42 protein-coding genes and 2 riboswitches (1 of these 44 running past the window's edge) are annotated in these 57,671 nt (G+C 42.2%); of the genes, 35 read left to right on the top strand and 7 right to left on the bottom strand.

Annotated features, from left to right (window positions below; genetic code table 11):
• Positions 1-139: 139 nt before the first annotated feature.
• From murQ to KFT32_RS04990, 4 genes are all read left to right on the top strand, one after another.
• The gene (gene murQ, locus KFT32_RS04975; protein WP_211746040.1) at positions 140-1,033 is read left to right on the top strand and encodes an N-acetylmuramic acid 6-phosphate etherase; all 894 of its coding nucleotides are present in this window, start codon (positions 140-142) and stop codon (positions 1,031-1,033) included.
• A 43-nt stretch (positions 1,034-1,076) separates the two neighbouring features.
• Positions 1,077-2,522, top strand: a complete 1,446-nt coding sequence (locus KFT32_RS04980; protein ID WP_211746041.1) for a PTS transporter subunit EIIC — start codon at positions 1,077-1,079, stop codon at positions 2,520-2,522.
• Positions 2,523-2,620: 98 nt separating this feature from the next.
• Positions 2,621-3,484 carry a MurR/RpiR family transcriptional regulator gene (locus KFT32_RS04985; RefSeq protein WP_211746042.1) on the top strand — a complete coding sequence of 288 codons (864 nt, stop codon included), beginning with the start codon at positions 2,621-2,623 and terminating at the stop codon, positions 3,482-3,484.
• Between the two features lie 63 nt (positions 3,485-3,547).
• A complete protein-coding gene (locus KFT32_RS04990) occupies positions 3,548-4,159 on the top strand; it encodes a restriction endonuclease (RefSeq protein ID WP_481856301.1) in 612 nt (203 codons plus the stop codon).
• A gap of 89 nt (positions 4,160-4,248) precedes the next feature.
• On the opposite strand, the gene KFT32_RS04995 is transcribed toward KFT32_RS04990, so the two are convergent.
• Both KFT32_RS04995 and KFT32_RS05000 read right to left on the bottom strand, forming a co-directional pair.
• A complete protein-coding gene (locus KFT32_RS04995; protein ID WP_211746043.1) occupies positions 4,249-6,084 on the bottom strand; it encodes a cache domain-containing sensor histidine kinase in 1,836 nt (611 codons plus the stop codon).
• Positions 6,085-6,089: 5 nt separating this feature from the next.
• Entirely contained in the window at positions 6,090-7,721 is a 1,632-nt protein-coding gene (locus tag KFT32_RS05000; RefSeq protein WP_211746044.1) for a response regulator transcription factor, read from the bottom strand.
• A 241-nt stretch (positions 7,722-7,962) separates the two neighbouring features.
• On the opposite strand from KFT32_RS05000, the gene KFT32_RS05005 reads away from it, so the two are divergent.
• The 16 genes from KFT32_RS05005 to KFT32_RS05080 all read left to right on the top strand — a co-directional run bounded on the left by KFT32_RS05005 (position 7,963) and on the right by KFT32_RS05080 (position 30,424).
• Positions 7,963-9,357, top strand: coding sequence for an ABC transporter substrate-binding protein (locus KFT32_RS05005; RefSeq protein WP_211746045.1), 1,395 nt, complete (start codon positions 7,963-7,965; stop codon positions 9,355-9,357).
• Positions 9,358-9,435: 78 nt separating this feature from the next.
• Positions 9,436-10,335, top strand: a complete 900-nt coding sequence (locus KFT32_RS05010) for a carbohydrate ABC transporter permease (protein ID WP_481856302.1) — start codon at positions 9,436-9,438, stop codon at positions 10,333-10,335.
• Between the two features lie 12 nt (positions 10,336-10,347).
• The gene (locus tag KFT32_RS05015) at positions 10,348-11,238 is read left to right on the top strand and encodes a carbohydrate ABC transporter permease (RefSeq protein ID WP_249435680.1); all 891 of its coding nucleotides are present in this window, start codon (positions 10,348-10,350) and stop codon (positions 11,236-11,238) included.
• A gap of 267 nt (positions 11,239-11,505) precedes the next feature.
• Positions 11,506-13,704 carry a LamG-like jellyroll fold domain-containing protein gene (locus tag KFT32_RS05020; protein ID WP_211746046.1) on the top strand — a complete coding sequence of 733 codons (2,199 nt, stop codon included), beginning with the start codon at positions 11,506-11,508 and terminating at the stop codon, positions 13,702-13,704.
• Between the two features lie 69 nt (positions 13,705-13,773).
• Positions 13,774-14,712 (top strand): dihydrodipicolinate synthase family protein, encoded by a 939-nt coding sequence (locus tag KFT32_RS05025; RefSeq protein WP_211746047.1) that lies wholly within the window; start codon positions 13,774-13,776, stop codon positions 14,710-14,712.
• Between the two features lie 12 nt (positions 14,713-14,724).
• Positions 14,725-16,134, top strand: coding sequence for an ABC transporter substrate-binding protein (locus KFT32_RS05030; protein ID WP_211746048.1), 1,410 nt, complete (start codon positions 14,725-14,727; stop codon positions 16,132-16,134).
• A gap of 88 nt (positions 16,135-16,222) precedes the next feature.
• Positions 16,223-17,095, top strand: a complete 873-nt coding sequence (locus KFT32_RS05035; protein WP_211746049.1) for a carbohydrate ABC transporter permease — start codon at positions 16,223-16,225, stop codon at positions 17,093-17,095.
• Between the two features lie 10 nt (positions 17,096-17,105).
• Entirely contained in the window at positions 17,106-17,948 is an 843-nt protein-coding gene (locus KFT32_RS05040) for a carbohydrate ABC transporter permease (protein WP_211746271.1), read from the top strand.
• Between the two features lie 53 nt (positions 17,949-18,001).
• On the top strand, positions 18,002-18,724 hold the full coding sequence (locus tag KFT32_RS05045; protein ID WP_211746050.1) for an N-acetylmannosamine-6-phosphate 2-epimerase: 723 nt from the start codon (positions 18,002-18,004) through the stop codon (positions 18,722-18,724).
• Positions 18,724-19,608: an ROK family protein gene (locus KFT32_RS05050; RefSeq protein ID WP_211746051.1), complete on the top strand. Its 885-nt coding sequence runs from the start codon at positions 18,724-18,726 to the stop codon at positions 19,606-19,608. Before KFT32_RS05045 ends, KFT32_RS05050 begins: the two co-directional genes overlap by 1 nt.
• Before the next feature lie 182 nt (positions 19,609-19,790).
• Positions 19,791-21,629 carry a fibronectin type III domain-containing protein gene (locus KFT32_RS05055; RefSeq protein ID WP_211746052.1) on the top strand — a complete coding sequence of 613 codons (1,839 nt, stop codon included), beginning with the start codon at positions 19,791-19,793 and terminating at the stop codon, positions 21,627-21,629.
• Positions 21,630-21,843: 214 nt separating this feature from the next.
• A riboswitch (cobalamin riboswitch) is annotated at positions 21,844-22,043 on the top strand.
• A gap of 170 nt (positions 22,044-22,213) precedes the next feature.
• Positions 22,214-26,098, top strand: a complete 3,885-nt coding sequence (locus KFT32_RS05060) for a DUF4430 domain-containing protein (protein ID WP_211746053.1) — start codon at positions 22,214-22,216, stop codon at positions 26,096-26,098.
• A 79-nt stretch (positions 26,099-26,177) separates the two neighbouring features.
• Positions 26,178-27,185: a DUF4430 domain-containing protein gene (locus tag KFT32_RS27140; RefSeq protein WP_349304859.1), complete on the top strand. Its 1,008-nt coding sequence runs from the start codon at positions 26,178-26,180 to the stop codon at positions 27,183-27,185.
• Entirely contained in the window at positions 27,157-28,089 is a 933-nt protein-coding gene (locus KFT32_RS05070; RefSeq protein WP_211746054.1) for an energy-coupling factor transporter transmembrane component T, read from the top strand. Before KFT32_RS27140 ends, KFT32_RS05070 begins: the two co-directional genes overlap by 29 nt.
• Complete coding sequence (locus tag KFT32_RS05075) at positions 28,062-29,753, top strand: ABC transporter ATP-binding protein (protein WP_211746055.1); 1,692 nt, start codon at positions 28,062-28,064, stop codon at positions 29,751-29,753. The genes KFT32_RS05070 and KFT32_RS05075 overlap by 28 nt, the downstream gene beginning before the upstream one ends.
• Complete coding sequence (locus KFT32_RS05080) at positions 29,750-30,424, top strand: ECF transporter S component (protein ID WP_481856303.1); 675 nt, start codon at positions 29,750-29,752, stop codon at positions 30,422-30,424. The genes KFT32_RS05075 and KFT32_RS05080 overlap by 4 nt, the downstream gene beginning before the upstream one ends.
• Before the next feature lie 635 nt (positions 30,425-31,059).
• Here the strand turns inward: KFT32_RS05080 and KFT32_RS05085 are convergent.
• The 4 genes from KFT32_RS05085 to KFT32_RS05100 form a co-directional block, all read right to left on the bottom strand.
• Positions 31,060-33,549, bottom strand: coding sequence for a glycoside hydrolase family 38 N-terminal domain-containing protein (locus tag KFT32_RS05085; protein WP_211746056.1), 2,490 nt, complete (start codon positions 33,547-33,549; stop codon positions 31,060-31,062).
• Positions 33,550-33,564: 15 nt separating this feature from the next.
• The gene (locus KFT32_RS05090; protein WP_211746057.1) at positions 33,565-34,578 is read right to left on the bottom strand and encodes an ROK family protein; all 1,014 of its coding nucleotides are present in this window, start codon (positions 34,576-34,578) and stop codon (positions 33,565-33,567) included.
• Entirely contained in the window at positions 34,565-36,454 is a 1,890-nt protein-coding gene (locus tag KFT32_RS05095; protein WP_211746058.1) for a class I mannose-6-phosphate isomerase, read from the bottom strand. The genes KFT32_RS05090 and KFT32_RS05095 overlap by 14 nt, the downstream gene beginning before the upstream one ends.
• A gap of 121 nt (positions 36,455-36,575) precedes the next feature.
• On the bottom strand, positions 36,576-37,514 hold the full coding sequence (locus tag KFT32_RS05100) for an AraC family transcriptional regulator (RefSeq protein WP_211746059.1): 939 nt from the start codon (positions 37,512-37,514) through the stop codon (positions 36,576-36,578).
• Between the two features lie 172 nt (positions 37,515-37,686).
• On the opposite strand from KFT32_RS05100, the gene KFT32_RS05105 reads away from it, so the two are divergent.
• The 11 genes from KFT32_RS05105 to KFT32_RS05155 all read left to right on the top strand — a co-directional run bounded on the left by KFT32_RS05105 (position 37,687) and on the right by KFT32_RS05155 (position 52,018).
• Positions 37,687-39,777: a DUF5054 domain-containing protein gene (locus KFT32_RS05105; RefSeq protein WP_211746060.1), complete on the top strand. Its 2,091-nt coding sequence runs from the start codon at positions 37,687-37,689 to the stop codon at positions 39,775-39,777.
• Between the two features lie 236 nt (positions 39,778-40,013).
• The gene (locus KFT32_RS05110) at positions 40,014-41,768 is read left to right on the top strand and encodes an ABC transporter ATP-binding protein (RefSeq protein ID WP_349304860.1); all 1,755 of its coding nucleotides are present in this window, start codon (positions 40,014-40,016) and stop codon (positions 41,766-41,768) included.
• Positions 41,765-43,555, top strand: a complete 1,791-nt coding sequence (locus tag KFT32_RS05115) for an ABC transporter ATP-binding protein (RefSeq protein ID WP_211746062.1) — start codon at positions 41,765-41,767, stop codon at positions 43,553-43,555. Before KFT32_RS05110 ends, KFT32_RS05115 begins: the two co-directional genes overlap by 4 nt.
• Before the next feature lie 159 nt (positions 43,556-43,714).
• Positions 43,715-44,692, top strand: coding sequence for a phosphotransferase family protein (locus KFT32_RS05120; protein ID WP_211746063.1), 978 nt, complete (start codon positions 43,715-43,717; stop codon positions 44,690-44,692).
• A 309-nt stretch (positions 44,693-45,001) separates the two neighbouring features.
• Positions 45,002-45,601 carry a hypothetical protein gene (locus KFT32_RS05125; RefSeq protein ID WP_211746064.1) on the top strand — a complete coding sequence of 200 codons (600 nt, stop codon included), beginning with the start codon at positions 45,002-45,004 and terminating at the stop codon, positions 45,599-45,601.
• Positions 45,602-45,639: 38 nt separating this feature from the next.
• Entirely contained in the window at positions 45,640-46,176 is a 537-nt protein-coding gene (locus tag KFT32_RS05130; RefSeq protein ID WP_211746065.1) for a hypothetical protein, read from the top strand.
• Between the two features lie 85 nt (positions 46,177-46,261).
• Complete coding sequence (locus tag KFT32_RS05135) at positions 46,262-46,789, top strand: ferritin family protein (protein WP_211746066.1); 528 nt, start codon at positions 46,262-46,264, stop codon at positions 46,787-46,789.
• Between the two features lie 139 nt (positions 46,790-46,928).
• Positions 46,929-47,552, top strand: a complete 624-nt coding sequence (locus tag KFT32_RS05140; protein WP_211746067.1) for a TetR/AcrR family transcriptional regulator — start codon at positions 46,929-46,931, stop codon at positions 47,550-47,552.
• A gap of 36 nt (positions 47,553-47,588) precedes the next feature.
• Entirely contained in the window at positions 47,589-48,878 is a 1,290-nt protein-coding gene (locus KFT32_RS05145; RefSeq protein WP_249435681.1) for an MFS transporter, read from the top strand.
• A 36-nt stretch (positions 48,879-48,914) separates the two neighbouring features.
• Entirely contained in the window at positions 48,915-51,257 is a 2,343-nt protein-coding gene (locus KFT32_RS05150) for an ABC transporter permease (protein ID WP_249435682.1), read from the top strand.
• Between the two features lie 11 nt (positions 51,258-51,268).
• Positions 51,269-52,018, top strand: a complete 750-nt coding sequence (locus KFT32_RS05155; RefSeq protein ID WP_211746068.1) for an ABC transporter ATP-binding protein — start codon at positions 51,269-51,271, stop codon at positions 52,016-52,018.
• Between the two features lie 97 nt (positions 52,019-52,115).
• On the opposite strand, the gene KFT32_RS05160 is transcribed toward KFT32_RS05155, so the two are convergent.
• Positions 52,116-52,559 carry a hypothetical protein gene (locus tag KFT32_RS05160; RefSeq protein WP_211746069.1) on the bottom strand — a complete coding sequence of 148 codons (444 nt, stop codon included), beginning with the start codon at positions 52,557-52,559 and terminating at the stop codon, positions 52,116-52,118.
• A gap of 490 nt (positions 52,560-53,049) precedes the next feature.
• A riboswitch (cyclic di-AMP (ydaO/yuaA leader) is annotated at positions 53,050-53,230 on the top strand.
• Between the two features lie 126 nt (positions 53,231-53,356).
• Between KFT32_RS05160 and KFT32_RS05165 the strand changes: the two genes are divergently transcribed.
• From KFT32_RS05165 to kdpB, 4 genes are all read left to right on the top strand, one after another.
• Entirely contained in the window at positions 53,357-53,752 is a 396-nt protein-coding gene (locus KFT32_RS05165; protein ID WP_211746070.1) for a hypothetical protein, read from the top strand.
• 126 nt (positions 53,753-53,878) lie between these two features.
• Complete coding sequence (locus KFT32_RS27650; protein WP_211746276.1) at positions 53,879-53,959, top strand: potassium-transporting ATPase subunit F; 81 nt, start codon at positions 53,879-53,881, stop codon at positions 53,957-53,959.
• Positions 53,960-54,021: 62 nt separating this feature from the next.
• Positions 54,022-55,692, top strand: a complete 1,671-nt coding sequence (kdpA, locus tag KFT32_RS05175) for a potassium-transporting ATPase subunit KdpA (protein WP_211746071.1) — start codon at positions 54,022-54,024, stop codon at positions 55,690-55,692.
• Positions 55,693-55,758: 66 nt separating this feature from the next.
• Positions 55,759-57,671, top strand: the 5' portion of a protein-coding gene (gene kdpB, locus KFT32_RS05180; protein ID WP_211746072.1) for a potassium-transporting ATPase subunit KdpB. 115 nt of this gene lie beyond the right edge of the window; 1,913 of the gene's 2,028 nt are visible here — the first part of the coding sequence; the start codon lies at positions 55,759-55,761; the stop codon falls past the right edge of the window.

The raw sequence follows: 57,671 nt of genomic DNA on the forward strand, positions 1-57,671 counted from the left end.
TCATCATCTTGTCGTACATACTGAAATTAAATTTCTTAATTAAAATAAAATATTGAAATAAAATTACAATTGGATTACAATACGTTTGTAAGCGTTTGAAAGAGAAACTTATACCCCGCAATAAAGGAGAGAAAACCGAATGGATAATCTAAAAAACCTAACGACTGAGGTTAGAAATAAGAGAACAATGAACTTGGACGAAATGGATGTTAACGACTTTTTAACAGTAATGAATGACGAAGATGCCAAAGTAGCAGGCGTGGTTCGTGAACAAATTCCGCAAATTACGAAAGCGGTTCATATGATTATTGATTCCTTCAAAAAAGGTGGACGTTTAATTTATACAGGCGCAGGAACCAGCGGCAGAATTGGTCTCTTGGATGCAGTGGAATGTCCACCAACCTTTGGTGTTCGTCAAGATGAAGTAATCGGACTGATCGCTGGCGGCGAACGTGCTTTTATTAAAGCAGTTGAAGGCGCAGAAGATGACAGCAATCTGGGTAAGCAAGATTTGATCGATATAAGACTGACATCTAATGACGTCGTTGTTGGTATTGCAGCAAGTGGAAGAACACCTTATGTGATTGGCGGACTTGAATATGCAAATGAGATAGGAGCTAGTACTGTTGCCATTAGCTGCAATAAAAATTCGCAAGTGGGTAAGGTGGCGAAGATTGCAATTGAAGTGGAAAACGGACCTGAAGTTTTAACAGGTTCAACGAGATTAAAGTCGGGAACATCCCAAAAACTGATCTGCAATATGTTATCCACTGCTTCTATGGTTGGAATCGGGAAAGTATACGGTAATTTAATGGTTGATCTTCAGCTAACGAATGAAAAATTAGTGGATCGTGCGAAACGCATTATTACAGAAGCAACGGGCTGTGACTATTTGACAGCTGAAGCTTATCTGGAAAAGGCGAATAATAAAACAAAAGTAGCCATTGTCATGATTTTGACGGATATGTCTTATGAAGAAGCAGTGAATAGCTTGGAACAAGCAAATGGTTTTGTAAGAACGGCAATTAAATAACCAGTTATATTAATTTCAATTCCACGTAAGGAAGGGAAAAGTTATGGACAAACATAAAGTAATGGCAGAGAAAATCTTAACTGCCCTTGGTGGTTCTTCAAATATCGGGAACTTTACGAATTGCATGACACGGTTACGGGTTAATGTAGTGAATCCAGATCTCATTAACGAAGCTGAACTGAAATCAATTGATGGCGTTCTGGGCGCAGTGAATGACGAAACGTATCAAGTCATCCTTGGTCCGGGCGTTGTTAATAAAGTAGCAGATCAATTTGGTACTGTCCTTGAAGAGAAAAAAAGTACGGGTGCTTCTGAAGCTAATCAGAACGTAAATGAAACACCTGGACAAGATATAAAAAAAGAATTAAAAAAGAAAAATAACACACCTTTTAAAAATTTTCTTCGCAAAATCGGGAACATTTTTATCCCGCTGATTCCAGCTTTGGTCGGTGCAGGTTTAATCAATGGTATTGCAGGTTTAATGTCCAATTTCATTACCGCAGGAAATGATGCAGCCTGGTTGTTATCTTTACAGCCGATCGTAAGCGTTATCGGTTCTGCATTCTTTGGTTTCCTTACGATATTCGCGGGAATTAACGCGGCCAAAGAATTCGGGGGTACACCTGCTTTAGGTGGCGCCGTTTCTGCTATTATCATTGCTCCGGCAATTGCCAATATTTCTTATACGGTTCCGTTCTTTGGTGAGATTCAGTTGAATCCGGGACAAGGCGGCATTATAGGTGCGATCTTAGCCGCTTTGCTTATTTCATATCTAGAAAAAGCTTTGCGGAAAAGAGTGGCTCCATCCATTGATATCATTGTTACACCAACCCTTGCTTTACTGGTGGCTGGTCTTGCAACGATTTTCGTTTTGATGCCGATTGCAGGAGTTGTATCTAGTTGGATCGGTACGGCAACCATCTGGTTGTTGCAAAACGGTGGCATTTTCTCTGGGCTTGTACTAGCTACGCTGTTCTTGCCACTTGTTATGTTCGGGCTTCATCAGGCGCTAATTCCGATTCATGCAGAGTTGATTACACAATATGGTTATACTCCGTTACTCCCAATCCTAGCCATGGCCGGAGCTGGGCAAGTCGGAGCTGCCATTGCGGTATACATGCGCCTTCGTCACAATAAGAAGATGAGAGAACTGATCAAAGGTGTTCTTCCAGTTGGCTTCCTCGGAATCGGAGAACCCCTTATCTACGGAGTCAGTTTACCGTTAGGACGTCCGTTTATTACCGCGTGTCTAGGCGGGGGACTCGGCGGTGCATTACTTGGATTCTTTGCGATGTCGGGTGATTTTATAGGATCGGTTGCCATTGGACCGTCGGGTCTTGTGTTACTTCCACTTCTAACAGGCCCACTCGGCGCAGGTAAATCCATTCTCGTCTACCTATGCGGACTGATTTTGTCTTACATTGGAGGATTCGTGTTGACTTACTTCTTCGGCTTTACAAAAGAACTAATGGAGACACATAATAAATAAACTCAGACATTGTTGCAATATGAAAAAAACCCTTTAAAATTTTATGGTAAAGGGTTTTTTTCTTTTTTTGAAATATGAGAGAATTGGGGCGTTGAAGAGTGAATGGACAAACTTCGAAAAATATCATCTACCGAATCGAATCGGTTGTCAGCAACTTAACGGTAACGGAGAAAAAGGTGGCATCCTACATTTTGGCTCATCCCAAAGAGGTGACACAAATGACAGTACATGAGGTAGCCGATTGTGCAGGCACCAGTAGCGCCGGGGTTGTGAGATTCTGCCGATCTATTGGGGTGCAGGGATTTTCTGATTTAAAGCTGCAGCTCTCAGCCATATCCAATCAGATCTATGAAGAGCCCAGAGGTTATTGGGACATCGAACCTAATGAAGAGAAGTCTTCCGTTATCAATAAGACAGTGAATAATTCAATTCAAGCATTACGTGACACATCTGAATATATTGATATTGATATCATTGAGCAAGCAGTGGCAATGTTGAAGGAAGCCTCAATAATATATGTATACGGAGTAGGTGCATCCTCCATTGTGGCCGATGATGTAGCTTTAAAATGGCTCAGGTTAGGGAAACCAACCCTTGCTGGTTCCGATGCACACAAAGTAGCAACTGCAATAGCGAATGCTCCTAAAAATGCTGTGTTTTTTGGTATTTCATATAGCGGAAATACGAAAGAAGTCTGGAAACTGACCGAACTTGCCATAAAACATGGACTTCGAACACTCGGTTTATCCAGGTTCGGAAAAAGCAAGCTTTCCAGCGTATCAGAGCTCATGCTTTATACTTCTCATGCGCCTGAAGCCGTTCTTCGGAGTGGAGCAACGAGCTCGCGTTTATCACAGCTGCTTGCGATTGATATTTTATTTTTTGTGTATGCATCCGTAGATTTTGAATCGACAAGAGAACAATTAGAACAATCCCGTGATGCAATTAAAGACTTGACCTAATAATTCCGAATATTGACAACTACAATGTAAAAATGAAATTTGAATATCAGGAGAGAAAAGAAATTGACTATCATTATTGCTATTCTAATGGCCATTTTTATTGTTGTTGTATCCAGAATCGTAATTTATACCAATAGAAAAACAAGACAGAGAGAGCTGAATCCATACCGGATTAATATTCAGGATATTGACCGAATGGAAGACGGGAAGGGTTTTGAGGAATATCTCTATCGCCTTTTCATAGCGCTTGGCTATGAAGATGCATATAAAACGGTAAGCAGCCGAGACTTCGGGGCTGATTTGGTATTTACGGATCGAGATGGAGATCGAGTTGTCATTCAGGCCAAGCGTTATGCACTCAGCAATCCGGTTGGCTTAAGCGCTGTTCAGGAGATTTATAGTTCGATGCGGTTTTACAGAGCGAAGAAGTCAATTGTGATTACGTCTGGAAAATATACAGATGCATGCGAAAAACTAGCTGGTTATAATGGTGTGAAATTGTTGGACCGGGAAGACTTAATAGAGATCATTACATACCTCAAAAACAAACAATCAGGCAAAGCAAAGGATCGGATCGAAGCAGAACCCAGATTGATCTTGGATTCATGGGACGATTACTTAAAACAAAAAGCGATAAAAAAAGACTATAAAGCAGAGAAACGAATGATGAGTTAAATTGAAAAAAGAAAGAACCTGGCCTCTACAAAGGAGCAGGTTCTCTTTTATTTGAGTAGGAATCAGGCTAGACAGTACAACTACTTCGATCAGTTAGAAGGATCAATTAAGTTATAAGCCGGATATAGAATCGTGATTACGGTACCGGTAGTTAGGTCACTTTCTATTTCAAGACCATAGATATCACCAAAATGATATTGAATTCGGTCATGAACATTTTTGATTCCAATATGCTCCATATCTAGGCTGCTAGCTGGATCTTGCAGTATCTTCCGTATTTCAAGCAATTGCTCTTCGCTGATGCCGACACCATCATCTTTTATTTCAATTCGCATGAATTGACCTGTGATCTCCGCAGTTACCTCCAGATGACCGAGCCCTTTTTTTCGTTCTAGCCCATGCACGATCGCATTCTCAATGAGAGGTTGTAGTGAAAAATGAACAACGGGCAAGGTAAGAGCTTGAGGATCGCATGTTTCACTATATTGTATCTTCTCTCCGAAACGCATTTGTTGAATTTGTACATAGAGACGAATATGGGCAAGTTCCTCTTGTAAAGGGACTAATTCTTTACCCGTCTGGATATGTACCCTAAACATTCTTCCCAGTAGTCCAATCATTTCACCGATATCACGATGACCTGAAATAACGGCTTTCATTTGAATAGACTCCAGCGCATTGGCCAAAAAATGAGGATTAATCTGACTTTTTAATGCTCCATATTGTGCTATTTTTTGCTGAGCAATCATATGAGATGATTTTTCTATATGATTTTTTAAATCCTCGGCCATTTTACTGATCCCTTGATACAAGATTCCAAATTCATCTTTCCGATTCGTATTGAGCTGAATATTAAGGTTCCCCGATCCAACCGCACGGACTTGTCTGCTAAGCAGAATAATTGGTTTTGTTACTCTGGCAGACAATATCGCTAGAAAAAGCAACGCGACAAGCAAGGAGCACACGGCAAAACCAAGCAAAATAAAACGAAGGAAATCCGCGTTTTTCGTCATTTGTTTCTCATCTACATACTGAATCACTTTCCAACCGGAATAATCAGAAGTGACAAAATTAATGTAAGAAGGCGTCCCCTCTATGGAAGCGTAAAAGTTGCCGGAAGATTGCTTTGTAACTTGTTCCAGTACCGATTTTTCAAGCATCAATTGTTTGCCGTCAGCTTCATTCATTTTATAATCTCTCGTTGATGCATAAACCGTATTCCCTTTTTCATCCACAATGATAAAGCTCTGGTTGCTGTTTTCCGAGAGGCTTAGAATTTCCTTTAGGGAATCTGGACGAAGATCGACAAGAATGACACCTAGCGGACGTTTGCTTCCGGTTACATTGATGACCCTGCCGATGGAAATGACAGACTGTTCCTGATCTCCACCAATGCGGTGAAAAGGTTTGTGCGTGCCGAATAGAACAATTTTTCCTTTTCCCGCAAGTATTTCTTGATACCAAGGCTTACTTATAAAATCAGTCTCCACATAGCTGTATCGATTGAAGTCTGCTGAATAAAACACCCGATTTCCTGCATAAATCTGAACACTGTCTACATTTTTAATCGTGATCTCAATGGTACTGACAAACTGCTCAATGACATTTCGGTATTGATAGTTTTGATCTTCTTCCGGATGCTGCAGCCAGCGATTTAGAGCATCTTGAAGACTACTATCCAGCTGAGCGGTGAGGGTTCCTTTTTCTATACTTTGCAAATATTGATCAATATTAAAAGATAAGTTGTTTAGGATGAGATTTGCACTATTTTGATATTCATTTTTGATCGATTGCACGGAGAAAAGGTAAATGAACCATGACATGACGGCAAGCGGAATCGTGATAATCAGAATCATGAGTACGAAAATTTGCTGATTGACGCGTTTAAAATGAACCCGTTGGTACCATTGCTTGAGTAGATTCAAAACAGTCACATCCCTATTCGTTTGCGATAATGTGTAGGTGTCATGTGGGTGACATTACGGAATGTTTTTACAAAATGTTTGTAGCTTTTGTAGCCACACATATTACTAACATCGCTAATAAGGAGGTTAGGGTCTCTCAAATATTCTTGTGCATAACGAATACGAAGTTCCGTAACGTAAGTCATGTAGTTTTTATTCAATTTTGTTTTGAATAATCGGCTAAGGTAAGAGGGGTTGTAGAAGAAACGTTCTGCAACCATCTGTAGTGACAGATCATGATCCAAATGCTGCTTAATAAAATTTTCGATTTCTGAAAAAACATAGGTATCATTAGTATCGGCAAGTTGTCCTTCCCCTTGAGCTGAATAAGAAATCGTCTGCTCCGCCCAATCAGCAAGCCATGTAAACAACTGCTCCGTGTTCTGAAAATCCTCAACAAAGTTTAGTTTAATAATGGCTTCACTGTAGATTTGTGCGGCAGGAATGTGATTCTGGCCAGCATATCGAAGAATTACGCTTACTAGCTCTTGGATAAAAGCAAGCCACTGATGCGTGCTTTCCGTTCTACCTTGAAGGCTGCCGTGATGAGAAAAGCTCAGAATAAGCTGACGGACTGTTTTCGTATCCTTTTGCTCAAGCGCAGTTAGAAGATGCGATTTTTCCATTCCATCAAGTTTGAAATAAGACGTCTCTGGTAGAAGACTGGAGTGATTAATATTAGGAGTGAAATAATAGGATGCTGGAAGGTGGTAACGTAATAACAGTAATTCTTCGGCAAACTTTAATTGCTCACCCATCTCTAGAAACGAAGGGGAGGAATGACCGAATGCAAAATACATTTTATGTGTTTGTTTATGATTCATTTTTTGTAGTTGTTCGGGTAATGTATGCTCGCTCGTGTTTTCTAATTTACAGGCGACGATGGCATACAATTTATTATGAATGAGATAAGAAAGGATGGGGACTGAATAACCTTCCAGCATTATTGGCAGTGTCTTCATATGCTCTTCAATCAGGTGAAATGCTTCATCTGTCCACTTCCGAACAGGCATAGGAATTCCACCATAGGGAGCAATATTCGTAATGACCATAGGAAGATAGGTAACGTCAGCGCGGTTCAATTGATCCGAGAGGGCGATGATTTCGGAAGGGAATTCCTTCTCTCCTATCGAATCTAATAGTTGTTTCATTACCAAGCTTTGTTTCCATTTGATCTGTTCCTCTTCGAGAAATATCTGCCTCTCCCGTTCTTCCTTCTTTGTTTTAATAAGCTCAAGCACGGATTGAACAGACTTCATGCTTTCCTCATATTCAAGCGGTTTGAGTAAATAATCTTGAATATTTCCGAGTTGAATCGCTTGCTTTGCATAATCAAAATCATGGTATCCCGTTAAGATCAGATAAAAAGTATCAGGTAGAAGCGGACGAAGCTGTTCAATCATCTCGAGGCCGTTCATTTCTGGCATTCGGATGTCACTGATAATTAGATCTGGCCTTACTTCAAGTGCGAGTTTCAACCCATCTGCACCGTTTTCTGCTTCATAAATATCGGTTACGTTTAGTTCCTGCCACGGAAAATAATGCTTAAGACCCGTGCGAATGAGTAGTTCATCTTCTACGATAAGCAGCTTGCACATGAATACCACCTCGCATTTGAAGGATTTTCAAAACTAAGAAGGGAACAGGTGAATGTCTATACGTTTTTTACAATCATTATACAAAATGTGTGGAAATGTAAAGAAAAATTATGGTAAAGAAGTAAGAAATGAGCCCCTGATATCAAATTACAGGGATTTTCGACCTCTTCTTTTTACATTATTCTAGAATTAGATAACGAAAGAACATTTTTCGTGTATCCACAAACAAGGGGGAATGGCGATGATAGATGTAAGGAAACGGATAACTAGTTTTATTTCCATACTTCTCATGGTTTCGATGATCGCAGCCTGCAGTCCAAAGCAAGAAGGCGGAACGTCGAACGAAAGCAATGGGAGCAAGGACAACACAGCTTCAAAAGCGGAAGATTCTAGCCAACCTGTTGAGATTACGTGGTGGAACTTTCCTACATATCAAGCCTTGGATGGGGAGGTAGGGAAATACGAGAAGCAGCTGATTGAAGCCTTTAATCAAAAGCATCCAGAAATTAAAGTGAACTTGGAGATGATTACTTTTGACGGAGGACCTCAGAAATTAAACGTTGCGATCGCCACGAATTCTGCTCCAGATGTAATCTATGACGCTCCGGGAAGAATTATTGACTGGGCTAAAAAAGACTTGCTTGCTCCGATAGATGACATGTTTACAGAAGAAGATAGAAATGATATCGCTCCAGCATTTTGGAAACAATCTATGGTCAGTGATAAAACCTACATGTATCCCATCAACACAGCACCTTTTATGATGGCTGTGAATAAAACCGTTTTTGAAAAGATAGGTGCACTGGATCTTCTTCCACTGGACAAACCAGATCGCACTTGGACGTTTGATGAATATAAAAAAGCGCTGACAGCAGTAAAAGAAAAAGCACCGGAAGTCATTCCTTCGGGATTCTATGCGAAAAGCCAAGCAGGGGACCAAGGAACACGTGCTTACCTAGCTAATCTTGGTATTTCCAGATTCTTAAATGAAGAGGGAACAAGCGTTGAGATCAATACAAAAGAGACGGGTGCAGCGCTAGACTGGCTCGTACAGGCAGAAAAAGATGGACTGGTTATACCTGGTTCTGCTTCTCTTGCAGCAGCCGATGTCAATGATTTGTTCCTTCAAGGGAAACTCGCTTTCAGCATCAACTATTCAGCGGTACTCAGAGCGCAAAATGCGCCATTAAAACAGACGGAGTTTGAAGATGTTCTGCTCCCGTTTCCGACGCTGGACGGAAGTGAACCTAAGCTGGAACCTTATCTCGGGGGAATGGCCATTTTTAATAATGATGATGAGGCCAAAATTGAAGCTTCCAAAAAGTTCATTGATTTTGTAGCCAATGATCCGGAATGGGGCAAGAAAAGTTTGATTCAAACGGGAGGATTGTCCGTTCGAAATTCGGTAACCGGGTTGTACGACGATTCTGAATATGAATACTCAGAGCTTGCTCGTAAATTTGTGACAGATCCACCGACGATTGCTGATGGATATGCAGAAGTTCGTACCTTCTGGTTCCCAGAATTGCAGCGTGCTTTGTTAGGATCAGCTACTGGTGAAGAAGCGCTGAACACGTTTGCGACCAAAGCAAATGAGGCCATTACCAAAGCCAAAGCAGCAAATACAACAAAGTAGTATTTAGTAGGTACCAGAGACAGCGTGTGAAATAAACACACGCTTCTCTTTTAGTAAAGAAGTGAGGAAAGAAGGGAAATGATGGATCTTACATTCTTCCGAAAAAAGCAGTACATATGGCGTGACTGGATAGCAAGTTATTTGTTTTTACTCCCAGCACTTGCGTTTTTCAGTATATTCGTTGCCTATCCTATGCTAAAGGGAATCTATATCAGTTTTTTCTCCTACACACTTCGAGACTTTGACTTTATAGGCATGGATAATTATCAGTACCTTTTTCAAGATGCGACGTTCGGTAAATCGATGTGGAATACTCTTCTCATCGTCCTGATTGCTGTACCTGTTGTCGTTATCTTCTCACTCTTCGTGGCGATGATGATTTATAAAAAATCCGAAGGGGTGCGATCTCTATTTCGGGGGGTATTTTATTTACCTGCTGTATCATCCGTTGTTAGTATTACTGTAGTTTGGGCATCGATCTATCATATGAATTATGGGATTCTTAATTATATTACAAGCCTGTTTGGCATGGACCCGATCAACTGGCTCGGAGATACACGGACAGCGCTGTTAGCTATCATCTTAGTTCTGATAACAACGTCGGTTGGACAACCGATTATTCTCTATGTTGCTTCTCTTGGTAATATTCCAAAATCATATATCGAAGCTGCACAGATGGACCGGGCAAATAGCTGGCAAATTTTCAAAAATATTTTGTGGCCCATGCTAATGCCAACCAACTTGTATATTATCGTCATTACGACGATTAATACGTTCCAGGTATTCGCCATTATCCAGCTCCTTACTTCCGGCGGTCCGATGTACGCCACTTCGACTGTCATGTATGGGGTATATGAGCAAGCCTTTATGCTTGGAAATTTCGGGATTGCCGCAGCGATGGGGGTAATACTCGCAATTGTCATCGGCGCGATTTCATTTATTCAGTTTAAATACCTCGGCAGTGATGTTGAGTACTAGGAGGCACATGGTATGATGTTATTCTCAAAAATCAGAACCGGTCCCCGGCCGCGTCCTTTCACCAGCGGAACGAATTTGAAAAAAAAGACGCCTAGTATTCCTTCCATTCTTGCTAATGTACTGTTGATTGTGCTTGCGTTATTATTTTTATTTCCATTCTACTGGATCGTTACCGGTGCGTTTAAAGTACAGAACGTAGCTGTAGCTATACCTCCACAGTGGTTTCCTACGGATCCGACGCTGGAGAACTTCAAGGTGCTGTTTAAAAATCCAGTTTGGCGCTGGGGATTTAATAGTTTTTTCGTAGCCTCATCCGAAATGATTGGTGTGTGCTTGACCGCTTCTATGGCTGGATATGTGCTAGCGAAGAAGGCTTTTCCCGGACGCAAAATCATTTTCATTCTATTCGTGTCTGCGATGGCACTTCCCAAACAGGTTATTCTAGTACCACTGTTCACCATGTTAGCTGATCTAAACTGGATTGATACGTACAAGGGACTTATTTTACCTGCGATCGGCTGGCCGTTTGGGGTATTCCTGATGAAACAATTTGCTCAGACGATTCCTTCCGAGCTAATGGAAGCTGCCAAAATGGATGGATGCTCTGAGGTGCGATTGTTTGGAACGATCATTCTGCCACTACTCAAACCTGCACTTGGGGCATTAGCCATCTTTACGTTCATTAATGCCTGGAATGACTATTTCAGCCAGCTGATTATCACCCGTTCTACACCAATGATGACACTTCCTTTAGGACTTGCGACACTGCAAGGGGAATATACCACACCCTATGGTGTGTTAATGGCAGGTGCTGCTCTTGCCTCACTTCCGATGATAATGATCTTTCTATTATTCCAAAAAGCGTTTACTCAAGGGATCACTATGGGTGCAGTAAAAGGGTAGATTTAAGATTGAAGCCGGGGAATATGACCCTGGCTTTTTATTTATATCAAGAGATGTTGCAAGACGAAAAATTCTAAATTGTCACATTCTGAAGAAAGATGAGGAACATGTAAAAATAGTACCCTGAATGTAAATAACCGGGTATTGGGAGCAAATCCTGCCTGCTATATAGTAAATGCAAGCAATAAGCATCATCCACGATCCTGATTCTACAAAGGGAGGGTGCGGAACACTTTTTTTCAACCTTACTAAAGGAGGGAATAATGTATGGCTCGTCGTTTATTAAAACCGCTCATGTTTGCATTATGTGCTGTCATTTTGATGACTAGTTTCACTAGCTCGCCTAAGGCTACAGAGGCAGCGTCTTTACAGGAAGCGGTTTTACTTGATTACCCGGTTGCTCGTTCCTTTAATGGAAGCAGTGACTATGTCGACAAGACAGCAGATGTTAGTTCCGTATCCTCTCTTCATGAAGGCAGTATTGCAGTCCGGTTCAAAACAACAAGTTCGGCTAATGCACTCACACTGATCAGTGCATCGCACACCTCAGATCCATCTAGTAACCTGTCACTGACGTTAAACGGAGGGAATGTGTATTTTGAAAACCGGGAAAACGGAGTCTATGCGACCCAAATTACGGCATCCGGTAAGTATAACGACGGAGCATGGCACACAGCGGTGCTCACAGTAAACAGCAGAGGAACGAATATTTATATTGACGGGAGTCTGAGAGGAAACAGCACAGGTTCTGCATTTTTCAGTCAAGTCACGAGCTTAAATGGGATGTGGATTGGACGTAATGTTGATAACGGCGGAGGACAATGGTATTTCAACGGAGAGATGGACTATGTCAAAGTATATAACCGATCTCTGGCTGCAACAGAAGTAATGGAACTGAGTGGGGTTTCAACTCCTTCGATTGTTACCTATCCAGTCAATCAAACATTTAATGGAACGTCAGATGCACGGGATCAAACGGCTGATATCGGACGTGTATCTAATCTTACGCAAGGCTCTATCGCAGTTAAGTTTAAAACTTCAAGTTCATCTGCTGCCGGAGCGTTTCTCAGCGCTTCAGACACCACGAATCCTTCGAGCAATCTTTCTTTTACGATAAATAACGGTACGGTCTATTTTGAAAATCGCAATAATGGAAATTACGCAACAAAATTAAGCGCTAGTGGAAAATTTAACGATGGAAAATGGCATACCGCCATTCTAACGGTAGGTACAGGAAGTACGAAGATTTACATCGATGGAGAAGAAAAAGCTTCGTCTTCATCGCAAGCCTTCTTTTCAAGTGTTAGCAATTTAAATGGAATGTGGGTCGGTAAAAACGTGGATAATGGCGGATCACAGTGGTACTTCTCGGGTTCGATCGATCATGTCACGATATATGATCATGTGCTGTCTAGTTCCCAAATTAAGCAATTAAGTGGTGTGATGGAGGAAAAAATTCTCTTTGATGTAGCGGACGGCAAAGGGTATGGACAGTACCGAATTCCAAGTATTGTCGTCACTGCTAATAACACCGTACTCGTTGCAGCAGAAGCGAGAACGGGTGGAGATCAGACCCCAACGGATATCGTGCTTAAACGAAGTACGGATGGAGGAGATACTTTTTCGGAACAGATTATGATTGCGCCCGGCAAGTCTCAAGGGGTTGCAGAAATGAATCCGATGCTTCTTGCAGAAAAGAACAGCAGTGTTGTTCATATTTTATGGAGCCGCTGGAAGTGGGGAGCTTGTCAATATTTCATTCGCACAAGTACCGATGGGGGGCTGACTTGGGGAGAAACGAAAGAAATTACGTCCGTTTTAGATGACTATAAAAATCCAAATCATCCTAACTATTTTGCAAATCTCGCCGGTGCAGGAATGGGACCGGGACATGGTATAGAGCTTACGGATGGAACGCTTGTTGTACCGATCTATTTGACGACGAGCGGGTGGACGAATAGCACCGTAGGTACGATTTATAGTACCGATGGGGGTGTAACTTGGAAAGCAGGTTCACTCGTTCCCAATCCTTCTGGATTTCAAAAAATCCATGAAAATATGATGGTTCAGTTGTCCAGTGGCAAACTGATGGCGAATATGCGGAATCCGGGCAGCCCTTATAGAGCTATCTCGACAACAGATAATGTAACGAGTGCATGGAGCACTCCGGTCTCTGATACTGCTCTAATTGATCCCGTCGTACAGGCGAGCACCCAGCGCTACGATGCGAATCACATTCTATTTACGAACCCGGCAAATACGACTTCCAGAACAAATTTTACGATTCGAATATCTAACGATGATGCCGCAACGTGGTATAAGTCAAAAGAAATTTATCCATTAGAAAACGGCTACTCCGATATCGCTGTAGGTCCGGATCAATCCATCCTAGTATTTTATGAAAAACCAGCGTCCTCAAAAATTAGCCTTGTACGTCTGAACAAGTCATGGATTGAAGCACCTTGAAAAACAAAACGATGGGGATGGGGAGCTGAGACTGCAGCCCCCATTACCTTTACGAAGAGAGGGTTCTATATGACAATAACGTTTGATTTAAGCAAATTTAAAGGAATCATTCCTGCATTTTATGCCTGCTATGAGGAAGATGGACAAATATCGGAACAGCGTACGTATGCGCTTTGCGACTATTATGTACAGAAACAAGTGAACGGGGTATACGTAGGGGGAAGTTCGGGAGAATGCATTTATCATAATCTTGAGGAACGCAAGGCGGTCTTGACTTATGTGGCTTCTCGCTTGAAGGGGAAAATGACGTTAATTGCCCATGTGGGCGCTCCCTCCACAAGAGATAGTATCGCTCTTGCTGAGCACGCTGCTTCTCTTGGATATGATGCTTTATCTGCGATTCCACCTATCTATTTCACACTACCAGATCATGCAGTATCTCGTTATTGGAACGATATTATTGAAGCGACATCGCTTCCATTTCTCATCTACAACATCCCTCAGACGACGGGGTACACCTTACGTACTCCTTTATATGAGGAACTGCTGAAGAATGAGAAAGTAATTGGTGTCAAAAACTCCTCTATGCCAACTTTTGATATTGAACGTTTTAAAAGAACCGGCGGCCAAGATTCCATTGTGTTCAATGGTCCTGATGAGCAGTTTGTAGCAGGAAGAATCATGGGAGCAGATGGCGGAATCGGGGGAACTTACGGTGTTATGCCGGAGCTTTTCTTAATCGCAGATCAGTATATCCAGCAAGGGAAGTTTATAGAAGCAAGACAAATTCAGAGCGATATCAATGAGATTATCGTAGCCCTGTGCTCACTGGGTGGATCAATGTATGCGGGCATTAAAGAAGTACTGCGGAGAAGAGGAGTCAACATCGGCGGGGTTAGACTTCCGTTAGCAGGCATTACGGAGCAAGATGCATCAAGAATTGATGACATTATTTCCTTACTTGAACAAGTGGAGCACAGGTATATCACATCAGCTCATTCCAACTAAGGAGGAGACATAATGAAAAACAGACGTTTCTATCGATCACTAGTTACGTTAATGATCATATCTATCATTGGCGCAGGATGCTCTTCTAGTGGGTCAAATCCGTCATCAGGTAAAGGTAACGAAGCAGCGAATGGAAAAGAAACCGTAGAACTCAGTGTATGGCTGACTCCGCAGTGGAAAGGAGTACTGGATGCCACAGAAGAAGGTGCTGATTATGATAGCTTCTTTAAAAAAGCAGCCGAAGAATTCACAGCTCAGTACTCCAAATATAATGTAAAAATAAACACTCAGGTTATCGCCGGAGATCAGCGGGATCAGATGCTAAATGTGAATTTAAGCAGTGGAACACCACCCGATGTTTTTTTTGAGAGTGTGTTTGCGATGGGGGATTATGTTCACCGAGGAGCACTTGTACCGCTTACGGATCTTGTGGATGAGAAGGACCGCAGTGATATTGCGTCAAGTTACTGGGATGCAGTCACTTTTAACAAGGAAGTATACTTCTATCCGTTTCAGAACAACCCCGGTACCCTCGTCTATAACGCAGATATGTTCAGAGCTGCTGGACTTGACTCCTATATCGGCGATGAACAGGAGATTAAAACTTGGACCCTTGCCGAGTATGAAGATATTTTAAGCAAGCTGAAAAATAATTTATCTAGCAGCGGATATGCAAATGCCTATCCAATGGCACTTTTCGGAATGAATAATCAAGGCGACACCTGGAACCTTGCTTATCTGCGGATGTTCGGTAATCCCTTCTTTGATGAAAAAGGCAATATCATCTTAAATGATGAAAAAGGCGTGAAAGCAGCAGCATGGATCAAGAAAATAAAGGATGAGGGTTACACCAATCCTGGCCCTGAATCAGTAACTTCCAACGATGCGAACGGGATGTTCCTGAATCAACAGCTTGCCATCAGTTTTACGAACCCTGTCCTATATAATAATGCCAAAGCGGATATGGATAGCGGGAAACAGACAAAGTTTGATATACGGCTTGCTAACATTCCTTCTGAGAGTGGAGATCCCCTTACGTTTACTTATGTCGTAGGAGCAAGCGTATTTCAGTCGAAAGATCCAAAGCGCGTAGAAGTAGCAAAAGATTTTGTTCGATTCTTCTCAACCGATCCGGAACTCGTAAAATCTTCGAAAAACGGCATTCCCGTAAGAAGTTCTGTCATCACTGAATTTGAGAAAGATTATCCGTTATTCAAAGCTTATAACGAAAATGCAAAATATCTGTTCAATTTCACAGGAAATGTACCAGGATACAGTCAGCTGAGGGAACAGCTATATCCCGAGTTACAGGCCCTTTATACGGGAGCCAAAACACCGGAACAAGCCGTGAAAGATTATCAGGATAATGGAAATCAGGTTATTGAAACGAACCGTAAAAATTCCGTGCTTCCTACAGAATAAGTAAGAAGAAGCCCCACTTTTAGAAGCGGTTTACTTCATAGCAAACGTTGCATTTCGATGAGCTTCGATAAGAAAGGTAAGATGCTGGATGAAATCGACCCGATTGATGAAAGAACATCTAACAGGCTATCTGTTCATTACCCCGCAAATGATCATATTTCTAATGTTTCTTGTCTATCCGATCATCGAAGGTTTTCGTATGAGTCTTTACCAAATTCAGTACTCAAGTGAGACATTTGTTGGATTTGACAATTATGTAACTCTCATTAACGATCCCGTTTTTCTCAAAGCATTCATGAATACGATTGTATTCGTTGTTTGTATTGTGTTGCTTACTGTAGGCTTTGCACTTTTTGTAGCATCCAGTGTTTTTGACAAAAACGCGAAGTACGTATCTTTTATTCGAGGGAGTTATTATATACCGGTCATGGTTTCGATGGTCGTCATGAGTATGATTTGGAGTTTCCTGCTAAATCCATCTAGTGGACTGATCTCGTATCTGGCCCGTGAGCTGGACATGGGAAATGTGAATCTGCTTGGAAATAAGCTGACCGTCATGCCGGTAATTATTTTCGTAACCTTTGCTACGAACGTCGGGCAAGCCATTATTTTATATATTGCGGCGATGATCGGCGTGCCCAAAGATCTAATGGAGGCGGCAGAAGTAGACGGCGTTAGCCGGATCCAGATGATTCGTCATATCTTAGTACCCTCCGTTCAATCGACTACCGTGTACATTACGATTATTAATATTATCGCGGTACTTAAAATCTTTGTCGTTATTCAGCTCCTGACTGGAGGGGGACCAAACAATGCATCTGTTACCCTGATGTACTACCTATACAATAATGCCTTTAAGTTCAATCAGCTCGGCGTAGCTTCTGCGGTAGGTGTCATCATGTTTGTGATTACGCTCCTGTTGTCGATTCCTCAGCTACGCACCGTGATTAGAGCGAAGTGAGGAGAGAATGATGGTGCATAACAGAATAAAACCAAAACGCGAGCGGTACGATAGGGTTTCTAATGTAATTATTACTTTTTTCGCCATCGTCAATTTGTTCCCATTGTACTGGTTATTAACAAGTTCGCTGAAAAACAGCGCTGATGTTGTAAAAATGCCACCCGATTGGTTCCCTACTGCAATCACATTTTCGAACTACATGGATATTTTTCAGAATCAACCAGCCCTGCGTTGGACCTTTAACAGTCTATATGTCTCATTTGTCAGTACTGTGCTCGTGGTCATCGTGGGATCCATGGCGGCCTATGCTTTTTCCAAATTGACGTTTGCTGGACAAAACCTAATCTTTATTGTGTTTATCTCAAGTTTGATGATTCCGAAAGAGATTATGATTGTTCCCCTGTTTCAGATTACGCAAGACTTTGGCCTTATCAACTCTTACGGTGGGATGATCTGGCCGAATGTGGCAACGGCTTTTGGCGTGTTTATGTTAAAAGGATTTTTTGATCAGACGCCAAGTGCTCTCCGGGAAGCAGCTCGGATTGACGGAGCAGGTGAGTGGAGAACCTTTTTGCAAATCATGCTGCCTATCGTGAAGCCCGGTATCGGTGCCTTATTCATTCTGAACTTTGTTCAGGTGTGGAATGATTATCTATGGCAAATGATTGTGGGACAAGAGAAAAACATGAAAACACTGATGGTGGGAACAGCCACCCTAATGCAAGATATGAATCCGAATTTTGCTTACAAAATGGCGGGAGCATTCGTCGCAGCGTTGCCAATGTTACTGATCTTTATCTTGTTCCAGCGATATTTTACTCAGGGGATTACGGCTGGTGCGGTTAAAGAATAGCGTGAATCAGCCTTTAATCAAACGTACACTTAAGTTTATGGAGGAGAGAGAAGATGTCTAAAAATAGTAGTGTGCTGCAAAATTTAAAAGGGAAGCTCATTGTTTCTTGTCAGGCTTTACCTGAAGAACCGCTGCATAGTTCGTATATTATGGGAAGAATGGCATATGCGGCATATTTAGGAGGGGCAGCAGGGATTCGTGCGAACAGTGTAGAGGATATCGAAGAAATCAAGAAACATGTCTCCTTGCCGATGATCGGAATTATTAAAAAAGTGTACGCTGGCTTCGATGTTTTCATTACACCTACGATGGAAGAAGTAGGTGCACTAGTACGCGCAGGTGTGGATATCATTGCACTGGATGCTACAGATCGAACAAGGCCTGATGGCACTACGATTACGGAGATTTTTCCGAAACTCCGGGAAACCTACCCAGATCAGCTTTTTATGGCGGATTGTTCAACTTATCAAGAAGGGATGCAAGCGGAAACACTAGGTTTTGATTGTGTCGGAACTACCTTGAGCGGATATACGAATGCAACAAAAGAAAGATTACTTCCCGATTTTGAGATGGCTGAAAGGTTAGTAAAAGACCTTTCGATTCCTGTGATTGCAGAAGGAGGGATTTCTACACCGGAAGAACTGGGCCTTTTATTTGAACTTGGTGTTCATACAGCAGTCGTAGGTTCTGCTATTACAAGGCCTTATGAGATCACCAAAAGATTTGTACACTCTATTCAGCAGCAGAGCTATGTTTCTCGTGCAGGGAATGAGTAATGAACGTACTTGCATGTGATATCGGCGGTACGAGGATTAAGCTCGGCCTGTGCTCCCCGCTGGGAGAGATATTCGAGTACCAGGAATATGCAGCTGAGGCCCAAAAAGGCGGAACTTACCTCATTGAACGAGTGATAGAGTACATGTCAGCGTATAATGGATATGAAGCCATATCGGTGAGCACCGCTGGGCAAGTCAATCCTGCTGATGGATCCATTCGGTATGCCAATCCCAATATTCCAAATTATACGGGCGTACAAGTCAAAGACATCATTCAACAGCGATTTCATAAACCAGTGAAGGTTGAAAATGATGTCAATGCGGCTGCTTTGGGAGAAGCGTGGATTGGCGCGGGACGTTCTTTTGAAGATTTTATCTGCCTTACTTTCGGAACCGGTGTCGGGGGAGCGATTGTGATGCAGGGGGATATTTATAAAGGACTTCATGGAAATGCAGGGGAGTTCGGACATATGCTTATGTATCCCGTCACAAGTACAGAGGCTACGAAGTGGGATAGCATGTACGAAAACTATGCATCCACGACAGCGCTCGTTAAAAAGGCGCAAGCCACTTATCCAGAGATTACAAATGGAAAAGAGTTATTTGCAAAGATCAATGAAAGAGAAGGAGCACTTCTCTCCTTATTGCAGAGCTGGGAGCTTGACGTATCGAGAGGTATCGCAACGCTGATTCATATTTTTAATCCTCCTGCGGTTATCGTTGGGGGCGGGATTATGGAACAAGAGTGGCTTGTCGGGCGTATCGCCAATTGCACGAAGGGACTTCTACTGGATAGTTTTACGCATACGCAGATCATTCCCGCTAGACTGGGAAATAAAGCAGGACTGATTGGAGCAGCCTCTTTGTTTCATCGAAATATCTAAATGAATCAGATGTGCAGGATTTAAGGAGTTGTTACATAAAATCCACGAGGTTATCGTGGATTTTTTTTACATGAAAGAATTTATCCCTCCATTTTATATCTTACCCCTTATGCTGTATTCTCCTTTTCTTGATAATGAGATAGAAAGATCATTTGTATCTTATGTAAGGAGGAGAAGTGTAGATGTCTATTAACCGTATTATGTTTAGGAAGTCATGGATGATCACGCTCGTCGCAGTTATGGTTCTATCGCTGTTTCAGTTTGCGGTGATGAATGCGCCCAAAGCAAACGCTGCGGTAGCGAGCAAGACAATGGTAGGCTACTGGCATAACTTTGACAATGGTTCAGGCTTCATCAAGCTTCGCGATGTTTCTCCTAAGTTTGACGTCATCAATGTATCATTTGCAGAGCCTACATCGGGTGTTACGAATGGAACGATTGGATTCACTCCTTATAATTATACGGAAGCTGATTTTAAAGCTGACGTAGCGTATTTACAAGGCCAAGGAAAGAAAGTCATCATCTCCATCGGTGGTGCAAATGGGCAAGTCCAGCTTGGCAGTACAGCAGCCCGCGATAATTTTGTTACTTCTGTAACCGCTATCATTGAAAAGTATGGGTTCGACGGTCTCGATGTTGACTTCGAAGGGCACTCCTTGTATTTGAATGCGGGAGACAGTGATTTTAAAAATCCTACGACACCGGTTATTGTAAACTTGATTTCTGCTTTACGCACAATTAATAACCATTTCGGGACGGATAAGTTCTATCTGACTATGGCACCGGAAACGTTCTTTGTTCAGTTAGGTTACACTTTCTACGGTGGCAGCTGCGCTGGATGTGATAACCGTGCAGGTGCATACTTACCTGTTATTCACGGTACACGAGATATCCTAGACTGGTTACAAGTACAGAACTATAATTCAGGTCCAATTACGGGTCTTGATGATCAATATCATAATATGGGGAATGCCGATTTTCATGTTGCCATGGCCGATATGATCCTAACGGGTTTCCCAGTAGCCAAAAATCCAAACAGCTTTTTCCCTGCACTTCGTCCCGATCAAGTATTGCTTGGATTGCCGGCAAATGTGAACGCGGGCGGTGGATTTACAACTGTAGCTGAAGTACAAAAGGCACTTGATGCTTTAATAAAAGGAATCCAGTTACCAAGCTATAAAACACGTGGCAGTGCTACGGGTTATCCTGATTTCCGCGGAGTAATGACATGGTCTGTAAACTGGGATAAATTCAACAACTTTGAATTTTCCAATAGCCACCGCGTATATCTAGATGGACTGACTCCACCGGTACCTGATACGCAAGCTCCGACGGTGCCAACGAATGTAGTGGCTACTTCCAAAACGTCGACTACGGTGAATCTTGGCTGGACAGCATCAACAGATAACGTGGGCGTGACGGGTTACACTGTGGCGTATGGATCACAGTCTATGAATGTAACAGGTACATCTGCGTCAATAACCGGTCTCACCCCAGATACGACTTACGTTTTTACAGTAAAAGCTAAAGATGCAAAGGGAAATCTATCAGCAGCAAGCACACCGCTTACTGTAAAAACAGATCCTACTGGTTCAGGTGGTGACCCAACCGCACCAACGGCGCCAACGAACTTGCAAGTCACAGCCAAAACGGCAACCAGTGTATCTTTAAGTTGGAGCGCATCAACCGATAATGTTGGCGTAACAGGCTACACGGTTACTTACGGAACAAACGCAGTGAATGTAACAACGACAACAGCTACGCTTAGTGGACTTACTGCGAGCACAAGCTATCAATTTACCGTTACTGCCAAGGATGCAGCAGGTAATGTTTCACCGGGAGCTAGTATTAGCATAACGACCGATGCTGCGGGCGGTGCACAAGCTTGGGCACCAGGGGTCAGCTACAAAGTGAATGATGAAGTCACTTATGGAGGCAAAACATACGTATGTCGCCAGCCTCATACTTCACTTACTGGCTGGGAACCGTCTAACGTTCCAGCTTTGTGGCTACTGAAATAACATTTACGTGATTTCGTGAACTCATATGAAATCAGAAAAAACCTCCATCACGTAGGCAGATATGCCGTCCGTGGTGGAAGTTTTTGATAAGAACATATACTTTTGATGGAAGCAACAAAAGGCATAATGAAATGAATCAATTGAATTCTGTTAAATATTTTCGTACACAATGCAATAATTTCTGGTAGAATTACCCTTGTGTTTCAAAAAATATCATAACAGATACTTATATGGTGCTTCAATAAATAGATTTTGAAGCTTAAATGGGAAGTTCGATGCAAGTTCGACGCGGTCCCGCCACTGTAACGCAGAGCTACTATCCGCTTATCCACTGTCCTAACTCATGGGATGGGAAGGAGATAGAATTTAGCTATGAAGCGAAGCCAGGAGACCTGCCTTATAAGATGCTCTATGATTCTCACGAGGATGGGAGGGAGATGTTTCGTTTATTCGTGCTGCGTATAGAGCATTGCTCTGTTCGATTCTGACCGTATCAAGACATCTTTCTAATGGAGAGGTGTCTTTTTTGTTGTGCGGAGATAGAATCACTAATTATTATGGACATTTGAGAGGATGAAATCGAAGTGTTTATCTGGAATCAAGTAAAACGAAGTATCATCGTCCTGCTATGTATGGTACTCCTCGCAACATGCTGGACTCCGAGTTCGGCTAAAGCAGCAAGCGAGACTACGGAAACAGAACGCCTCAGCGAAATGATAGCAAAAACGGTTGATTACTATAAGAATAATAGAAGAAATTTGAGTTCCTGGTGGGAAATCGTTGCTTTATCTGGTGCAGGTGTAGATTTGAATGATGGAAGCTGGACGTTACCTGCTTGGGTAGAACAAGATCCTGGATTGAAACCCAATGCAGGAGGAACCGATCATATTCAATATATTATGGGAATGCTGGCACTGGGTAAGGACCCGGAGCATGCTTGGGGAACACGTAATTTATACAGTGAACTAGCAGCACAGCAGAATTCTACCACTGGAGCAATTGGTGGAATTAACAAACATGCCTGGGCTATGATGGCGCTTGACATCGGACAGAAGCTCGGAGCGGATACAGGTTCTTGGAATGAAGAAGCGAAGCAAAAGTCACTTTCCTTTGTACTAAGCAAGCAAAACAGTGATGGTGGTTTTTCTCTATTTTCTTCAACTGATACAGATATAACCGGGATGGTCTTGCTTGGCCTCGGTCATTATCAGAATGAAGAGGCAGGAAACGCAGCAATTGAACGTGCAAAAAGCCTGCTTAAAGATCGTCAGTTAGATAATGGAGGGTTTAACTCAACAGGAAGTTTTGGTTTTGGAGACAACTCTAATACGTTGTCTGCTGCTGTATCTGGGCTAGTTGCTGCGGGGGAGAACCTTTTATCATCAGAATGGCTGAAGCAAGGTAACAGCCCGGTTGATGCATATCAGAACTTCCAACTGGAAAATGGATCTTTCCGCTGGAAGCCTACGGATAAAGGCACTAATCTGATGGCGACTGAACAGGCGCTGATCGGAATGCTCGATATTTTACATGGCGAGTCTACTTGGTATAGGTTAGGTAATAGTGACCTCCCTAATCCAGAACCAAACCCAGATCCAGAGCCAGGCACACCAGGGGATGGATCAGGAGGAGAAACGAACCCACCTTTGAAAAAGGTCACGTTTTCCGTTGAAAAGCGATCGATCGGTGAAGGCGACATTACCTCACAAACAACGGTTGAGCTAGAAGATGGAGATACGGCATTTACATTATTACATAGAGAACTAACGGACCGGAGTATTGCTTTAGAGTATTCGGGTGCAGATGAGAGTACTTATGTCCAAGCTATTGATGGACTAGGTGAATTCGATCATGGTCCATTAAGTGGTTGGATGTATGAGGTGAACGGACAATTTCCGAGTGTGAGTGCTGGAGTATACGAGCTCAAAGACGGTGATGTCCTACGCTGGAGATACACAACGAATTTAGGAGAAGACTTGGGCGAGGAACCGATTCCTGGCACGGATGAAGAAATAATTCATGTATCCGCAGGTCAATCTCCGATTTATGTGAATCAACTTGAAATCGCGAAAGACGTAATCAAATTACAGTTCACTGAGGAGATTCTGCCGGAAGTAACGAGCGTAAGCAACAGTACTTATATGTTCATCGAAAATGAGACGAGTGTTATCTCCGGAGGGTCTGACAATCAGATTCAATTACCTCGTGATCTGAATACAAGCGATCCGGATTTGATCAATAAAATCAACAATTCTTTATCTACGAATAACCAAATTCTATCCGCTCTAGTTACACGTATCAAAGTTGGCGGAGAACAAGACATCTTGTTTGATAAATTTGTAACGATTAAGTTATTGGGTCAAGGAGACAAAGAGGCTGGAATGCTGAATGCAAACCAGGAGTTTCACCCGATACTAAAATACGAAAATGCATCAGAACACAATGATCTGGAAGCCTATGCTTATCGTGATAATAATGATCTAATCATCAAAACGAAACATTTCAGTGAGTTTTTGGCGTATTCCGTAACAAGTAATAATGGCGGTAATGAAGGTGAGGGAGATGGATCAGGATCAGGTGGCAATGGCGGAGATCCTGTACCTCCGGTATCACCAACGCCTACACAATCGAACATTACTCTGTCTGTAGAGAAGCGTACCATTGGACAAGGGGATATTGTAGGCAAGGCGACCGTGAAGGTGAATGAGGGAGATACTGCTTTCACTGTGCTGCAAAAAGCAATTTCTCAAAACAATATTTCCATGGACTATTCAGGATCGGGAGCAAGCATTTATGTAAAATCCATTGATGGACTCGGTGAGTTCGATCATGGCGCCCAAAGTGGATGGATGTATGAAGTGAACGGTGAATTCCCTAATGTCAGTGCAGGAATATTTGAGGTTAAAGATGGTGATGTAGTCCGCTGGCGCTATACTACGAACTTAGGTAAAGATTTAGGAGCACCTGAATTTAACCCGGATCCATCTGGTCCTGGATCTAATCCAGGCAATTCCAATACAGAGCAAATGCCATCACTCGAAACAACGAAAACATATATTGATAAGATTTCATCTTGGATACTGCAAAATCGCAATTTTATGATTCAAGACAATTTTAATGATTGGGATGTCTTAGCTCTCGCACGAGCAGGTAAAGAGGTTCCTGTGTCTTACGCTTCTACGCTGCTGAATTACATTCAGAGCAAAAATGGTGAATTCCGTTTGGTGACCGATTATGAGCGAATGACGCTTGCTGCTATTGCGATTGGGAAAGACCCATCTAATTTAAGCGGCACGAATTTCTTGGAAAAAATATATAACAACAGCAGAATGACGAATCAAGGAACGAACGGTCTTGTCTTTGGGCTGATCGCGCTGGATGCAAAAGAAACGAAGATTCCAGTCGATGCTTTGTGGACACGAGAGAAACTTGTAGCAGAACTTCTCAATCAGCAAAATCAAGATGGTGGTTTTCCGATTAGTAAATCTTCAGGTAGTGATAGTGATATTGATATGACGGCAATGGCGTTACAAGCCCTTTCTAATTATCAAGATCAAGTAAAAGTGAAACAAGCAGTAGAGAAAGCACTTCAATGGCTATCCAATCAGCAACTTGAAAATGGTGGATTCAAATCTTTTGGAGCAGAATCAAGCGAGAGTATTTCGCAGGTTATGATTGCACTTACGAGCCTTGATATTAAGTTCAGTGATAAGAGATTTGTAAAAAGCAAAGGGAATTTGATGACCGCATGGTTAACTTATATGAATAAAGACGGTGGCATTGCCCATAGTGCTGGCGGTAAAAGTGATTATATGGCAACACAACAAGGGCTTCTTGCTTTAGCTGCTTACGAGCGTCAGCTTAGTAAGAGCAATCGCCTTTATGACATGACCGATGTATCTACAGAAACCGGCAAACCATCGATATCTTATACGGATGAGCACCTCATTGCCTCTTGGGCAATAGAAGGTGTCAATAGGGCATCAGAGCTCGGTTACATGAAAGGAAGCGGAACAGACAGCGCTCGTTTCGAACCGAAACGTAATATTACCCGTGCAGAGTTTACGGCAATTATTGCGCGATATGCTGGACTCGAAAGCTCAGAATCAACATCTGGATTCATCGATGTTCCTTCTACATCTTGGTACGCTGGATATGTCTCCATTGCGAAGGAAAAAGGATGGATATCAGGGATTACGAAGGACAAATTCGCACCGAATGAGCCGATCACAAGGCAAGAAATGGCGACGATCCTCGTTCGAATGATTGGTGAAACTGGCGATTCCGTATCTAGTGATTTTGTAAAAGATCAACAACTTATCGCAAAATGGGCTCTTCCTTATGTGAAGTATGTTTATGACAATGGAATTATGAGGGGAGACGGCGGTAATTTCCGACCACAATCTGCGGTGACGCGAGAAATGGCAGCCGTTATTATGGTACGTATGCACGATCTGAAATCACGTTAATGGAATGGAGAGGAGAAGGAGACTTGTCTCCTTCTCCTGCTTATTTCTAGGAATCGAATGAATACAAGAGGTGAAGATAGTGGGTTCCTTTTTCAAATGGTTGTGGAATAAACGAACTGTAATCGCTGGTTTACTAGTGATAGCGATCATTATATTTGGCAGTGTGTGGATGTATAAAGGTACAGAAGCGGAGCCAGGAAAAGTCGCAAGAAATTCAGATAATATAACGCAAGAAGTACAGCCCAGTAGCACGGTTCAAAATACAGATGAGATAAGTGAGGAAGAGAGTAGTAACTCCTCCCTACCAGCGTCTAGCGGTCAAGAAGATGGAGCTTCAAACATACCCGCGGTAGCTCCTGATGAAACAGAAGTAAGCGAACTCGTCTCATCGCAGGAAGATACAGAACAAGATACAAGAACAGAACAAGAGAGCTCTAAAGATAAGCAGAGCGATAGCGCCTCGACAAGTGAATCTGATCCTGAAAAAACAACAGCGGAAAAGGGTTCGAGTTCAGGAAAAGAACCATCTTCATTGGCTTCTGGAAAAGAGAGTAGCAAAGATAATGCGTCCGTTAAGCCTGGAAAAACGGATGAAGTTAAAAGTGATACTTCTACGAACAAAACGCCGAACAAAAATACGGGGACGAGCACCACTTCTTCGGCGGAAGCTCCCAAAGACAAACCTAAAGAAGAGCCAGTAGAAGAAACTCCGAAGAGTAACGTAATCACGATAACAATTATTGGATCTCCCAATGAAGGTACAATGATGGAAACGGTCACGGTTGAGATCGGAGAGATGAAGACAGTTCTGGATTCTCTAAAGAACGTAACACGTTCCTCCAAAATGCAGATGGAGTATAGTGGTACCGGTGCTACCGCATATGTAAAAGGGATCAATAACTTGTATGAATTTGATAATGGAGCGGGCAGCGGCTGGATGTACAGTGTTAACGGAAAGTTTCCGAATCGAAGCGCAGGTGTATGGCCTTTACAACCGGGAGATGACATAAGGTGGCTCTACACAGAAGATCTGGGTAAAGATGTCGGCGCTGGTGTAGATGATGGGTTATGGGACGGTAAAAGCTGATATGGTTTACGGTTTCGCTTCACTTCATCCCCGCCTTTGCTTTATCTATTTCGCAGGACTCATCACAATCTGTATGCTTGTTAAGCACCCAGTTTATCTCGGAGCCGCGTTTCTGGTAACCATTCTACTCAATTTCTCCATAGATCGAGGACGATCTTTACGAAAGGGACTTGTTAGGTATTTACTCATTGCACTCGTCATTTTCATTACGAATCCGTTATTTTCAAGCAGAGGAGCAACCATTCTTTTTTACTTGCTAGATCGGCCCGTAACGCTAGAGTCGATCGTATATGGTGCTATTTTTGCAATTTCTCTACTGAGTGTATTGTTTGCGTTCGTTGCTTTTAATCTAATAATAACACCGGAAAAAATGTTGTACCTGATTACCCCCTTTGCTCCGAGGACTGCTTTTATTGTTACTGTCACACTGCGGTTTGTTCCACTGCTTACAAGCCGACTAAAAGAGATTATGACGATAAAGCGTATTATGGGACAAGGGAAAGAACAAAGTCAGCAAATGAAAAAAAGCAAAAAAAATCGGATGCAGAATGGGATGGAATCGCTTCATACTTTGATTAGTTGGTCACTTGAAGAGGCTCTGATTACAGCTAGTTCTATGCGAGCAAGAGGATACGGTGTTACGAAGCGCAGCAGTGCGCGAATTTATAAAATGGACAATCGTGATCGAATCGTCATGTGGATTATTATCCTGACAGGAACGAACCTTATAATTGGTGCTTGGTATGGAGTGAACAGGTATGATATTTATCCGAGACTATCTCAGATGACTTGGACCTCTCTCTATTCGTTTCATTTCACCTGTTTTCTTCTATATTTACTTTTTCCACTGTTCATGAATGGAAAGGAGTGGTTGCATTGGTATCTTATTCGCTCCAAAATGTAAGTTTCGCTTATGCAGAGAGTTCAAATCATACCTTACATGATGTATCTATAAATATTGAAGAAGGAGCATTTGTCTTATTATGTGGTCCTTCAGGTTCTGGTAAGACAACGTTATTACGACAACTGAAGAAAGAAATCTGTCCAGAGGGAAGACGAACAGGGTCTATTCTCTACCGCGATGTTCCTACCCATGATCTGGAAGATCGTATCTCCGTTGAAGAGATCGGGATGGTCTTTCAGGATCCAGATCATGCGATTGTGATGAATACGGTCTGGCAAGAGTTGACGTTTGGAATGGAGAATCTCGGTTATAAGCCTGACGTGATACAGCGCAGAATAGGGGAATTAGTATCCTTTTTTGGAATGGATTCTTGGCTGGACTTAAACATACATGAATTATCAGGAGGACAAAAACAGATCGTGAGTTTGGCTTCCGTAATGTCTCTGCGTCCGCGAGTGCTACTCCTCGATGAACCAACGGCACAACTGGACCCCATTGCAGCTAAAGAGTTCATTCAATGGTTAACTCGCATTAACGAAGAACTATCCATTACGGTCATCATTAGCGAACATCGAATGGAAGAACTTTTTGCCATTTCGACACAAGTGATTATGCTAGACCATGGACAGGTTATTTACAATGGGGAATCTCGTCAGGTAATTCGAGAGATTATAAAAAAAGAAGACCCAATTTTTCAATCTTATCTACCTTCTATAAGTCAACTTTATATGTTGCTAGGTAAGGAAATGGAACTTTCGGATCGGATTCCCATTAGCGTGAAAGAAGGACGCAAATGGTTATATGACAAATACAAGTCATTACCTCTCAACCATCTGGACAACCATTTGATGATGAATGAGGAACGCAATGAGGAGCTCAAAAAACAGGAAAAGGTTCTGCTCGAATGTAAACATCTTTTTTATACATATGATAAGAATCATCCACTTGTCGTAAAAGGGTTGTCTCTACGCGTTCACGATGGTGAATTTTTCACTTTGTTCGGAAGTAATGGATCAGGTAAATCAACGCTGCTTCAATTGATTGCTGGTGGCATGAAACCACAGAGAGGCGACATCCTCTTTGAAGGGAAATCATTTTCACGAAAACAATCAAGTGAGAGGAATCGTTATGTTGGTTACGTTGCTCAGAACCCTCTTCTGTACTTTACCCATGATACAGTCAGAGGACAGTTGCAATCTCGATTACATGACCTAGGGGAGGAGGCGTACAGAGAAAGATTGGATGATCTGATAGATCGATTTGAACTGCAATCTATTCTTGATCATCACCCTTTTGATATTAGCGGAGGGCAGCAGCAAAAAGTGGTACTTGCTATGGTTCTGCTAACGGGGCCAAAGTTATTGCTACTTGATGAGCCTACTAAAGGGATGGATCCCCTTGCTAAAATAGAACTGGCAGCTTATTTGAAACAGCTTCAGAATCAAGGAACTACCATTTTAATGGTCAGTCATGATATTGAATTTTCGGCAAGCTATGCGACACGTTGTGGCCTGCTCTTTGATGGACAGATGACAGCAGTACAGGATACAGGCCCTTTTTTGCAGGATAACTTTTTCTATACAACTATCGTTCATCGAACGGCTAGAGATATAATGGACTCCGCAGTTACGGTACAAGATGTACTAAGTAGATGTATAACATGAAGAAGGTTCTCTACATCGGAAGTTTTGTAGCAGCGATTCTCATGCTTATGCTTGTATTATGGAAAGAGGATTATTATTTGCCCTTAAGTTTTATGTTTATTGGTCTTGCTATGTTGCCATTCTATGTAAGACTTGAAAGTAAGAAGATGAGAGCTGAGGAAATTTTATTAATTGCCATGTTGGGTGCGATCGCGGCTATTAGTAGAATCCCGTTTGCACCTCTACCCAGTGTTCAGCCCACGTCTTTTGTGATCATGATGTCGGCTCTCGTCTTTGGTCCAGAAGTGGGATTCTTGGTAGGCAGTATTGCAGCTATTGTATCCAACCTATTCTTAGGTCAGGGACCATGGACTCCTTGGCAAATGTTTTGTTGGGGAATGATAGGCTTTACCGCAGGGATGTTAAGAAATACATTCATCATGAAGCGTCTTTGGGGTAAAAATGTGTTTGGATTTATATGGGGATTCGTCTTTGGCTGGATTATGAATCTGTGGTTTTTACTAGGTTTTTATGAAGATTTAAGCTGGCCTCTGTTCGTTTCGGCTTATGCCGCCAGCTTTTATTTTGATCTTGCACATGCGGTGTCAAACGTCGTTTTTATTACTTTCTTCTCGGCCATATGGCTTAAAATTCTGGGAAGGATCAAAATGAAGTATGGCCTGCTAAAGTAATCAGTTCTCCACCAATATTTATCGGCTAATTGTAAAAGCACCCTCAAATCGTTCCAAATTAAAGTATAGAACTCAAAGAACACCGGAGTTAGAACTCGAGTGTTCTTTGAGTTTCCTTATCCTTTGGTACAACTCAATTTTTCAATACAATAGAGCTGATGTTAAACCTTAAATTAACATTAAAACTTTATTAATACCAGATTAATATTTCCATATTTATACTAGACATTAATATTATTAACTAGTAATATTACAACTTCGTAGTTATTGGCCAGTACATTAAAAGGCACAGATTGTTAAATGGAGGGTCATCATTGGATCTTAACATAGTTTATTTTCTAGTAGGTGTCATATTTATGTGGAGTTTTATCAATAGTTTTAAAAGCTCAAGATATCAAACAATTTACATGATCGTCACAAGTTTGGTATTTGGGTACATGTATTTTTACGTTACAAAGTTATTGGGTATTAGATAAGTTATAGCACCCTTAGATGGTGCTTTTTTCATGCTCTAAATTCAAATTGACTCCTCATTTTCCAATATAATATAAAAAAGCCCAAGGTTTCCCCTGGGCATTAACGCTGCTTAAGTAAGAATCTTTCCGATCTCTGTTTTTTATCGTAACTTTATGAAATTATAAAATCCGATGAATTGTAAATTGTCCGGTGGAACTATGAAGAGCATTCGCGACCTGCTGTGCCTCTAATTGAGAATGACGCTCTACTGCATAACGGAATTCGTAAAATCCTCCGAGTGTCGCTTTAAAGTTCGTTTCCCAATAATTCGTCATAATCCATGCCTTCGTAGATGGAAGACTATCTGCATCCTGCATCATATGAAGCTGGCGTGGCTTGTGTTCAATAGAACCTAACTGTAGAAGCGGAGTGTCCGTCATCGATACGGATAGTGCTTCTTGATTATCTTTCGAATGAATGAAGAATCCTTCCTGAACACTAGTATAGTCCAGACAAGAACCTGGAATTTGATCCTTCCAAGGACGAAGAATGCTACCTGCCTTCTCAACATAAAGTTCGGTTTCCTCTCCCAAAGCGAAGGGGAGGGAGACATACACATTTTCAGGAAGCCAGACACTTTCCTTGTGTAAGCGGACAGATACTTCGACACGAGGCTGATTTGCAAACATTTTCAGATGAAGAGCATAATAGCTCATTCCCTTTACTTCAAACACAAGCTCCACAATTGCGAATAATGGGCCGTTATCTAGCACTTTCACTTGGCTTAATCGCCCAATATCCCGCTGCACGTTAGGCCCTTTTCGATTCCGACCCATTCGACCCCTTGCAGAACATACCTGGGAAGGATTATGTTCATCCTGAGTAGGGGTAACTTCATAGATTGGTGTGAATGGAGCATACTCACGGTTTTTCTCCAGTAGATCCACAGATAGGCGTTTGTCTATCCAAGTGGTGATTCCCTCATTTAATTTCCATTCAATGCGCAGGCTCTCCGATTCAATCGAGTTTTCGTTTACTTTAATCGGATATTCTGAAATTTGATCTGTCCAGATATCGGCAATTCCTTCGCAGGAAATGGATCCGATATTTTGTGCGGTTACCATTTTACCCGAGCCGGAGGACAGTGCCGATGTATCCAGCGAATGAATGTGAATAAACCGTGATTCCCCAGGTAAAAGCGTTAGTTCCGTTACAAGAGATTGATTACGGGACAGCTGATAAGGTAAAGGTTGCCCTGTGGACTCATCAATCAGTTCGAATTTGTTCTGTAAAACGTTAGTTTCCCATCCATCAAGGGGTATAACGATCTGTAAAGTAGCTTCGGATGGCTCGGTATTAATGACCTCATATCGTAAAGGTCGATGGGGAGCAAGAAGCGCCCCTTTACGAGCGACAAGTACATTATCGAGTGCGCGATGAGCTAGCTTGCTAGCTTCGGCTGCATACGCCTGTTTCCGTACTTCAAGCATCTGTACCTGAGGATGCCATGGTTCAGAGACAGAAGTATGATATCCCCACGTATGTTCCGCATACATGGTCAGTGCCTGGGATGTAGCTTCAATGTCGGATGGCGTAGCTGTCTGCTGAGTAGGATCCAAACTTTTCACCTTTCGAAGCGTACGCTGCGCATCACGATAAATCTGAGTATGCATAGCTGTAGAGGCAACCCCGTCAGTCCACCAGTCCGGCCAGTCTCCGCGGTGCACCGGAAGGGAGGACAAGTCTTCCTGTTTCAATATTGCAAAAAATTCGGAAAGGGTCGTTAATTTAACCGTGACTTGATCGCCAAATTGTTCATTCCATTTTGATGCCCATTCTGCGATATCGGAATTTGGAGAAGCATTGTCTGTTCCAAGCCCGGACACCATGACGGGAACGAAAGAGTAGGGATATTTTTCTTGTTCAAGATTCCATAAATAACGGTTAATTCTTAACGCTGCGATGTCATTATGGCGATCTTCCGGCTCTACGTGTTGATGCTGAAGTTCATCTTTAATCATGTATCTTCCGAGCGCATTAGGACTAAGTCCGAGCTCATTGCCGAACATATAATGTTCACCGTTCCATACAAGCAGTTTATTGCCATCCGGTGTCTCCCACCAAAACGGAATCTGCTTACGGCCAAGCGGATACATCCCGTGATGCGAGTGAATACAGGAGAAGAGATGCTGAATATTATTTTGCAAAAGGCTTGATGCATAACCCCAACTGTATCCATTGATGTCGGCAGTCATTGCGCTGTCGATCTGGTGTCCGAATGATGCTGCGTACTTCTGGGCTTTGCCATGATTGCGGAGAAGAAGGTCCATATCAGGCAGCTCGGTCATGTTAAGGTAAGTTCCAGACAGCTCAATATCACCGCGAAGGATAGCCGCTTGAAAAGCTTCTTTTTCTGCAGAAGTTGCTTCTTCTAGAAATTTCTCAACCGCCCAAAATGTTTCACAAGTCCACCGGAAAGTTTTCCACTCGGGATTTTCTCCGCAGTGTGCAGCTTCCGTTATTTTTAAGGCTTGGCGTATAAAATCAACATGGTATTGTTCAATTCGTTCTTGTCGCTCCGTATAGCCGATGTCGGTGTGCGAATGATGAATTGCATAAATCGTCCAAGGTTTGGTAGGTTTGTGCTGGCTTGCAGTGACTGTACTCATTTTTAGTTAGCCTCCTCAGTTTGTAAGCAAAGTGTTTTCGTATTTGTTAGTATCATTGAAAAGCGTATCAATGCCTGTAAACACATCGATCATCCCATCAGGCGACTGAAGAATAGGGACGGAATAGTCTTTCAGAACATCCTGAATGTTCTCTTCCCACAAAGGGAAGCTGTTAGCAATTTGTCCTCCAAGCAGAATACGGTTTGGCCTAAAGGTATCCATATAAGGTAAAAGCATCTCCCCGAGACGTTGCCCATATTGCTCAAACAATTGTTTAGCAGCTTGGTTTCCGCCAGTAGCTTCTTTCGCCAAATCGGCTACATCGGAATCGGTATTCTCTGCGAGAACACCTTGCTCACGAGCCATCTTTAGAATTCCTCTTCTTCCAAAATAGCTGTCGACGATATGATCTAGGTAAGGTTCATTAAATAACATTCCATCTGATGGAATTCCTTTGATGCCTTTGATGATTTGTTTTTTTTCAATAAAAGCAGAGCCTAGTCCGGTGCCAAGGGTAAGGCACAGAAGCCGTTCTGACGGATAACGCTGGCTGATCCCGAGTCCAAATAGGAAAGCGTCATTGCCAAAACGAATATCTGCTGACGCGAGTGCAGAAGACATTACAGTAGGTGTGGTTGAATAAAGCTTCATAAATTCTACTCGTAGTAAGTCTCGGACCGACAAATTGTATAGTGCTTCATATTTTCCAACACCTTGAAGAAGTGCGATTCCTTCTGCATATTGAAAAGGTCCGGGAAAAGCAAATCCGATCTGAATTTGGTCCTTTTTATGCAGTGCTCTGATTGAGCTAGTGTAAAAATGAAGTAACTCTACACATAGGTCAGCGAAAGAGCTAATCGTAGCCGCAGCAGGGCCATTTGATTCTGACGGCCTGGATCTATAGGAGCCAGATAGAATCACTCCATTTACAAGAACTGCTCCTTTCAATACAGTGCCGCCTGCATCCAGTGCTAGGGTGATTTTCGCAGGTGAGTTACCTGAGAGATACGGGGTATCACTTAAACCCATGTAATACCTCCTTGACTGAAGTGCTCGATGGCGGAAGAAGTGGAAGGTTCCAGTCTGGATTTACTCGAGCACTGATCAGCGTGCAAGGGGAATCAGAATCAGACAAGTTCTCTATGCGATATTCTCCTATATTCGCAGGGACAATGTACGCTTCCGCATATCCAAACTCTACCGCAGCAAGTGGGGAAGCTAGTGGTACAAGACGAACACGTTCACCTTCCACGAGGTTGTACATGACAAACTCTCCGCATGTATCTGCCTTCCAGCTATCCTTTAGTTGTAATCTGCTGACTTGGAACAAAAGATCTTCTCGTTGTCCCAGTATTTCCTCAACGTTATTTCCTTGGCTGCTTATTACTTTTGGACGGGCAATGAGCCCTTTCTCCGCGGCTTTGGTATCCATGGCATCATTGATATTATGGCGAGCATGCTCTGGATTGAGGGGACGAGGTTTACCGTCCTGATCGAGCCGCAAGTAATCATAGATTTTAAAAGTAAACCACCAAGTGGTTGATGAAATCTCCAGTACGAGGTTGTCTCTGCCGGAGCAGTGCACTGTTCCAGGAGGGATAAGATACAGATCCCCTTTTTGTGATGAATACTCGTTCACATAGGAGGACATCTCAAGCGGCGACCCACTTAGATGTGCATGCTCGACTGCTTCAAGAAGCTGCTCACCTGTTACCCCTTCTTTCATTCCAAGAAAGACCTTTGCTCCCGGCTTATTTTGCATAATGTAATAAGACTCTTGTTGTGTCATATGTTCGTTAAAATGGGTCTCTACATATTCCTGCTCGGGATGCACCTGAAGTGACAATTCGCCTCCCTGCATGGTATCTAAATAATCAAACCGGATCGGAAAATAGTCTCCGAACAACTCCACATTGCGTGCTCCCATAATACTGCTAGGGGCAGTTTCCATCAGCAGACTGAATGGGACTTCAAGAAGAATATCTTGTACTTGAAGAAGAAGGGTATTTTCAGGAGCGATAGGCTCAAAACTCCAAGCACAGTTTGGCCACTCTTCCGGCAGGTTACATAGTTCCTTTAAATATTGACCTCCCCATATACCAGGGGCAAAAAAAGGTTTGACCCGAAAAGGTTGTTGAGCGACTTTCTTCAGAACTTCGGTCAAAGCTCCCGCCGGTAGCCAGACAGGTGTCTCCGGTTGATTCATATCTATGTAATATGCTTTCTTTTCCGGATGATCTGCATAATGAGAAACCCACTCTCGGCGATAGGGCTCCCATACAGGCCATTCGAGAAAATAGCAGTTTTTATAAGTCTCTACTTTATCTGTGGAGCTTCCGAAGCCGAAACTGCCCATATGCTCTGCATGACGGAGCTGCTGATTTTCCCTAGAGTAGTCTGCAAAAAAATACAAATCGGATGGTTGGCTGGAAAGTAGCGCAGCTCCTGGACCATACAGGACGTAAACACCACTTTTTATTAGACATTCGTTCGTTTTCTTTTCCAGCGTCGCTTTAGCGTCGCTCTGGAAATATTGAAGAGGACTGGTATGGGTCGCTTTATAGCCAAATGCCCGATTATCCGTTAGATAGACAGCCATCTCTGTCCGAAGTTGTGACTCAGGTTTTACATAGTGTGCTGTGTAATCAGATGAGAATTGAATTCCTGCCTCTTGGCAGATTTGCTGAATGGGTTCTAGTAATCTATCAAAATTAGTCCCGTGAGTTCCATCTAGGGTAATGAAGATACTGCGCCTCTCCCGGTTCTCATCTCGTTTTATCGCTTCGTAGGTATTCATTATGAGGGAACATAACGAATCTGTGCCCTGTTGTATGAACGAGGGTTCATTTTTCTTAAGGTGCAAATCATTGATGGGATACAATTGAAAGTTTGTTGCAGATGCCATGGGTGATGTATCCTCCCTTCCTTTTGTCAGCTTTCGATCTTATTGTAGAAGGAATAGGGAGGGTACGTCTTTGTAAAAAGAGGAAGTGTTTTTGTACGATTAGGACATGATGTTCACATCATCATAGATTCGAATCGAATCGTCCTTCTGTAAATTGTGTCCGGCGAAATCGAGCGGGGGTTACACCAATTTTGATGGAGAATACGCGTGTGAAATAATGAATAGATTCAAACCCACACAGCGTAGCAATTTCTTTTATTTGATGATCCGAATGTAAAAGTAAATCCTTAGCTCTTTGTACACGCTGCTCCTGAACATAATGGACGAATGATTGATGACCGTATTTACGGAACAACCGTGTCAAATGACGAGACGTGATGTGCAGGTGGCCTGCTACTAATTCTAGTGAAAGAGACCTGCTTATATTATCTTTAATAAACAATTCGGCTTGATGAATCATCGATGTTCCTTCATCATTTCGTTTCTTCTCATGAGGCTCGATATAGAATCCGGGTCCGTGTGCAGTGAGCAGAGACAAAATAAGTGACATGGCCATACTGTTAAGCGTAATAGCAAGGGGCGGTGCCGATCCGCCAGAGGATGAGGGACTAAACAAGGATACAAGGGAGAGCCACAAGAGCTCCGTGGGTTTTGCTCCTTCTTCACGTACGACTGGGTTAGCTTGCTCAGCAAGCAGCTGGAATGCAGTATTAAAAATTTCACTACAAGCGGATTCAACTGTTTCAAAAGCAATATAGCATAGAGATAAACCTTCCGTGCTCTTAATCTGATGCTGAATACCGGGCCTAGAAAGAAAGAGGGTGCCGGGGTGGAGAGAATATTCATTACTTCCATCTATGTAAAAACCTTCGCCTGATAACACGTAACAAGCTTCAAAAAAGGAATGCTTGTGCTCAGAGTTGTCAAAGTGACGGGGCATAAATCCCCAATAATGGATTTTAATAGCGAGATCGGGGTGATCAATTCGGTTTAGCGTATGGTTCAATTCGGAATTGGCCCGTTTAAACGACTGTACAAAAGATAGTGTATCTATGCTCATACTAGCGGCTCCTTTTTCATTTCCTTCATATAATAGTGTAATCGATATCGTCCTTTGAGAAAAGAGAAGCGATGTCCGTATTTTGTAAAAGTAGGACCGTTTCATGCAAAGACAATAAGTTCTACTCTTCGTTACAATGTTGCTACATCATGTTGTAATGGAGGAGTTAATTGTGATCAAACCAGTAAAAAGAGTTCATGTCGTATTCAAAACACACCTTGATATTGGATTTACGGATATGGGTGAAAAGGTGATTGACAGTTATATGAATGGTTTTATTCCGCAAGCAATAGAACTTTCTGAGCAACTTGCAGAAGAAGAAGGAAATGTAAAATTCATTTGGACGACAGGATCTTGGTTAATTAATGAGTACTTACAGACGGCAACACCGGATATGTGCGCTCGGATGGAGAAAGCGATCCGGGAAGGACGAATCGTATGGCACGGATTGCCTTATACGACACATACGGAAATAATGGATGCCAAGCTGTTCGAATATGGACTTTCCTTATCACAAAATCTAGACCAGAAGTATGGGAAAACGACGATCGCTGCAAAGATGACGGACGTTCCGGGACATACGATTGCGATGGTACCTATGCTGGCAAAACAAGGCATACAATATTTACACTTGGGCGTAAACATGGTTTCCAAAAACCCGAAAGTTCCCAAAGTGTTTGTATGGCGTGCAGCGGATGGATCGGAGATCATTGTGAATTATGCAGATAGTTATGGAAGGCCGTTTCGGATGGAAGGAATGGAGGATGCTTTATATTTTGCACATACGTCTGATAATCATGGACCTTCTACCATGGCCGAAATCAGGTCTCTGTTTGAACAATTACAGGAGGAGTACCCGGGGGCGGAAATTATCGCTTCGACCCTTGATGCATTTGCCGAAAAGCTCATAGAAATCAAGGATCAGCTTCCTGTCATTCACGAGGAAATCGGAGATAGTTGGATCCATGGTATTGCCTCCGATCCTTGGAAAGTCGCGCGTTATAGGGAACTGCTTCGACTGAGAGACAATTGGCTTGAATCAGGGAGAATGGATATACAAAGTGAGTTGTATGCAGAGTTTAGTAATTGGCTCATGCTCATTCCAGAGCATACATGGGGATTAAACAATACTGTATATCTCGTTGATTTCCAAAATTGGTCAGCAGCCGATTTTGCCGAAGCAAGAAAACGTGACACGGTCGATGATACAAAGCTGAAAAAATTTGATTATCTTCGTCAATTAGCGGCGGAGACCAGATCGTACAGCTATTACGAAAGTTCTTGGCACGAACAGCGGAACTATCTAGACAAGGCACTTAGCGTTCTGCCTGAAGTTTTAAAGACGGAAGCAAGTAAGGCGCTAGAAGAAATGAGTCCAGAGCATATTGAAGCCATGTTGGATCATGCTGAGAAAGGCGAAGTTATCGAAGCGAATGAAAGCTATTCATTAGGATTATTTCAGGTAAGCTTTGCTGCCGATGGGTCTATCCATCGATTGACGGATCGATCCGGGAAAGATTGGGCAGACGACAATCACAGGCTGGGGACATTCCAGTATGAAACGTTTAGTAAAGAATCCTATGATCAGTTTTTCAAAGATTATGTGACGAATCTGGATATCCATCATAGCTGGGCGGATAATGATCTTGGGAAACCAGGGATTGAGTATGCTAAACCAAGACCAGAACATCAGCGGACTGCAGCCACTTTAAGGTCACTCCGAGTAGAGAAAAATGATCAATTCGATGTCGTTACGGCAGAGCTGAAGTTACCGTCGGCCGTCTGTGAGCAGTACGGTGCACCTCGGAAACTGGCAGTGATCTATTCATTCCATAAAATGGAACCAGTTATCGAAGTTACCCTGCTATGGAAAGACAAACAAGCTTGTCGCCTGCCGGAGGCGAGCTGGATTTCTATAGTACCACTGGTGGATAACCCGAACATTTGGCTTATGGACAAGCTCGGGGAACAAATTTCTCCATTATCTGTCGTAAAAGACGGTAATCGGAATATGCATGGAGTGAATTCAGGGCTATATTACAAAGGTGCGGATGGAAAAGTTAGCATCGAAACGTTAGATGCACCTCTCGTAAGCCCGGGAGAACCTCGTTTGTTACAATTCGATAATACGTATGCACCATTAACGGGCGGACTTCATTTCAATCTGCATAATAACGTATGGGGAACGAATTTTATGATGTGGTTTGAGGACGATATGAAGTTTAGGTTTAGATTGAAGCTGGAATCGAACAACATTGAATGATGAGGTAGCCAAACGTTATCAAGTTTTTATACACGGTTCTATCTAGGTACTACAATATAGTTATCTAAAAATCCGCGATGAATCGCGGATTTTTTATTTTTTATTGTCCGTTTTATCAAAGTATTTATAACTATTTTTTACCTAGGAAAAACAGAAAACATACGGTAAAATGGTAAAGATTTACTTCTGACGGTTTTTTAAAAGTTGGATGTATACATATTTGCATACATATGGGGGTGGGCACTTTGCCCAAAGAAAAGAAAATTTCAATGACGTGGTTGCTTCGGTATTTGAAACCTGTAAAAGGAAGGCTAACCATATTGCTCATCATGCTGCTCGTTTCGACTGGATTACAGCTTGTGAGCCCTCAAATTATTAAGCGGTTTATTGATACAGCAGCTAGTGGTGGTGTACTGGCAAGTCTAATTCAGCTAGCGGGTCTATTTCTGATCGTAGCTGTCTTTAATCAATTGATTACCGTAGCTGTGAGCTATCTTGGTAACGATGTTTCTTGGCGGGCAACAAACCGCCTTCGCGGAGATCTGCTGAAGCATTGTTTACGGCTTGATATGCGGTTTCATAATTTGAAAACACCAGGCGAAATGATAGAACGTGTTGATGGTGATGTGACCAGTATTTCGAACTTTTTCTCCATGTTTATCGTTCAGGTCATTGGGAGTTTTGTATTACTGGCTGGTATTTTAGGTTTTATGTTTACAGTCAATTTACCGATCGCAATCGTTATGGCCGTATTTACACTCGTTTCTATTTTATTCATGGTCTTCATTCGTGATTTGGGCGTTGCTCCATCCAAGGATGAACGTGAAGCAAGTGCTTCCTTATTTGGATTAATTGAAGAACGGATTGCAGGAATTGAAGATGTTCAAGCCAATGGTAACGTACCCTACGTAATGAACCGATTTTATCGGATGATGCGCGCTGTATTCCTGAAAGGAAGAAAAGCGTGGATGTTTCGAGTCATCCCTTGGAATACGACAGTTATTTTGTTTGCCCTCGCGGTTACGGCTGTATTATTACTCGGAGTACATTACTATTTAATTGGTCAAATAAGCCTGGGAACCTTATTTCTCATTTATCAATATACCCAAATGTTAAATGACCCCATTGAAATGTTGGGTGATCAGGTTCAGGAGTTCCAAAAAGCAAAGTCAGGTATGCTTCGTTCAAGAGAATTGCTCTCCGAGCGCAGTGAAATTGTGAATGGTGAGCAAAATGGGCTGCCTGATGGAGCTCTTGGACTGGAGTTTAGGGATGTGAACTTCAGTTATAACGAAAATAAACCAGTACTCAGAAACATTAACTTTACAGTTCATCCAGGGGAAAGGCTCGGGATCATCGGACGCACGGGCAGTGGTAAATCTAGCCTCAGTCGTGTCTTACTTCGTCTATACAACATCGACAGTGGAGTCATTCGTGTTGGGGGTACAGATATTTCAACATTGAATTTACCGGCGCTCTATCGGAGAGTGGGCATGGTCACACAAGATGTTCAGTTGTTCGATGGCTCACTGCGTGACAATCTGACCTTGTTTGATACGACAGTGACAGATGAATCGATTCTGAATACAACGGAGCAGCTTGGACTGCGAAGATGGATTGATGCACAGCCAAGCGGTCTAGATACTCATCTGACAGCGGGAGGTAATTCATTATCTGCAGGGGAAGCGCAGCTATTTGCGTTGACTCGTGTATTTTTAACAGAGCCGAGTTTAGTCATTCTGGATGAGCCTTCTTCCCGTCTAGATGCTGCTACAGAGAGCATGCTGCAAATCGCAGTAGATCAATTGATGAAAGAGTGTACAGGAATCATTATAGCTCATAGGCTCGCTACCTTAGAGAAAGTAGATAAAATTATGGTGCTAGGCGATGGTGAAATATTGGAGTTTGGAGCGCGGGAAGAACTTGCGAAGCGTCCGAACTCCCATTATGCCAGGCTGCTGGTTACAGGCAGAGAGGAGGAACTTGCATGACAGTAGCTGGATTTATAGGGCGGATTTTTCGGTATAATCCCTTTTTATTTTTGATTAATGGGTTTTTGTGGTGTATCTTTCACTCTTTACCGCTGGCAATTGGCATTGGGATGCAGTGGTTTTTTGACCGGGCAACCGCTGCGAATTCAACAAATGATTATATGTGGTTAGCTGTTCCTTTGATTTTTATTGCTGCGATAAGGTTTATGAGGGTAGGAACTTTCTTTGCAGCGTTCTTTCAATGGGTTACCTATATCTATCACATTCAAGCCATTTTGAGAACGAATATGCTTTCCGGCATTATGCGCTGGCCAGGGCGAAATTTGCCAGCTTCACCAGGAGAAGCAATGAGTCGCTTCCGTGATGATGTCGATGAAGTTGTCGAGTACGTTGAGTCATGGGTTGACTTCTGGGGGAAACTCGTGTTTTCCATTGTATCCATTAGTATTATGGCGACTATTAACTGGAAAATTATGCTGGTGGCTGTTTTACCGCTGCTCATCGTTACCTTTCTTAACAATTTGTCTGGTAATCGTGCCCGAAGGTACGGGCAAAAGAACCGGGAAGCGACTGGACGTATTACGAGTTTTATCGCGGAAACTTTCGGAGCAGTTCAAGCCTTAAAGCTGGGTCAAGCAGAGGATCAAGTTCATGCACGGTTTACGAAATTAAACGAAGAACGACGTCAAGCTGCACTGAAAGATAATCTGTTCAAGCAATGGATGCGATCTCTAAATCAACATGTCATTAGCATTTGTACAGGACTGATCTTACTCATGTGTGCTTCTGAGATGCAGGCTGGTCGCTTTACAGTGGGTGATTTTGCCTTGTTTACAACGTATTTGGCGAACATCGGATTCAGTATTTCATTGTTTGGATATATGGTATTTCAGCACAAGCGGCTTAAAATATCTTTTGACCGAATGCGAACTTTGTTTCGTCCAGGAGAAGAGGATCGAATTATTGAAGCAAGGAATACGTATTTGAATGAGGAGCCACCTGAAATTCCTATTATACGTAGAGAACCAGAAGATCAACTAAGGGAACTAGCGGTAGAAGGTTTATCCTATCGCTATCCGAATTCAGATAAAGGAATTACGGGTATCGATTTTCGTCTTGAGCGAGGTAAATTTGTTGTCATCACTGGGCGCATCGGTGCAGGTAAATCAACGCTGGTTCGGACGCTTCTTGGACTTCTTCCTAAGCAAGAAGGGACAATTCGCTGGAATGGGGAAGAGGTTGATCCGGCGACCTTTCTTATGCCACCTAGGGCTGCATATACGCCACAGGTTCCTCGCTTGTTCAGCGATCCTTTAAGAGAGAATATTGTGCAGGGTAAAAAGGAGAATGTTGAAGAAGGCTTGGAACGATCCATACGCCTAGCTGTGATGGATAAGGACATTAAGAATCTCGATCTAGGATTGGAAACATACGTCGGTCCTAGGGGAGTTATGCTGTCTGGAGGGCAAATTCAGCGTGCGGCGACGGCTCGTATGTTAATGACAGGAGCGGATTTGTACATTTTCGATGACTTATCGAGTGCGCTAGATGTGGAGACAGAGCAACAAGTGTGGGAAGGGTTATTTAAAGAGAAGGACGTAACCTGCATTGCGGTATCCCATCGTAGAGCGGCGCTTTCAAAGGCTGATCATATTATTGTAATGAAAGATGGGCGAATCGAGGCAGAAGGCAGTTTGGAAGAATTACTCGAAACGAGTGAAGAAATGCAGCTGTTATGGCAAGGGGAGCAATTACCTGACAAGAAGTATGCGAACGTTACCGATTAAAATGCTCGCACTACAGCATTTTAGCGACATCGTATATTTGAATTGAAAAACAAGCGAAAAGGCGTTAGAGTTCTATTGAACTATGACGCCTTTTTTCACTTGCTTCTAATGCTATTCCTTACTTCAATTTAGATTTTACAAACGAGAGGGAGATCTGATATGAAGGACAATTGGGAACGAACGGAGGAGACGATATCACTTGATCTCACCGATATCGAGGACATCATAAAGCAAGCTTTTCCGGATAAAAAACTTATCTCGGCCGAACGAATCGGAATCGGACTGAGCAATTCGAATTACAAAATTCTAATGGAAGGAAGCGAAGTGCCCTATGTATTTCGTTTATATCGCGGAGGTAGGGATGTAGCAGACAAAGAGCTCGCTATTGCGAAGCTTGTAAGACAAACGGTGCCTGTTGCGGACTTTATTTATGTGGATACGACCTTTACTCGCGCTCAGCACCCTTGGGCTCTGATGGAGTGGAAGGAAGGAATTCTTCTAGGGGATGTGCTTAAAAAAGGTACTCAAGCGGATATTGTTTCAGCAGCTACTTCTGTCGGTAGAAATCTTGCACAAATACATAGCTATACTTTTTCTGAATCTGGTTTTTTCGATGAGGATTTAAACATTAAAGAACCTATTACAATGGACGGCAAGCATTTTCTCTCATTCATTAGGCAAAGTCTCTTTCATCAGCCTTGTGGTACATGGCTTGGAGCTGATCTTACCCAAGCGGTCTGGTCTTTCTGCCAAACATATAGTCCGTTATTTTCAGATAACAGCGAGTCCCCTGTTCTTGTACATTCTGACTTCAACGGTTTAAATATACTGGTTCGGGATGACTTAGCAGATGGTTCTGTATCCGCTGTTCTTGATTGGGAATTTGCTTTCTCTTGGAATCGGTATGTAGATATTGGGAATATGCTGAGATATGAAGAAGATGGTTCCTTATTTGAGAAGCATTTTATTAGAGCCTATTTAGAGGAAGGAGGTCTTCTTGATAAGAATTGGAAAATCTTATCTAAGCTTGAGGATCTCGTTGCACTATGTGACATGCTGAATCATTCCACACTGAATACGCCAAGACGGATGAAGGATCTTCGGCATTTGGTCGAACGTACCATTCAGACTTCATAATTATGCTCAGGATGTTAGATTAAAAATATCATTAATAGTGAGGTATCTTACCTCGTTTGAACAAGTGAATATATAAGCAGGGAGTCGCACAATGTGCGGCTTTTTTTATTTATAGTTTCATGTACACAATTTGTAATGAGATTCCAGTATTGTGTTTTTTATGTTACTGAAATGGAATTTGCTTCATTTGTAATCATCATATTCTATGTTAGTATGATAGCGAAAATAAGATATTAGAAATACCAAAAAGTTTGCTGCGTATTAGACCATTATTAAAGTGTTTTTTCAGACAATGACGGAGGTTACGGCATGAGTAAGAAAAAGAAAATCAGTTGGAGCATTGGCGGAATTATTCTCATAGCTGTGATTATTACGGCTGTAATTATTCTGAAATCAGGAATGGTGACAGATCAAAAGTTTAATGCAGATGGGGAAGTTGAAGTCCATTATAAGAGTGCATACGTTGACGCAGTTCCAGAAGATTTCAGGACAAAATACACAAAAGAAATGGCTGCCGAGATGTTCAATATCACGAGTGAAACGGGCGAAGAGAGGGAAAAAGATACGATTGAGCTTAAAGCAAAATTCATACCGAATGGAGACGCTTATAAAGCAGAAGGAACAGGTATTCTGACCATTTCAAGTAAAGATTACCCTTTCCATATTACGGATTCGTATCTGAAGAAAGAAACATTGAAGTCCGGTGATCATTTGATATGGGGAAGCATCAACGGGGATTTTAAAGATGTTAACGGAGAAGAAAGGGAGATGATTCTGAATATAAGTACAGTAATAGAAACGGAAGAGGTATTCTATTATGCTACGCTAGGCGGATTGGTCATGTCATTTGGAGATTTCGGATTCGAAACAAAAGAAATAAGAGATATTCTATTAAAGAATCCGATCTGAGTCATTCATAAGGAATGGGTAGAAGGGGCAAAGAATGAATGATCTTAATAAATAGAAACGGCCACGACGGACGTTATAAGAAAATAAAACAATTAGTAAAAGAAGATAGCATCTTACAATTTTATCAGAATCAAGGCATTCTCGATGTATATCCTTATTGCCTTTCCGAGGAAGAGGCTAGGGAAATTATCGTTATATATGATTATCATTTGAAACATGAGCACAAGTTTCTCTCTTTTTTCCAAGACATGTTTGCTAAGCATGCATGTACAGTCCATTTTAGAGAACCTATAAAGAAATTGAACAAGGAAGAAAGAGAAAGGCTAGGTTCGGTTAACTTTAAGACGTATAAAAAACTACGTAAGTATAAACCCGGGTGTGCGATCGTCGAAATCGTAGAGGAACTCCTCCTCTTGGCAAAGCTGTCAGCCTTAGAAATATGCTTCGTTGATTACATTTTTGATGATGGGGTAGTGATAGTGCAAGGGAATTATGATCTTAGTTTCCCTATATTCTATCAACACCCTGAGGTTACTAAAATCGTCTCAAAGAGCGGACTGTTTATTCGAAGCTAAATACTTACTTATTCATTGGACATGGTACCGATACGCCCACTCCGAATATATTGTTCTGAAAAGTAACGATAAAGGAGGGGCACTAATGTATTCTAATTATCATTTTCCTATGATATATTATCCAGCAACGACGAGGTCTCAGTATTATCAGTGTGGACAGATGCGACAAGAAATGGATTCATATAAGACACTTGGAGAGGCGCTTACGCTTATTAAAAATGCGGTCACGGGTGAACGTGAGGATGAGTTATTTTATGATTACTTAATTTCAGAAGCACCTTCCCAAGAAGAAAAAGATATTATAGAAAGTATCCGAAATGATGAACAAAAACATAATCGAATGTTTCGCAGTATTTATCAAGATCTCACGGGGCAAACAATCGTATCTCCAGACGAAGTGGAGTTTAATAGACCGAGTTCATATATCGAAGGGGTTAAAAAAGCTTTTTTCGGAGAGCTATCTGCAGTAGAACGTTATCGTAATATCCGTGCAGGTTTGCCGAACCGATATTATAGAGACATGGTTTATGAAATTATTACGGATGAGCAAAAACATGCAGATAAGTACAACTATCTTTTAAATTTAGATGTAAGAAAAATGATGAAAATGTAAAAAAGAAAACAAGATGATATTTGATCCGCGTATATCGCGGATTTTTTTGTTTTCCAAGTATTTTTCAATTGACATAAGATGGGAATTATATATAATCAATATAGACCGACCGTCAGTCTATAAAATGGAGGCCGATTTGATGAGAATTACCAAAGATCCTGAAGAACGTAGGAATGAGATTTTAGACACCGCGGAACAGCTCTTTTTTACGAAAGGATATAGCAAAACAACAGTGAACGATATGTTACAGGCCATTGGTATCGCCAAGGGCACGTTCTACTATTATTTTAAATCTAAAGAAGAGGTTATGGATGCGGTTGTGATGCGCTATATCGAGACCGGAGTGCTGGCAGCAAAGCAGATTGCAATGAATAAGAAGCTTACTGTACATGAGAAACTGCTTCAGATCATTATGGCCCAGAAGCCGGATACGCAGAGCAAGAGTCAGATGATTGAGCAGTTCCACGAGCCGGATAATGCGCAGATCCATCAGAAAAGTTTAGCGGAAACCATTTTGCAATTAACTCCAATTTTAACTGAAGTCATTGAGCAGGGAATCGAGGAAAAACTTTTTCATACGCCTTATCCACGTGAGTCGATCGAGTTTCTGCTTATTGCCTCCCAGTTTCTATTTGATGAAGGGATTTTTAAGTGGACACCTGAAGAAATCTTGCAAAAAATAAAAGCTTTTATATACATCATGGAGACTACACTTGGGGCGGAGAAAGGTAGCTTTGCTTATGTAACCCAAATGTTTGGTTAGATTTCTTATGATGATGGTGAAAGGATGGGGGCGAATATGAATATGAAGTCATTGGACAATAAATCCTTTGGATATTTCATGGTGCTGTGGCTTGGGGAATGGATATCCAGTATCGGCAGCGGATTAACAGCTTTTGTACTGGGTGTGTATGTTTACCAGATGACAGAGACCGCTAGCAGTGTTGCTTTGGTCACTCTATGTGCATTTCTCCCATCCATCTTACTCGGTCCGATTGGCGGAGTGCTTGCAGACCGGTTTGATAGAAGGCTTATGATGATTGTGGGCGATCTGTTTTCAGCGTTTGGACTTATCTTTATACTTATCGCCATGTTTCTGGGTGACCCAGCTCTTTGGCAAATATGCTTTGGAGTTACATTTAGCTCCGTATTTGTTTCCTTGTTAGAACCAGCATACAAAGCCACCATAACGGATTTATTAACGGAAGAGCAGTTTGCTAAAGCCAGTGGTCTTGTACAACTTGCTGGCGCCTCTAAATATCTACTCTCCCCGGTTATTGCCGGAATACTACTTAGCCTGATGGATGTCAGAAGCATACTTATGATCGACATCGCTACCTTCTTTGTTACACTCCTAGCTGTTTTCGTTGTGAAAAAGAATCTACATGTTATACAAAAAGCGAAAAGAAAACAAACGTTCATTAAAGATTTAAAAGAAGGTTGGAACACCCTTCTCGCTTCGCAAGGGGTTCTACAGCTTACGATGATCCTTTCGGTAGTTACTTTTTACATGGGTTTCCTCCAAACCTTATTTACCCCAATGCTTCTACCCTATATGGATTCCAAAACCCTCGGCACAATCATGTCTCTAAGCGCAGCTGGTATGCTTTTCGGCAGTCTCTTTATCGGTATTTTCAATATAAAAAGCAATTATATCCGAGTGTTAGCGATTGGATTAGGCTTTGCTGGCATGTTCTTCTCTATGCTAGGCCTAACGACGAATATTTACTTTATTTCCGTGACCGGATTTATGTTCTTTGCTTCCCTTCCGTTTATCAATACGAGCGCTGACGTGATGATCCGCAAAAAAATTGCGAGTGAGGCACAAGGGCGTGCATGGGGGATAATCGGTATACTTTCTCAGCTAGGTTATGTAGCAGCGTATGGATTAGCAGGCACTTTGGCCGACTCTGTTTTTAATCCACTATTGAGAGAAGGAGGACTACTCGCTCCTACAGTTGTAAGTATGATCGGGATTGGAGAGGGTCGGGGGATTGGTTTACTATTCATCCTCTCTGGAGGATTTGTTGTGATCCTATCGCTTCTCATTCCACGTTTCAAATCTATTCGAATACTGGATAATCCCTAACTACTTTGAGCTTAGAAAGGAGGCGAGAGAGTAGATATGCTGCTGCAAATAGTGAGGAGAGATTTTCAAAGGAATAAAATAATCACGATCGTATTATTTGTTTTTATTATGCTTTCGGCACTACTTATCGCTTCTGCTTCACATGTTATTATGGAATTATCTGGTTCATTACATAATCTGCTAGTCAAATCAAAAGCTCCTCATTTTGTACAAATGCATGCCGGGTCCATAGACAGAAATGTGATTGAAAAGTTTGCTCTGGCAAATCCGCTCGTCAAAGAACAGCAGACGGTAGAGATGCTAGGGATAGAAGGATCAAACATATATATCGGCTCTACTGAACATTCGGAAGCGAGCAGTGTAATGGACATCGGTTTTGTAAGGCAGAATCGTTCATTTGATTTACTTTTGAATTTAAATAATCAACTTATTCAGGTATCACCAGGAGAAATTGCTCTGCCCATTTATTACATGCAGCAGAAGAACTTGAAGCTGGGTGATCCCGTCCTCATCAAGACAGACAGATTCATGAAGCAATTCAAAATCGTCGATTTTGTCCGTGATGTGCAAATGAACCCCGCCATTGTCAGTTCCAAACGTTTTGTTGTGAACGATACAGATTTCTCATTCCTTAGAGACCGTACAGGCGAGATTGAATATTTAATAGAATTTCTGTTGACTGATCTTAGCAAATTGAACGAATTCAGCAGTAGTTATCATTCTTCCAACTTGCCAAACAAAGGTCCAACGATAGACTATTCTTTATTTAAATTATTGAATGCCCTGACGGATGGGATCATCGCTGTTGTCATTATTCTTGTAAGTTTTCTCCTTATGATCATTGCAATTCTCTGCCTAAGGTTCACGATCATTGCGACGATGGAGGAGGATTACCGGGAAATTGGCGTCATGAAAGCCATTGGTATATCAAATAACAATATCAAACGCATCTACCTGGCAAAATATATCGTTCTGGCTGCACTAGCTTCTGCATGTGGATATGTGATTTCTCTTATTGTCATGCGGTCATTTACCACAAATATAAGTCTTTATTTAGGTACTGTCTCGAAAGGTTGGCTTCCATATTTGATTCCCATTCTAGCAGTCTGCTTCATTTTCGGAATCGTGGTCTTTTTTTGTAGAGTGATGCTTCGAAGATTACATGGTATTTCGGCAGTAGAGTCTCTAAGGATGGGTGCTTCTCTAAAATCAGCGACACGTTTAGGAAGAATACAGCTGAGCAAACGCAAATTCTTGAACGTAAACGTATTTCTCGGAATAAAAGACGTATTCGGGCGTTTTAGCTTATTTGTGTTATTGTTTTTCGTTTATGCAACCAATGTATTTATCATCATCTTACCGTTAGGTTTATTACACACGTTGCAATTGCCTAGTTTTATTACCTATATGGGGGTTGGACAGAGCGACATCCGTATTGACTTACCTCAATCAGCGAGCACTCAGCAAAGGTTTGAACAACTGACGAAGGTTATTAAAAAAGATCCAGATATCGAGAAGTTCTCCCCACTGATTACCTCTCGCTTCAAAGTATTAGACAATGAAGGGATGTGGAAAAGTGTAAACGTAGAAACAGGAGATTTCACAATTTTTCCTTTGTCGTACATCAACGGTTCAGCACCCAATGAGGAGGATGAGATTGCACTTTCCGTTCTACTTGCCAAAGACCTGAGTAAAAAGTCAAAGGACTCACTTGTACTACAAAAAGATGGTGAAAAAATACAAATGAAGATTAGCGGAATCTATCAGGATATCACGAATGGTGGCCGAACGGCAAAAGCACGATTATCTTATGATCCAAACCATGTGCTGTGGTATGTCGCAGCGATTGATGTAAAATCAAGTGTTTCACTTCAGGAGAAAATAGATCAATATACGAATGCCTTCTATCCAGCAAAAATTACGCATCTGAAAAGCTATTTATCACAAACCCTTGGAAATACAATCAGTCAATTAAAGCTTGTTACCATTCTAGCGATTGTCATTTCTCTATCTATCTTAGTCCTCATTACGACGTTATTCATAAAAATGTTGCTTATGAAGGACGCTTCACAAATGGCTGCGATGAGAAGTCTTGGTTTTACTCTTCGAGATATCCAAGCACAGTATTTGATAAAAATGCTCTTGGTGGGAGGGATGGGGGTTATCTTTGGAACGTTAGGTGCGGTAACCATGGGTCAAAGTTTTGTTCAAGTTATTGGCTCATTTATGGGGGCTTCCCAAATTCATTTAGTATTTAGTCCGGTGGCTACCTATGTACTTTATCCTCTCGGCTTTATAGCTATTGTATCGGGTACAACTTTGCTCAACACTCGTATTACGAAAACTTACAGTACCTTTGAACACATTACCAAATCATGAGGGGGGATAGGATGCCTATATTGGAAACGAAGGGATTAAATAAGGAATATGCTAGTAACCACGTATTAAAGGATATTCATTTGCAGATTTGGCCTGGTGAGTTCGTAGCTGTTATGGGTCCTTCTGGCTCTGGTAAATCGACACTACTGTATTCGGTCAGCGGTATGGACAAAATAAGTTCGGGAAGTGTTATGTTTGAAGGACAAGAGCTTACCGATCTTTCCGAGCAAGAATTGGCTGAATTAAGGCTAAATAGGATGGGATTTATTTTTCAGCAAATGCACCTGCTAAAAAACTTGAATATTCGTGATAACATTATATTGTCCACATACCTCGCGAAGAAGAGCAAACGGAGTTCTCTTAATAAAAGAGCAAATGAATTAATGAAAAGAACGGGGATTTTAGCTCTCGCTGAGCGTGATATCACACAGGTATCAGGAGGGCAATTACAGCGGGCTGCCATCTGCCGCGCACTCATCAATGAGCCTGCGATCATCTTTGGTGATGAACTGACGGGTGCGCTGAACTCTAAATCAGCGGGTGAAATGATGGGGATTTTGAACGAGATTAACAGTGCGGGCACAGCAGTCCTGATCGCAACTCATGATGCGAAAGTCGCTGCTAATGCAGAGCGTGTAATGTACATGCTAGATGGAAATATAACGGCTCAGCTGCATCTTGGCAAATACAATGAAGCGATGGGGAATTTTAGGAACAGGGAAGAAAGACTCGCTGCATGGTTATTGAAAATGGGATTTTAGGCTGGAAAGGCGAAAAGATGTAACAATCCATTCAGGGATAGTTACATCTTTATTATCGTTAGTTCCTCTTCTAAATGAAATATACACCTCGACATTACTAAAAAGAGTAATATGTCAGCGCGTGATCCATCATAAAAGTACGATCAAATGGCTCTGCAAGCCGTGCATCCATTTCTTCCTCCCGGCAGACCAGTTTTCCTTCTATATCACTTAGAGCTGCGCGTACAACCCCTATTCGATCTGGTCCCCATTCTTGTTCACACTTACGAATATAAGTCTGTGCCTCCTCAAGTTGTAAACCTTTCAAACAACGGATGACCGAAATCCACCGGATGAGATCGGCAGGCTGTCGTTGTTTGGGGAGATTAAATTCGGCAAAACCATCGATCCCACCACAAGAAATTTTAAGTAAACCGACATAGCGCGACTCCAAAGTAAAAAAAGGCAGCTGACGCACATCATATCGAATGATTTCCATCGAACCAATAGGAAAAGAGTGCCGAACTTTAGAAGCGGCATCCATTACATAGGTAAGAGCCACAGACGATCAACCTCCATAGAAACGAATTCATCGCTAAATATGATGAACATCTTACGCGCGTACTTACATAATGTAAATATTCGGTAAAGCGAATATTGACCTGAATTCAGTGATTATCATTGAAGAAAACGGATACAACGAGGGATTTCACCTCTTTTTGTATCCGTTTCTTTTACTGGCTTATAGAAGCGGTTTTTTGCCATATTCCCTCAAGTAAGCGATTACCAAATCCAAATCCTCTCATTATCTACTTCTTTGCTCACGTTATTAGATGATTACGTGATTTCTTAGTATTTACGAGAATGATCGAGATAGAAGAAGAATATAAGAGTATGTCTATTGATTAGTGACTTAAAAGAATGAAAACTACTCCATATGAATCGCCGGTATTCTTTACACTATTCCTACGCGGGATTATGATTCAATCCATAAATGATTTGCAGCGAAGGGAACGGTGATGAAGTTTCGTTATCACGATTAGTAAAAAGGGTACATTATATCGCTGAATCCTTGTAAAAGGATCGGGGGAACCAACAGAAGCTTCTATATAGCTTCAGGGGTGAATCCTTCATATAAAACCGGGATACGATATTCCGGATTGAAAATGAAGGTAGGGCGACTCTCACGCCCGAATCCGTCAGCTAACCTCGTAAGCGTACACGAGAGAGACCTCAAGATGTCGAGCTCTATTTAGCAGCGGCTTTGTTCCGCTAGCTCAAAAAGAAGCTGCGAGAAGAGATCCTCTATCTCCAGCTTCTTTTTTGTGGTCTCTTAAGAGAAAACGGGAGGAAAAACAGATGGAACTGATGCAGGAAAAAATTATCGTTTCCGCTGGTAATCCAGCAGGCATTCACTTTATTCAATCTTTACTATCAAGGGAAATACCGTTTGCGGTGCTGATTAGTCGGAAAAATGAACAGGAAGAGATGAACAGCATAGGTGTTCCTTTATGTGTAGAAGTAGATCTGATCTCTAAGGATTCATGGATCATTCCTGAATTCAACGTAGGTAGAGTCTTCTTATTTGAAGACAGTCTACCTCTCTGCTGCAGGTACATTCAAATTTGTAGATCCTGGACAGGAAGTCCAATATATGTAATTTCACAGCGCGGTAAACCGCGTTTAATTTACAGAGGGCTTGGAGCGGATCATGTCATTCATAGCCACAGTGATGATCTATCATTTTTACTTTGAAACCGACTGGAGGTGTTAGAAAATGCTCGATCTAGCCATGATTACTTTATTTATTGTATTAACTTTGATTGCTGTAGGACTTATACAGGGCTCTGAAAAGGTGATATCTGAAGGGAGTGAAAACAAATGATATGGGTTCTGTTTGGTATTGTCATCGCGATGTTTGTCTATCTGACTTATGTACTGCTGCATCCTGAACGGTTCTAAGAGAAAGCAGGATCTCAAATGAATTGATCTTGTAAAAACAAACTATAGGAGGACTTATTCATATGGCAACGGTGATATCCATCTTTGTGACGCTTCTCATTGTTTTGCTCCTTGCGCGTCCCATGGGACTTTATATAGCAAGTGCGTTTAACTACGAAAAAAATAAAACTGACCGGTGGTTTGGGTGGATTGAATCTCCCGTTTACCGTTTAAGTGGGATCAAAATGGTGAATCAGACCTGGAAGCAATATGCTACTGCTTTTGTTCTCAGTAATACGGTAATGATCTTTATCGTATATCTCATCTTTCGTTTTCAAGGTCATCTACCGCTGAATCCGAGTGGAATATCCGGTATGGAGCCTACAACTGCTTTCAATACAGCCATAAGTTTTATGACGAACACGAATCTCCAGCATTACAGCGGAGAATCCGGACTCAGTTACTTCTCTCAAATGATTGCGATCGTATTTTTAATGTTCACTGCTCCTGCCTCGGCATTTGCTGCAGTCATTGCTTTTATTCGAGGGATTTCTGGTAAGCCACTTGGTAACTTTTTTGTGGATTTGGTTCGGAGTATTACGAGAATTCTGCTACCGATAGCTTTTATCACAGCCTTGTTGTTCATTGCAGCAGGCGTTCCACAGACGCTCAAACCGACGGCTGTAGCTACCACGGTGGAGGGGACTATACAAGAAATAGCTAGAGGTCCAGTAGGGTCGTTTCTTTCGATTAAAGAGCTAGGGAATAACGGCGGCGGTTTTTTCGGTGTCAATTCAGCACATCCATTTGAGAATCCAAACGGATTTTCGAATCTGCTTCAAATGGTATTGATGCTGCTCGTTACTACCTCACTGCCTTTCGCATATGGAAAAATGGTAGGGAATAAAAAACAAGGGCGTGTATTATTCATATCCATGGCGGTCATGTTCCTTGTACTCATGGGAGCATCACTCGCAGCGGAGAGTAGTGGAAATCCAGCTCTTCAGTCACTGGCTGGCCAGCAAGAAGCAGGGAGCATGGAAGGGAAAGAAACTAGGTTTGGCGTAGCATTATCTTCATTATATTCCGTTGTTACGACGGCGTCAGAGACCGGTGCAGTCAATACGATGCACGATACGCTAACACCGATTGGCGGACTGATTACCCTAGCTAATATGATGCTGAATACGGTATTTGGCGGCATGGGTGCTGGATTTCTCAATGTATTGATGTACGCACTAATTGCGGTCTTCTTGTCGGGACTTATGGTGGGGAGGACACCAGAGTTTCTCGGTAAAAAGCTGGAAGGTAAGGAAATGAAGCTGATTGCGATTTGTTTGCTGATTCAGCCTTTGTTGATTCTAGCTCCAACGGCACTGGCGCTATTTACGAATGCAGATACCATATCCAATCCAGGTTTTCATGGATTATCTCAAGTGCTGTATGAATACACCTCATCGGCAGCGAATAATGGTTCAGGATTTGAAGGATTGGGTGATGCAACGCCCTTCTGGAACATATCAACGGGTGTTGTGATGTATTTAGGACGTTACCTCTCCATCGTAATGCTGCTTGCTGTAGCGGGATCGCTGTCAGAGAAGAAAGCAGTACCTGTGACGATTGGTACATTCCGGACGGATACGGGATTATTCGCTGGTGTCTTTGTAGGTACTGTGCTGATCGTAGGGGCTTTGACTTTCTTCCCGGCATTGGTACTTGGTCCGATAGCTGAACATCTCACATTGACTCCTTAACAAGAATGGGATCTTGTGAACTTTAGCGAACTGTCATAAATATAAGATTAATGGAGGAAATACGGCATGGGACAGAAGAAATCCTTGTTGAATAAAGCACTGGTTCAAAAAGCCATGAAAGAAGCCGTCTATAAATTAGACCCAAGGGTAATGGTTCGTAACCCGATCATGTTTGTTGTAGAAATTGGACTCATCATTACTCTTTTTCTGATTGCCGTTCCGGACGCATTCGGTACGCAGGGATCACGGGGCTTTAATATCACAGTGGCAATCATATTACTTTTCACCGTATTATTCGCGAATTTTGCCGAGGCATTGGCTGAAGGCCGAGGGAAAGCACAAGCCGATACGCTGAAAAAGACGAAACAGGAAATTACAGCGAACAAAATGTCAGGAGATCAAATGAAATTGGTTCCTTCTACAGAACTTCGAAAAGGGGATATCGTGTACGTATCTCAAGGGGAATGGATTCCGGGTGACGGGGAAGTCATCGAAGGGTTAGCTTCAGTAGATGAATCAGCCATCACAGGTGAGTCGGCTCCTGTTATTAAAGAAGCTGGGGGAGATTTCAGCTCAGTAACCGGAGGAACACGAGTGGTGAGTGACAGCATTAAGGTTCGCATCACAAGCGATCCGGGAGAATCTTTTCTTGATCGTATGATTTCCTTGGTAGAAGGAGCAAAACGCCAAAAAACACCAAATGAAATTGCGTTAAACACCGTGTTAACAAGTCTTACAATGATATTTATGATGGTTGTTGTTACGCTCCCATTTTTCGCAAACTATTTGGAAATCGAACTTGAAATTCCAATTCTCATTGCGCTGCTCGTGTGTCTTATTCCAACCACAATCGGGGGGCTATTATCTGCAATCGGAATCGCGGGGATGGACAGAGTAACCCAATTCAACGTTTTAGCCATGTCCGGTAAAGCTGTAGAAGCTTCAGGTGACATAAATACGATCATTTTGGATAAGACAGGAACCATCACCTTTGGTAACCGGATGGCGAGTGAATTTATTCCAGTAGGTGAGCATTCGCTAACTTCCGTTGCTGAGTGGGCTGCCATCAGTTCGGTAAAAGACGAAACGCCGGAAGGGCGTTCTGTGCTTGAACTTATGAAAAAGCAGTCGCTTACTTACGATGCTGCTATAGCATCTGGCTCAGAATTCATTGAATTTAAGGCAGAGACAAGAATGAGCGGTATGGACCTTCAAGATGGTAGGAAAGTACGTAAAGGTGCCGTCGATGCAGTTAAAAAGTGGGTTCTTCAGCAAGGTGGATCGATACCGGCGAATCTGGATTCGAACAGCGACGCCATCTCCACGGCCGGGGGTACACCGCTTGCGGTTGCTGTAGATAGAGAGATTTATGGTCTGATTTATTTGAAAGATACGGTGAAACCCGGGATGAAAGAAAGATTTGATCAGCTTCGGGAGATGGGTATAAAAACAATCATGTGTACCGGTGATAATCCCCTGACCGCAGCAACGATTGCGCGGGAAGCAGGTGTGGATGACTATATTGCTGAAAGTACACCAGAGGATAAAATTGCCGTTATTCGGCGTGAGCAAGCGGAAGGCAAACTGGTCGCCATGACAGGTGACGGTACTAATGATGCCCCAGCACTTGCCCAAGCCGACGTAGGGATTGCAATGAATAGCGGTACGGTAGCTGCCAAGGAAGCAGCGAATATGGTCGATCTGGACTCAGATCCATCGAAAATTATTGAAGTGGTTGCCATCGGTAAACAGCTTCTAATGACGAGAGGAGCACTAACTACGTTTAGTATCGCAAACGATATTGCTAAATATTTTGCGATCATCCCAGCGATGTTTATGCTCGCTATTCCTGAGCTGGAAGTTCTCAATATTATGAAGCTTGGTTCACCAACTTCAGCGATTTTATCAGCACTTATTTTTAATGCTATTATCATTCCGCTATTAATTCCGCTTGCGATGAAAGGAATCCGGTATAGAAA

Source organism: Paenibacillus sp. Marseille-Q4541 (genome assembly GCF_018310695.1).
GTDB lineage: Bacteria > Bacillota > Bacilli > Paenibacillales > Paenibacillaceae > Paenibacillus.

Excerpts from the sequence above, each read along its gene's own strand:
- murQ (WP_211746040.1), top strand. The coding sequence starts at position 140 with ATGGATAATCTAAAAAACCTAACGACTGAGGTTAGAAATAAGAGAACA.
- KFT32_RS04980 (WP_211746041.1), top strand. The coding sequence starts at position 1,077 with ATGGACAAACATAAAGTAATGGCAGAGAAAATCTTAACTGCCCTTGGT.
- KFT32_RS05000 (WP_211746044.1), bottom strand. The coding sequence starts at position 7,721 with ATGTGCAAGCTGCTTATCGTAGAAGATGAACTACTCATTCGCACGGGT.
- KFT32_RS05005 (WP_211746045.1), top strand. The coding sequence starts at position 7,963 with ATGATAGATGTAAGGAAACGGATAACTAGTTTTATTTCCATACTTCTC.
- KFT32_RS05010 (WP_481856302.1), top strand. The coding sequence starts at position 9,436 with ATGATGGATCTTACATTCTTCCGAAAAAAGCAGTACATATGGCGTGAC.
- KFT32_RS05015 (WP_249435680.1), top strand. The coding sequence starts at position 10,348 with ATGATGTTATTCTCAAAAATCAGAACCGGTCCCCGGCCGCGTCCTTTC.
- KFT32_RS05020 (WP_211746046.1), top strand. The coding sequence starts at position 11,506 with ATGGCTCGTCGTTTATTAAAACCGCTCATGTTTGCATTATGTGCTGTC.
- KFT32_RS05025 (WP_211746047.1), top strand. The coding sequence starts at position 13,774 with ATGACAATAACGTTTGATTTAAGCAAATTTAAAGGAATCATTCCTGCA.
- KFT32_RS05030 (WP_211746048.1), top strand. The coding sequence starts at position 14,725 with ATGAAAAACAGACGTTTCTATCGATCACTAGTTACGTTAATGATCATA.
- KFT32_RS05035 (WP_211746049.1), top strand. The coding sequence starts at position 16,223 with ATGAAATCGACCCGATTGATGAAAGAACATCTAACAGGCTATCTGTTC.
- KFT32_RS05040 (WP_211746271.1), top strand. The coding sequence starts at position 17,106 with ATGGTGCATAACAGAATAAAACCAAAACGCGAGCGGTACGATAGGGTT.
- KFT32_RS05045 (WP_211746050.1), top strand. The coding sequence starts at position 18,002 with ATGTCTAAAAATAGTAGTGTGCTGCAAAATTTAAAAGGGAAGCTCATT.
- KFT32_RS05050 (WP_211746051.1), top strand. The coding sequence starts at position 18,724 with ATGAACGTACTTGCATGTGATATCGGCGGTACGAGGATTAAGCTCGGC.
- KFT32_RS05055 (WP_211746052.1), top strand. The coding sequence starts at position 19,791 with ATGTCTATTAACCGTATTATGTTTAGGAAGTCATGGATGATCACGCTC.
- KFT32_RS05070 (WP_211746054.1), top strand. The coding sequence starts at position 27,157 with ATGATGGGTTATGGGACGGTAAAAGCTGATATGGTTTACGGTTTCGCT.
- KFT32_RS05080 (WP_481856303.1), top strand. The coding sequence starts at position 29,750 with ATGAAGAAGGTTCTCTACATCGGAAGTTTTGTAGCAGCGATTCTCATG.
- KFT32_RS05085 (WP_211746056.1), bottom strand. The coding sequence starts at position 33,549 with ATGAGTACAGTCACTGCAAGCCAGCACAAACCTACCAAACCTTGGACG.
- KFT32_RS05090 (WP_211746057.1), bottom strand. The coding sequence starts at position 34,578 with ATGGGTTTAAGTGATACCCCGTATCTCTCAGGTAACTCACCTGCGAAA.
- KFT32_RS05095 (WP_211746058.1), bottom strand. The coding sequence starts at position 36,454 with ATGGCATCTGCAACAAACTTTCAATTGTATCCCATCAATGATTTGCAC.
- KFT32_RS05100 (WP_211746059.1), bottom strand. The coding sequence starts at position 37,514 with ATGAGCATAGATACACTATCTTTTGTACAGTCGTTTAAACGGGCCAAT.
- KFT32_RS05115 (WP_211746062.1), top strand. The coding sequence starts at position 41,765 with ATGACAGTAGCTGGATTTATAGGGCGGATTTTTCGGTATAATCCCTTT.
- KFT32_RS05120 (WP_211746063.1), top strand. The coding sequence starts at position 43,715 with ATGAAGGACAATTGGGAACGAACGGAGGAGACGATATCACTTGATCTC.
- KFT32_RS05125 (WP_211746064.1), top strand. The coding sequence starts at position 45,002 with ATGAGTAAGAAAAAGAAAATCAGTTGGAGCATTGGCGGAATTATTCTC.
- KFT32_RS05130 (WP_211746065.1), top strand. The coding sequence starts at position 45,640 with ATGATCTTAATAAATAGAAACGGCCACGACGGACGTTATAAGAAAATA.
- KFT32_RS05135 (WP_211746066.1), top strand. The coding sequence starts at position 46,262 with ATGTATTCTAATTATCATTTTCCTATGATATATTATCCAGCAACGACG.
- KFT32_RS05140 (WP_211746067.1), top strand. The coding sequence starts at position 46,929 with ATGAGAATTACCAAAGATCCTGAAGAACGTAGGAATGAGATTTTAGAC.
- KFT32_RS05145 (WP_249435681.1), top strand. The coding sequence starts at position 47,589 with ATGAATATGAAGTCATTGGACAATAAATCCTTTGGATATTTCATGGTG.
- KFT32_RS05150 (WP_249435682.1), top strand. The coding sequence starts at position 48,915 with ATGCTGCTGCAAATAGTGAGGAGAGATTTTCAAAGGAATAAAATAATC.
- KFT32_RS05155 (WP_211746068.1), top strand. The coding sequence starts at position 51,269 with ATGCCTATATTGGAAACGAAGGGATTAAATAAGGAATATGCTAGTAAC.
- KFT32_RS05165 (WP_211746070.1), top strand. The coding sequence starts at position 53,357 with ATGGAACTGATGCAGGAAAAAATTATCGTTTCCGCTGGTAATCCAGCA.
- KFT32_RS27650 (WP_211746276.1), top strand. The coding sequence starts at position 53,879 with ATGATATGGGTTCTGTTTGGTATTGTCATCGCGATGTTTGTCTATCTG.
- kdpA (WP_211746071.1), top strand. The coding sequence starts at position 54,022 with ATGGCAACGGTGATATCCATCTTTGTGACGCTTCTCATTGTTTTGCTC.